The 57,671-nt window shown below is 63.2% G+C and carries 50 protein-coding genes (2 of these 50 running past the window's edge); 17 read left to right on the top strand and 33 right to left on the bottom strand.

What is annotated here, in order from left to right:
* Together HX881_RS17400 and HX881_RS17395 are read left to right on the top strand one after the other, a co-directional pair.
* A protein-coding gene (locus HX881_RS17400; RefSeq protein ID WP_017124039.1) for an APC family permease crosses the window boundary here: on the top strand, nucleotides 1–353 show its 3' end. 1,129 nt of this gene lie to the left of the window's left edge; only the last 353 of its 1,482 coding nucleotides appear in the window; its start codon lies beyond the left edge, outside the window; the stop codon is at nucleotides 351–353.
* 66 nt (nucleotides 354–419) lie between these two features.
* A complete protein-coding gene (locus HX881_RS17395) occupies nucleotides 420–2,282 on the top strand; it encodes an NAD(P)-binding protein (protein WP_177085664.1) in 1,863 nt (620 codons plus the stop codon).
* A 36-nt stretch (nucleotides 2,283–2,318) separates the two neighbouring features.
* Here the strand turns inward: HX881_RS17395 and HX881_RS17390 are convergent, their stop codons facing one another.
* From HX881_RS17390 to HX881_RS17375, 4 genes are all read right to left on the bottom strand, one after another.
* Nucleotides 2,319–2,510 carry a hypothetical protein gene (locus tag HX881_RS17390; RefSeq protein WP_017124041.1) on the bottom strand — a complete coding sequence of 64 codons (192 nt, stop codon included), beginning with the start codon at nucleotides 2,508–2,510 and terminating at the stop codon, nucleotides 2,319–2,321.
* A 187-nt stretch (nucleotides 2,511–2,697) separates the two neighbouring features.
* The gene (locus HX881_RS17385) at nucleotides 2,698–3,804 is read right to left on the bottom strand and encodes an NADH:flavin oxidoreductase/NADH oxidase (protein ID WP_177085662.1); all 1,107 of its coding nucleotides are present in this window, start codon (nucleotides 3,802–3,804) and stop codon (nucleotides 2,698–2,700) included.
* A 185-nt stretch (nucleotides 3,805–3,989) separates the two neighbouring features.
* Nucleotides 3,990–5,699, bottom strand: a complete 1,710-nt coding sequence (recJ, locus tag HX881_RS17380; protein WP_177085660.1) for a single-stranded-DNA-specific exonuclease RecJ — start codon at nucleotides 5,697–5,699, stop codon at nucleotides 3,990–3,992.
* A gap of 54 nt (nucleotides 5,700–5,753) precedes the next feature.
* Nucleotides 5,754–6,296: a YaeQ family protein gene (locus HX881_RS17375; protein ID WP_017124044.1), complete on the bottom strand. Its 543-nt coding sequence runs from the start codon at nucleotides 6,294–6,296 to the stop codon at nucleotides 5,754–5,756.
* 139 nt (nucleotides 6,297–6,435) lie between these two features.
* On the opposite strand from HX881_RS17375, the gene HX881_RS17370 reads away from it, so the two are divergent.
* Complete coding sequence (locus HX881_RS17370) at nucleotides 6,436–7,635, top strand: CaiB/BaiF CoA transferase family protein (RefSeq protein WP_177085658.1); 1,200 nt, start codon at nucleotides 6,436–6,438, stop codon at nucleotides 7,633–7,635.
* Between the two features lie 74 nt (nucleotides 7,636–7,709).
* Complete coding sequence (locus tag HX881_RS17365) at nucleotides 7,710–8,594, top strand: TIGR02285 family protein (protein WP_177085656.1); 885 nt, start codon at nucleotides 7,710–7,712, stop codon at nucleotides 8,592–8,594.
* A gap of 163 nt (nucleotides 8,595–8,757) precedes the next feature.
* Here HX881_RS17365 and HX881_RS17360 read toward each other — a convergent pair whose 3' ends face one another.
* A complete protein-coding gene (locus HX881_RS17360; protein WP_017124047.1) occupies nucleotides 8,758–9,048 on the bottom strand; it encodes a DUF3509 domain-containing protein in 291 nt (96 codons plus the stop codon).
* A 326-nt stretch (nucleotides 9,049–9,374) separates the two neighbouring features.
* On the opposite strand from HX881_RS17360, the gene HX881_RS17355 reads away from it, so the two are divergent.
* Nucleotides 9,375–10,037, top strand: a complete 663-nt coding sequence (locus HX881_RS17355; RefSeq protein ID WP_017124048.1) for a response regulator — start codon at nucleotides 9,375–9,377, stop codon at nucleotides 10,035–10,037.
* A gap of 6 nt (nucleotides 10,038–10,043) precedes the next feature.
* On the opposite strand, the gene HX881_RS17350 is transcribed toward HX881_RS17355, so the two are convergent.
* From HX881_RS17350 to ffh, 12 genes are all read right to left on the bottom strand, one after another.
* Entirely contained in the window at nucleotides 10,044–11,282 is a 1,239-nt protein-coding gene (locus tag HX881_RS17350; protein ID WP_177085654.1) for an EAL domain-containing response regulator, read from the bottom strand.
* Between the two features lie 87 nt (nucleotides 11,283–11,369).
* Entirely contained in the window at nucleotides 11,370–14,891 is a 3,522-nt protein-coding gene (locus tag HX881_RS17345) for an ATP-binding protein (protein ID WP_177085871.1), read from the bottom strand.
* 195 nt (nucleotides 14,892–15,086) lie between these two features.
* On the bottom strand, nucleotides 15,087–16,496 hold the full coding sequence (thrC, locus tag HX881_RS17340) for a threonine synthase (RefSeq protein WP_017124051.1): 1,410 nt from the start codon (nucleotides 16,494–16,496) through the stop codon (nucleotides 15,087–15,089).
* Nucleotides 16,497–16,528: 32 nt separating this feature from the next.
* Nucleotides 16,529–17,833, bottom strand: a complete 1,305-nt coding sequence (locus HX881_RS17335) for a homoserine dehydrogenase (protein ID WP_042934504.1) — start codon at nucleotides 17,831–17,833, stop codon at nucleotides 16,529–16,531.
* 138 nt (nucleotides 17,834–17,971) lie between these two features.
* Complete coding sequence (locus tag HX881_RS17330) at nucleotides 17,972–18,703, bottom strand: DsbC family protein (protein WP_177085652.1); 732 nt, start codon at nucleotides 18,701–18,703, stop codon at nucleotides 17,972–17,974.
* A gap of 170 nt (nucleotides 18,704–18,873) precedes the next feature.
* Nucleotides 18,874–20,724, bottom strand: coding sequence for a hydroxysqualene dehydroxylase (locus HX881_RS17325; RefSeq protein ID WP_177085650.1), 1,851 nt, complete (start codon nucleotides 20,722–20,724; stop codon nucleotides 18,874–18,876).
* A gap of 285 nt (nucleotides 20,725–21,009) precedes the next feature.
* A complete protein-coding gene (xerD, locus tag HX881_RS17320) occupies nucleotides 21,010–21,906 on the bottom strand; it encodes a site-specific tyrosine recombinase XerD (RefSeq protein WP_017124055.1) in 897 nt (298 codons plus the stop codon).
* Nucleotides 21,907–22,133: 227 nt separating this feature from the next.
* Nucleotides 22,134–22,484, bottom strand: a complete 351-nt coding sequence (rplS, locus tag HX881_RS17315) for a 50S ribosomal protein L19 (protein ID WP_003175895.1) — start codon at nucleotides 22,482–22,484, stop codon at nucleotides 22,134–22,136.
* Nucleotides 22,485–22,529: 45 nt separating this feature from the next.
* Complete coding sequence (trmD, locus tag HX881_RS17310; RefSeq protein ID WP_040064517.1) at nucleotides 22,530–23,282, bottom strand: tRNA (guanosine(37)-N1)-methyltransferase TrmD; 753 nt, start codon at nucleotides 23,280–23,282, stop codon at nucleotides 22,530–22,532.
* A gap of 3 nt (nucleotides 23,283–23,285) precedes the next feature.
* The gene (gene rimM / locus HX881_RS17305) at nucleotides 23,286–23,822 is read right to left on the bottom strand and encodes a ribosome maturation factor RimM (RefSeq protein WP_177085648.1); all 537 of its coding nucleotides are present in this window, start codon (nucleotides 23,820–23,822) and stop codon (nucleotides 23,286–23,288) included.
* A gap of 5 nt (nucleotides 23,823–23,827) precedes the next feature.
* A complete protein-coding gene (rpsP, locus tag HX881_RS17300; protein WP_017124058.1) occupies nucleotides 23,828–24,079 on the bottom strand; it encodes a 30S ribosomal protein S16 in 252 nt (83 codons plus the stop codon).
* 251 nt (nucleotides 24,080–24,330) lie between these two features.
* Nucleotides 24,331–25,707: a signal recognition particle protein gene (ffh, locus tag HX881_RS17295; RefSeq protein ID WP_177085646.1), complete on the bottom strand. Its 1,377-nt coding sequence runs from the start codon at nucleotides 25,705–25,707 to the stop codon at nucleotides 24,331–24,333.
* Nucleotides 25,708–25,907: 200 nt separating this feature from the next.
* Here ffh and HX881_RS17290 point away from each other — a divergent pair, with 200 nt between their 5' ends.
* The 3 genes from HX881_RS17290 to HX881_RS17280 all read left to right on the top strand — a co-directional run bounded on the left by HX881_RS17290 (nucleotide 25,908) and on the right by HX881_RS17280 (nucleotide 29,654).
* Nucleotides 25,908–26,720, top strand: a complete 813-nt coding sequence (locus HX881_RS17290; protein WP_042934507.1) for a cytochrome C assembly family protein — start codon at nucleotides 25,908–25,910, stop codon at nucleotides 26,718–26,720.
* A 12-nt stretch (nucleotides 26,721–26,732) separates the two neighbouring features.
* On the top strand, nucleotides 26,733–27,977 hold the full coding sequence (locus HX881_RS17285) for an HlyC/CorC family transporter (RefSeq protein ID WP_017124061.1): 1,245 nt from the start codon (nucleotides 26,733–26,735) through the stop codon (nucleotides 27,975–27,977).
* Between the two features lie 360 nt (nucleotides 27,978–28,337).
* On the top strand, nucleotides 28,338–29,654 hold the full coding sequence (locus HX881_RS17280) for an MFS transporter (RefSeq protein ID WP_017124062.1): 1,317 nt from the start codon (nucleotides 28,338–28,340) through the stop codon (nucleotides 29,652–29,654).
* Nucleotides 29,655–29,815: 161 nt separating this feature from the next.
* Here the strand turns inward: HX881_RS17280 and purT are convergent, their stop codons facing one another.
* From purT to HX881_RS17255, 5 genes are all read right to left on the bottom strand, one after another.
* The gene (gene purT / locus HX881_RS17275) at nucleotides 29,816–30,997 is read right to left on the bottom strand and encodes a formate-dependent phosphoribosylglycinamide formyltransferase (protein WP_017124063.1); all 1,182 of its coding nucleotides are present in this window, start codon (nucleotides 30,995–30,997) and stop codon (nucleotides 29,816–29,818) included.
* A gap of 100 nt (nucleotides 30,998–31,097) precedes the next feature.
* Nucleotides 31,098–31,565 carry a VUT family protein gene (locus HX881_RS17270; RefSeq protein WP_017124064.1) on the bottom strand — a complete coding sequence of 156 codons (468 nt, stop codon included), beginning with the start codon at nucleotides 31,563–31,565 and terminating at the stop codon, nucleotides 31,098–31,100.
* A 75-nt stretch (nucleotides 31,566–31,640) separates the two neighbouring features.
* Nucleotides 31,641–31,850 carry a DUF1289 domain-containing protein gene (locus tag HX881_RS17265; RefSeq protein ID WP_177085644.1) on the bottom strand — a complete coding sequence of 70 codons (210 nt, stop codon included), beginning with the start codon at nucleotides 31,848–31,850 and terminating at the stop codon, nucleotides 31,641–31,643.
* Nucleotides 31,847–32,371: a gamma carbonic anhydrase family protein gene (locus HX881_RS17260; RefSeq protein WP_017124066.1), complete on the bottom strand. Its 525-nt coding sequence runs from the start codon at nucleotides 32,369–32,371 to the stop codon at nucleotides 31,847–31,849. The genes HX881_RS17265 and HX881_RS17260 overlap by 4 nt, the downstream gene beginning before the upstream one ends.
* A 46-nt stretch (nucleotides 32,372–32,417) precedes the next feature.
* On the bottom strand, nucleotides 32,418–33,017 hold the full coding sequence (locus tag HX881_RS17255; RefSeq protein ID WP_177085642.1) for a CoA pyrophosphatase: 600 nt from the start codon (nucleotides 33,015–33,017) through the stop codon (nucleotides 32,418–32,420).
* A 146-nt stretch (nucleotides 33,018–33,163) separates the two neighbouring features.
* Here HX881_RS17255 and HX881_RS17250 point away from each other — a divergent pair, with 146 nt between their 5' ends.
* From HX881_RS17250 to nagE, 7 genes are all read left to right on the top strand, one after another.
* A complete protein-coding gene (locus tag HX881_RS17250) occupies nucleotides 33,164–33,721 on the top strand; it encodes an NUDIX hydrolase (RefSeq protein ID WP_017124068.1) in 558 nt (185 codons plus the stop codon).
* A 35-nt stretch (nucleotides 33,722–33,756) separates the two neighbouring features.
* On the top strand, nucleotides 33,757–34,260 hold the full coding sequence (locus HX881_RS17245) for a L,D-transpeptidase family protein (RefSeq protein ID WP_017124069.1): 504 nt from the start codon (nucleotides 33,757–33,759) through the stop codon (nucleotides 34,258–34,260).
* Between the two features lie 180 nt (nucleotides 34,261–34,440).
* Nucleotides 34,441–35,172 (top strand): GntR family transcriptional regulator, encoded by a 732-nt coding sequence (locus HX881_RS17240; RefSeq protein WP_017124070.1) that lies wholly within the window; start codon nucleotides 34,441–34,443, stop codon nucleotides 35,170–35,172.
* Between the two features lie 19 nt (nucleotides 35,173–35,191).
* Nucleotides 35,192–36,298 (top strand): N-acetylglucosamine-6-phosphate deacetylase, encoded by a 1,107-nt coding sequence (gene nagA, locus HX881_RS17235; RefSeq protein WP_177085640.1) that lies wholly within the window; start codon nucleotides 35,192–35,194, stop codon nucleotides 36,296–36,298.
* Nucleotides 36,279–37,301, top strand: coding sequence for an SIS domain-containing protein (locus tag HX881_RS17230; protein WP_177085638.1), 1,023 nt, complete (start codon nucleotides 36,279–36,281; stop codon nucleotides 37,299–37,301). The genes nagA and HX881_RS17230 overlap by 20 nt, the downstream gene beginning before the upstream one ends.
* A 13-nt stretch (nucleotides 37,302–37,314) precedes the next feature.
* Nucleotides 37,315–39,831: a phosphoenolpyruvate--protein phosphotransferase gene (ptsP, locus tag HX881_RS17225; protein WP_177085637.1), complete on the top strand. Its 2,517-nt coding sequence runs from the start codon at nucleotides 37,315–37,317 to the stop codon at nucleotides 39,829–39,831.
* Between the two features lie 23 nt (nucleotides 39,832–39,854).
* Nucleotides 39,855–41,534 carry an N-acetylglucosamine-specific PTS transporter subunit IIBC gene (gene nagE / locus HX881_RS17220; protein WP_017124073.1) on the top strand — a complete coding sequence of 560 codons (1,680 nt, stop codon included), beginning with the start codon at nucleotides 39,855–39,857 and terminating at the stop codon, nucleotides 41,532–41,534.
* Nucleotides 41,535–41,549: 15 nt separating this feature from the next.
* Here nagE and HX881_RS17215 read toward each other — a convergent pair whose 3' ends face one another.
* Both HX881_RS17215 and purL read right to left on the bottom strand, forming a co-directional pair.
* Nucleotides 41,550–41,861 carry a YqfO family protein gene (locus HX881_RS17215; protein ID WP_177085635.1) on the bottom strand — a complete coding sequence of 104 codons (312 nt, stop codon included), beginning with the start codon at nucleotides 41,859–41,861 and terminating at the stop codon, nucleotides 41,550–41,552.
* 6 nt (nucleotides 41,862–41,867) lie between these two features.
* Nucleotides 41,868–45,764 (bottom strand): phosphoribosylformylglycinamidine synthase, encoded by a 3,897-nt coding sequence (gene purL, locus HX881_RS17210; RefSeq protein WP_017124075.1) that lies wholly within the window; start codon nucleotides 45,762–45,764, stop codon nucleotides 41,868–41,870.
* 287 nt (nucleotides 45,765–46,051) lie between these two features.
* Between purL and mltF the strand changes: the two genes are divergently transcribed.
* The gene (mltF, locus tag HX881_RS17205) at nucleotides 46,052–47,512 is read left to right on the top strand and encodes a membrane-bound lytic murein transglycosylase MltF (protein ID WP_017124076.1); all 1,461 of its coding nucleotides are present in this window, start codon (nucleotides 46,052–46,054) and stop codon (nucleotides 47,510–47,512) included.
* Nucleotides 47,513–47,660: 148 nt separating this feature from the next.
* Here the strand turns inward: mltF and pdxJ are convergent, their stop codons facing one another.
* The 9 genes from pdxJ to lptF all read right to left on the bottom strand — a co-directional run bounded on the left by pdxJ (nucleotide 47,661) and on the right by lptF (nucleotide 56,201).
* Nucleotides 47,661–48,407: a pyridoxine 5'-phosphate synthase gene (gene pdxJ, locus HX881_RS17200; RefSeq protein WP_017124077.1), complete on the bottom strand. Its 747-nt coding sequence runs from the start codon at nucleotides 48,405–48,407 to the stop codon at nucleotides 47,661–47,663.
* Between the two features lie 51 nt (nucleotides 48,408–48,458).
* Nucleotides 48,459–49,148: a DNA repair protein RecO gene (gene recO / locus HX881_RS17195; RefSeq protein WP_017124078.1), complete on the bottom strand. Its 690-nt coding sequence runs from the start codon at nucleotides 49,146–49,148 to the stop codon at nucleotides 48,459–48,461.
* A gap of 24 nt (nucleotides 49,149–49,172) precedes the next feature.
* A complete protein-coding gene (era, locus tag HX881_RS17190; RefSeq protein WP_017124079.1) occupies nucleotides 49,173–50,075 on the bottom strand; it encodes a GTPase Era in 903 nt (300 codons plus the stop codon).
* Entirely contained in the window at nucleotides 50,068–50,757 is a 690-nt protein-coding gene (gene rnc, locus HX881_RS17185; protein WP_017124080.1) for a ribonuclease III, read from the bottom strand. The genes era and rnc overlap by 8 nt, the downstream gene beginning before the upstream one ends.
* On the bottom strand, nucleotides 50,754–51,131 hold the full coding sequence (locus HX881_RS17180; RefSeq protein ID WP_017124081.1) for a DUF4845 domain-containing protein: 378 nt from the start codon (nucleotides 51,129–51,131) through the stop codon (nucleotides 50,754–50,756). Before HX881_RS17180 ends, rnc begins: the two co-directional genes overlap by 4 nt.
* 66 nt (nucleotides 51,132–51,197) lie before the next feature.
* On the bottom strand, nucleotides 51,198–52,052 hold the full coding sequence (gene lepB, locus HX881_RS17175; protein WP_017124082.1) for a signal peptidase I: 855 nt from the start codon (nucleotides 52,050–52,052) through the stop codon (nucleotides 51,198–51,200).
* A 5-nt stretch (nucleotides 52,053–52,057) separates the two neighbouring features.
* Complete coding sequence (gene lepA / locus HX881_RS17170; RefSeq protein WP_042934511.1) at nucleotides 52,058–53,857, bottom strand: translation elongation factor 4; 1,800 nt, start codon at nucleotides 53,855–53,857, stop codon at nucleotides 52,058–52,060.
* 171 nt (nucleotides 53,858–54,028) lie between these two features.
* Nucleotides 54,029–55,090 (bottom strand): LPS export ABC transporter permease LptG, encoded by a 1,062-nt coding sequence (gene lptG / locus HX881_RS17165; protein ID WP_017124084.1) that lies wholly within the window; start codon nucleotides 55,088–55,090, stop codon nucleotides 54,029–54,031.
* Nucleotides 55,083–56,201 carry an LPS export ABC transporter permease LptF gene (lptF, locus tag HX881_RS17160; RefSeq protein ID WP_017124085.1) on the bottom strand — a complete coding sequence of 373 codons (1,119 nt, stop codon included), beginning with the start codon at nucleotides 56,199–56,201 and terminating at the stop codon, nucleotides 55,083–55,085. Before lptF ends, lptG begins: the two co-directional genes overlap by 8 nt.
* A gap of 285 nt (nucleotides 56,202–56,486) precedes the next feature.
* Here lptF and HX881_RS17155 point away from each other — a divergent pair, with 285 nt between their 5' ends.
* Nucleotides 56,487–57,671, top strand: the 5' portion of a protein-coding gene (locus HX881_RS17155) for a leucyl aminopeptidase (RefSeq protein WP_177085633.1). Its footprint extends 306 nt past the window's final position; the window shows 1,185 of its 1,491 coding nt (coding positions 1–1,185); the start codon lies at nucleotides 56,487–56,489; its stop codon lies beyond the right edge, outside the window.

Here is a 57,671-nt window from a genome sequence, read left to right as displayed (position 1 = left end):
TGCAGGACGCGGTGGCGACCATCGTCAGCTTCGCGGCCATCGGCATCTACCTGGCCTTCCAGATGATCGTGCTCGCCGCCCTGTTCGCCCGCGCCCGCGGCTGGAAACCCAGCGGCAAGTTCACCCTGGGGGCCTGGGGCCTGCCGGTGAATATCGGCGCGCTGGTCTATGGCGTCGGCGCCATCGTCAACATGGCCTGGCCCCGTACGCCGGATGCGGCCTGGTACATCAACTACGCCATGGTCCTGAGCACCGCCATCGTCATCGGACTGGGCCTGCTCTACATGTGGCTGGGCAAGCCCTACGACCGCGGCACCGCACCAGCCGGCGACGCCTGGAAAATCAGCCGGTAACGGCAGGCGCCCGGGCGGTGCACTGGCTGCCCGGGTCGTTCCAACAATAAAAAACAAGGATCTATCATGGATATCACCCGCCGCGACTTCCTCAACGGCGTCGCCATCACCATCGCCGCCGGCATGACCCCGCTGCAGTTGCTCCAGGCCGCGCCAGACGGACGTTATTACCCACCGGCCCTGACCGGCCTGCGGGGCAGCCACGTCGGCTCCTTCGAGGTCGCCCACCAGATGGGCTGGGAGAAAAAGGTCTTCGACACCGCGCACCTGCCCATTGCCGCAGAGTACGACCTGGTGGTGGTCGGCGGTGGCCTGAGCGGCTTGTCGGCGGCGTGGTTCTACCGGGAGAAACACCCCAAGGCACGTATCCTGATCCTGGAAAACCACGACGACTTCGGCGGTCACGCCAAGCGCAACGAATTCTCCGCCGGGGGCCGCATGATCCTCGGCTACGGCGGCAGCGAAGCCTTCCAGTCGCCGAACCATCTGTACAGCAAGCAGGTCAACGGCCTGCTGAAGAAGCTCGGGGTCGATATCAAGCGCTTCGAAACCGCCTTCGACCGGCCGTTCTACCCGGGCCTGGGCCTGTCCCGCGGGGTGTTCTTCGACAAGGAGAACTTCGGCGAGGACAAACTGGTGAGCGGCGACCCGACACCGATGGTCGCCGACGATATCGCTCCGCAGCAACTGAATGCCCGCCCTATCCGCGACTTCATCAACGATTTTCCGCTGCCCGAAGCGGATCGCCAGGCGCTGATCGAACTGCACCAGTCGCCCCGTGACTACCTGCCAGGCAAGAGCGCCACGGAGAAGGCCGAGCACCTGGCCGCCACCAGCTACCGCGACTTCCTGCTCAAGGACGTCGGCCTGTCGGAAAACGCGGTGAAATACTTCCAGAGCCGCACCAATGACTTCTCGGCCCTGAGCATCGACGCGGTGGCGGCGTTCGACGCCTACAACGTCGGTTTCCCCGGTTTCGGCGCGATGAATCTGGAGCCCATCAGCGAAGAATCCAGGGCGGAAATGGAAGAGCCGTACATCTACCATTTCCCGGACGGCAACGCGTCCCTGGCGCGCCTGCTGGTGCGCAGCCTGATTCCCTCGGTGGCGCCGGGGCACACCATGGACGACATCGTGCTGGCACCGTTCGACTACGCCCGCCTCGACCAGCCGAAGGCCCCGGTGCAACTGCGCCTGAACAGCACCGTGGTCAGTGTGCGAAATGTCGGCAAGGGCGTGAACATCGGCTACAGCCGCGGCGGCCAGCTGAGCCAGGTACGCAGCAAGCACTGCATCCTGGCCTGCTACAACATGATGATCCCCTACCTGCTGCGCGACCTGCCGGCGCCGCAGGCCCATGCCCTGAGCCAGAATGTGAAATTCCCGCTGGTGTACACCAAGGTGGTGATCCGCAACTGGCAGTCGTTCCAGAAACTCGGCGTGCACGAAATCTACGCGGCCACCCAGCCCTACAGCCGGATCAAGCTCGACTATCCGGTGAGCATGGGTGGCTACGAGCATCCGCGGGACCCGAGCCAGCCGATCGGCCTGCACATGGTCTACGTGCCGACCAGCCCGAACAGCGGCATGAACGCCCGCGACCAGGCACGGGCCGGACGCGGCAAGCTCTACGGCCAGACCTTCGAGCAACTGGAGGCGCAATTGCGCGACCAGTTGCAACGCATGCTCGGCCCGGGCGGCTTCAATCATGAAACCGATATCCTGGCGATCACCGTCAACCGCTGGTCCCACGGCTACGCGTACTTTTCCAACAGCCTGTTCGACGATGCCGACGAAAGCGAAAAACTGATGAAGCTGGCGCGCAAGCCGCTGGGCCGGGTCAGCATCGCCAACTCGGATGCGGCATGGAGCGCGTATGCCCATGCGGCGATAGACGAAGCCTGGCGAGCGGTGGGGGAATTGGGATAAGGCACTGCCTGGCCCCGCCCGGGATTCGGGCGGGGCTCAAAACCGCGAAACACTCCCCATCGCATTCAACAGGCAGTGCAACGCATTGCGATCCTCTGCCGACAAGCTTCGGTAATGCTCCACCAACTGCCGTTCGTCATCGCTGAGCCTGCGCACCCTGGCGCGAGGTGGTGTCCTGAATGCCCAGAGAAACAGCATGAATCCAAGAATGCTTCGTTCCTTTGACATGGACGACTTCCTTCTGTGACTGCACAGGAACCGTCTGGACAGACCGTCTCAGACATAGCCTAAGGGTAGGAAGAATCCGTAGCCTGCTAAGATCATTTCGGAATTTGCAGAGGGAAAATCCTGCAATCCATAGAGAACCCGCCTTGTCGGCGGGTCTCGGTGTTTTCATGCAGGGCGCATCCCCTTCTCACTCACGCAGATCCGACTCGTGGATCGGCTGGTCGCGATGGGTGGCGCGCTGGTATTGCGCCGGCCAGATCGCCTTGCGACCGCCCAGGTCATCGTCGGCATGCAACGGCCAATATGGATCGCGCAACAGCTCGCGGGCCAGGAGAATGATGTCGGCCTGGCAGGTACGCAGGATATGTTCGGCCTGGGCCGGCTCGGTGATCAGCCCGACGGTGCCGGTGGCGATGCCGGATTCCTTGCGCACGCGCTCGGCGAATCGGGTCTGGTAGCCGGGGCCGGTGGGGATTTCCGCGTTGGCGGCGGTGCCACCCGAGGACACATCGATCAGGTCGACGCCAAGGTCTTTCAGGCGTCGTGCCAGTTCCACGGTTTCATCCGGGTTCCAGCCGTCTTCCACCCAGTCGGTGGCCGAGACGCGCACGAACAACGGCAACTCCTCGGGCCAGACCGCCCGCACCGCTTCGGTGACCTGCAGGACCAGGCGAATACGGTTTTCGAACGAGCCGCCGTACTGGTCACGCCGCTGATTGCTCAGGGGCGAGAGGAACTGGTGCAGCAGATAGCCGTGGGCAGCATGCACCTCGACCACCTTGAAGCCGGCGACCAGGGCGCGCTTGGCCGCCGCGACAAATGCCTCGATCACCTCGGCGATCTGCCCCTCATCCAGTTGCAGCGGTGGCGTGTGCTGCGGGTCGAAGGCAATCGGCGACGGTCCGACCGGCGTCCAACCGCCATCCTCGGGTTTGACGCTGCCATGCTTGCCGAGCCAGGGTCGATGGGTGCTGGCCTTGCGCCCGGCATGGGCCAGCTGGATCCCGGCGACGGCGCCCTGGGCCGTGACAAAGCGGGTAATGCGCTGCAGCGGTTCGATCTGTTCGTCATTCCACAGGCCCAGGTCCTGGGCGGTGATGCGGCCATCGGCGGTCACCGCCGTGGCTTCGGTAAAGATCAGTCCGGCGCCGCCGACCGCCCGGCTGCCGAGGTGGACCAGATGCCAGTCATTGGCCAAGCCATCGACGCTGGAGTACTGGCACATCGGCGAGACCGCGATGCGGTTCAGCAGGGTCAATTGGCGAAGGGTATAGGGTTCAAGCAGCAGACTCATGGGGCACCTCTCAAATCAAGTGGGCTGGCTCCAGGGTTCTGTGAGAACGTCGACGAGTGACAGGAAAAAGTGGGCGTCCGCCCCCCGGCGGATGGATAAGGAAGACAACGTCACAAGACCATTCAGACAGTGCTTAGAGCCTAGTCGACAATGACGGACGCCGGAGGGTTCAGCCGATTTAAAGCTCAGCGCGGTTCGATGTGGGCAATCATCAGTTGCACGCTTTCCTTGCCACGGAACTCGTTGAGATCGAGCTTGTAGGCCAGCTCGACCCAGTCGACCCGTGCGTTTGCCCAGATTTCCGGGTCGATGCCAAAGGCGATGCCATCGAGCTTCACCGAGCCACACTCGCTTTTCAGCACCACCTTCAGATGCCGCTCGCCGACGATGCGCTTTTCCACCAGCTGGAATACCCCGTGGAACAACGGTTCGGGGAAATGCTGGCCCCAGGGGCCGGCGTTGCGCAGGGCCCGCGCCAGTTCCAGGTTGAACTCTTCCAGGGCCAGCGTACCGTCGGTCTGCAAGCGTCCGGTCAGGTCTTCCTCGCTGAGCTGACGACGCACTTCGGCATCGAAGGCTTCGGCGAACAGCGGGAAGTTTTCCTGCGGCAGGCTCAGGCCGGCGGCCATGGCGTGGCCACCGTACTTGCCCATCAGGTCCGGGTGCTGCGCCGCCACCACGCTCAAGGCATCGCGAATATGGAACCCGGCGACCGAACGACCAGAGCCCTTGAGCATGCCGTCGCCGGCATCGGCGAAGGCTATGGTCGGGCGGTGATAACGCTCCTTCATCCGCGAGGCGAGAATACCGATCACCCCCTGGTGCCAGTCCGGATCGAACAGGCACAGGCCGAACGGCATCGACTCCACCGGCAAGTCCTTGAGCTGGGCCAGGGCTTCGCGCTGCATGCCCTGCTCGATGGACTTGCGGTCCTTGTTCATGTCATCCAGCTGGGTGGCCATTTCCAGCGCCAATACCGGGTCCTCGGCAAGCAGGCACTCGATGCCCAGGCTCATGTCGTCCAGGCGCCCCGCCGCGTTCAGGCGTGGTCCGAGGATAAAGCCGAGGTCGGTGGAGGTCAGGCGCGAGTGATCGCGCTTGGCCACTTCGAGGATCGCCTTGAGCCCCGGGCGGGCCCGGCCGGCACGAATGCGTTCCAGGCCCTGGTGCACCAGGATCCGGTTGTTGGCGTCCAGGGGCACCACGTCGGCCACGCTGCCCAACGCCACCAGGTCGAGCAGTTCGCCGATATTCGGCTGCGGCTGGTTTTCATAGCGGCCCAGGCTGCGCAGGCGCGCGCGCAGGGCCATCAGCACATAGAAGATCACCCCGACCCCGGCCAGCGCCTTGCTCGGGAACGCGCAACCGGGCTGATTCGGATTGACGATGGCGTCGGCCGCCGGCAGTTCGTTGCCCGGCAAGTGGTGATCGGTCACCAGCACCTTCAGGCCGGCCGCCTTGGCCGCCAGCACACCTTCGATACTGGAGATGCCGTTGTCGACGGTGATCAGCAATTGCGGCTCGCGCTGCAACGCCACGGCAACGATTTCCGGGGTCAGGCCGTAGCCGTACTCGAAACGGTTCGGCACCAGGTAATCGACATGCGCCGCGCCCAGCAGGCGCAAGCCCAGCAAGCCCACGGTACTGGCGGTCGCGCCATCGGCGTCGAAGTCGCCGACGATCAGGATCCGCTGGCGCTGCTCCAGCGCCACCACCAGCAGGTCCACCGCGGCGTCGATCCCCTTGAGTTGCTGGAAGGGAATCAGACGCGCCAGGCTTTTATCCAGTTCGGCAGCCGATTCGACACCCCGCGCCGCGTACAGGCGGGTCAGCAGTGGCGGCAGGTCGCCGAGAAAAGGCAGGGTGGCGGGCAGTGGACGGGGTTCGATACGCATGGCGTTGGCGGAATTTCTCTTCAATACACAGGAGTGGAAACGGTGGCGCCGCGGTTAACCGCGCTCGCCCATCAGCCATTCGAGCTGGACTTCATGCTGGCCGCGATCATCGGTGACGAAGATCGTGCCTTCGCTGATCATCACATCCCACTTGATGACGCGCGGCATGTCCTTGGCGAGGGTTTCCAGGACTTCCTGCGGAACCGCCGCGATATTGACGTTCTTCAGGTTCTTCACCGCCGGGACCACCTTGGTTTCCCAGACGCGCAGGCTGCCGTAGGCCAGCAGGCTGGTACGCTCGGTACGACGCGAGCACCAGGTCAGGCGATCGGCATCCGGCTGGCCGACTTCGATCCAGTGCAGGACGCGATCATCCAGGCTTTTTTCCCACAACGCAGGCTCGTCCACCTCCGACAGACCACGACCAAAAGCCAGCAGTTCGTTGTACCAGAGGGCGTAGGCCAGCAAACGCACGGTCATCCGCTCTTCGGTTTCCGAAGGATGGCGGGCAATGGTCTGCTTGACGCTTTCGTAGACGCTGCGATCCAGGTCGGTGAGGTTGAGTTCGAACTTGTAGGTCGTGGACGGCTGGGCCATGAACGGGGCTTCTAGAGACGAGGAAAGGCGCCAAGTCTAACCGATACGCAGGTCAATCAACGACTGCTGATGGTTATGAAGATGGCGCGCGCCATGTTAAAAGGCTCTACTGCCCTCGTCTTGTCCTACAGGATCGCCCATGCCGTTCACCGCCAAACCTCTCTCCGGCCTGAAAGTCATCGAGCTCGGAACCCTGATCGCCGGCCCTTTCGCCTCGCGGATCTGCGCCGAATTCGGCGCCGAGGTGATCAAGGTCGAATCGCCGGACGGCGGCGACCCGCTGCGCAAATGGCGCAAGCTGTACGAAGGCACCTCGCTGTGGTGGTTTGTCCAGGCGCGCAACAAGAAATCCCTGACGCTGAACCTGAAGCATCCGGACGGCCTGGCGATCCTCAAGCAGTTGCTCGGCGAAGCGGACATCCTGATCGAGAACTTTCGCCCCGGCGTCCTGGAAAAGCTCGGCCTGGGCTGGGAAACCCTGCATGCGCTGAATCCCGGGCTGGTGATGGTGCGCCTGTCCGGGTTCGGCCAGACCGGACCGATGAAGGACCAGCCGGGATTTGGCGCGGTCGGCGAGTCCATGGGCGGGCTGCGCTACATCACCGGTTTCGAAGACCGCCCGCCGGTGCGCACCGGGATCTCCATCGGCGACTCGATTGCCGCGCTGTGGGGCGTGATTGGCGCCCTGATGGCATTGCGTCATCGCGAAGTGAATGGCGGAGAAGGCCAGGTGGTGGATGTCGCCCTGTACGAAGCTATCTTCGCGATGATGGAAAGCATGGTGCCGGAGTTCGATGTGTTCGGTTTCATCCGCGAACGCACCGGCAATATCATGCCGGGCATCACGCCATCGTCGATCCACACCACGGCCGATGGCCGGCATGTGCAGATCGGCGCCAATGGCGATGCGATCTTCAAGCGCTTCATGCAGGCCATCGGCCGCGAAGACCTGGCGAACGACCCGCTGCTGGCCAGCAATGACGGGCGCGACAGCCGGCGTGACGAGATCTACGGGGTGATTGACCGCTGGGTCAACTCACTGCCCCTGGACGCGGTGATCGCCGCCCTGAACGGCGCCGATGTCCCCGCCAGCCGCATCTACAGCGCCGAGGACATGTTCAGCGACCCGCAATTTCTCGCCCGGGAGATGTTCCTGCAGGCCAAGCTGCCCGACGGCAAGGACTTCAAGATGCCCGGCATCGTGCCGAAACTCTCGCAGACGCCTGGCTCCACCGAATGGGTCGGCCCGCAGCTGGGCGAACACAATGCCGAGGTGCTGGGCAGCCTCGGTTATGACAAGGTACAGGTTGCACGGCTGCGTGAAAGCGGCGCCATCTAGCACCGCGTGGCTGTTGATAAGTGCGTCGACGAGTGTATCAACGACTGGCTTGAACCCGGGAAGGTATCCAGCTCATGACTCCCAGTGCCCTGTGGCGACACCTTGGTTTCCCGCTGTTGGCCGCGCTGATGTGTGTCCTGCCGCAAACCGGGCAGGCCAGGGAAACCCTGACCTGGCTGCTGCGGGATCTGCCACCCCTGAGCATCTTCGACGGTCCGAAAGAAGGCCAGGGGGCGGTGGACCAGATGCTGCCGCTGCTGATGGCGGCGCTGCCGGAGTACGAGCACACGGTACTGCGAGTCAACCGGGCGCGGGGCATGCAGATGCTCGGCGGGTCGACGTTCACTTGCGATCCGGCGCTGCTGTGGACCGCGGCGCGGGCGCAGAAAATGCTCTTTTCTATCCCCAGCATGGGCACCACCAGCAACGGCCTGGTGGTTCGACCAGCCGACCAGGCCCTGATCGAACCCTTTGTGTCCGACGGCCGGGTCGACCTCGCCGCGCTGCTGGCCAGCAACAGCCTGCAACTGGGCGTCGTCGCCGAGCGCAGCTACGGCCATCCGATCGATGACGTGCTGCATCACACCCATGCGCAACATCTGGTCCTGCACTACGGCAACGATGCCCTGGGCAGCCTGCTGCAGATGCAACGCCTGGGGCGCTTGAAGGCGCTGCTCGGCTACTGGGCGGAAATCCGCTATCAGGCCCGGCAGCAACAGATCGGCGATAACGAATGGCTGTTCTATCCCATCAAGGGCACGGCCGACTATCAGTTCATCCGTGTCGCCTGCTCCAACACGCCCCAGGGCCGGGCGGTGATTCCCCATATCAACGAGATTCTGCGCGGGCTGCGCCGACAGACGCTGGTGGAGCTCTATGCACGCTGGCTGGTGCCGCCGGAGCGGGACAAGTACCTGGAGGATGCCAGGGAGTTTTTCCTCGCGCCCGAGGAGCAATGACGAATTCCGGGCAAAAGAAACCCCGAGAAGTGGGGAGACGACTCGGGGTTAAACGTGGCCTACAAAGACCAGTACGACAAGCCACAAACACCGGAGCACAATGCCTGCCCTTGTCGTTATAAAATCTGACACCTTCTTGGGAAGGAAGGTTCCAAAAAAAATGCTAGCGACTGGCCGCGCGGAACACCCGGTGCTCGGCGGCGTTGCGCAGGGCGGCAATCACGCAGGGCTCCAGGCGCCCCTCGGCGATTCGCAGATCACGATGCAAGCCATCGACCACGTCGGTCAGCAGACGCTTGTCCGTCAGTTGCGCCTGATTGACTTCACGCTCCACCAGAAGCAGGCCGGCAACGCTTCTCACACTCACCACGCACTCACCATGGCCGCCCGATGGCGTCAGGGTAACGGGATATGGACTCAATGCCTCATTGAGCAACAGGCTGATACTTTCCATCTCGATCACCACTCAATAGTCAAAAACCCGAAAGGTCTGAACCCGAAAGGTCGAAAACAAGAGAACCTGGAGTCAATGACCGCCAGTCAGAGAAGAAAGTTCGCTGGGCCGACAGGGCCTTGCGAGCTGCTCGACGTCTATCGAGCATGAATGAGAAAGATGACAGAGAAAAAACAGCAGGGGGCCGCACTGGCTAGAATCAGATCAATGGCTTTTAAGGCTTTTACTACAGGCTGCATCGGCTTTGCTTACAGATATGACACGAAGTATCTGGTTTGTTGCTCTGCTCTCGCCCGCACCACCGTCGCGCCCACCGGAGACCTGTCTTGAGTTCATCCCCCCACACACCGCTACGAATCGCCCTGGCGGATGACCACCCGATTTTCCTGATTGGCTTGCGGGCCGTGCTGGAGCGCGATCCCGGCTTGAGCGTGGTCGGTGAGGCCAGCACCCCGCAGGCGCTCTTCGATCTGCTGGGCGAGCGCCCATGCGATGTGCTGATCACCGATTTCATGATGCCGACGGCGGATCAGAATGACGGTTTGAAGATGATCGAGGCCCTGGTCCGGCACTACCCGGACCTGCCGATCCTGGTGGTCACCATGCTCAACAATGCCGGTCTGTTCCGCTATATCCTGGACCTGGGCGTCATGGGCCTGTTGAGCAAGGCCAGCCTCGCGGCCGAGTTGCCCGTGGCGATCCGCCATGTGCGACAACGCAAGGTGTTCGTCGCCCAATCGGTGCGCCAGACCCTGGCGCAGGCCGGGGAAACCGGCACTCATCGGCTGGGCGACCAGGAACAGCTGTCACCGCGGGAACTGGAGGTCACCCGCCTCCTCGCGGCTGGCCGTACGGTGGGCGAGATCGCGGCCCGCCTGTGTCGCAGCAAGCAGACCGTCAGCGCGCAGAAAGTCAGTGCCATGCGCAAGCTCGGCCTGTCCAATGATGCCGCGCTGTTTCTCTACCTGCAGGAGCACGGGCTGTCCTGATCGCCCTCAGCCAGGCTGCCGCTCACGCTCGGCGACAGCCACGCGACCGGCCATGCTCAGCCAGGGCAAGAGTTCGACACGACTCATGGGCGAGGCAACGAATCGCCCCTGGACAAGCAGGTCCCCCAACTCCTGGATCAACCGATATTCCTCGTCGGTTTCGATCCCGGTTACCACCACCCGCAGGTTCATGCCCTTCGCCATGCTCAGGATCCCCGCGACGATCGAGCGCTTGCGCGAATCCTCGGCCATGCCGGTGACAAAGCGGGGGGCGATCTTCAACTCCGAGAACGGCAGTTCGAGCAGTTTCTGCAGGCCGGCGCCGGCAACGCCGAAATCGCCGATCGACAGCTGGCAACCGAGCATCCGCAGACGCAGCATGCCTTCGACCTGGGCCGCCTCGGCGGTGCATTCGCCGCTGTCGACCACCTCCAGCGTCAGCCATTCGGCGGGCAGGTGGAAACGTCCCAGCAGCTCGTTCAGGCGCTCGGCGAAATCCGCCTGTTCGACCATCAACCCCGGAATATTCACTGCCACCGGCAAATACTCGTCCGTGCCCAGGTACGCCTCGACCGACAGGCCGATGGCCTGTTCGAGCATGTGCCAGGCAAGGCCCTCCGAGAGCCCTGCATACTCGAGGACCGGCATGAAGGTGGCCGGCAACAGCATGCCCTGTTCCGGATGCTGCCAGCGAGCCAGCGCCTCGACGCCCTGCACCCGGCCATCACACGTCACCTTGGGTTGGAAGTAGGCGCTGCAGTACTGCTGGATCGCCCGGGGTCCGGCCCCCGCCTGCAGTTCATGCAACGAAAGCAACTCGCAGACTTGGGCCAGCGGCAGCCCGGGGCGCTGGCGCCCGAAGCGCTGCTGATAGGTCGCCAGCAACTCACCCAGGATCGCCGCCGACGCCGGCTTCAGCAGGCAGCCCAGCACATGCAGTCCCTGCTGTCGGGCCATGTGCGCGGCGCCTTCACGCACCTCCTGGTCGAGGCTGCTGAGGATGATCAGGGCCTGGGCCTCGCGGGTTTCGGCCAGGTGCCGGATCAGTTGCAGGCCATCGCCGCCCTCCAGGGAAAGATCGCAGATGGCAATATCGACCGGTCCGCGATTGACCAGGGACTGCCGGGCACTCTCGACGCTTTCCGCCGTCAGCACATCGAAGACACCGTTGGCATTGAGCATCTGGTGCAGTGCCATCAGTTGAAAGGGGTTGTCTTCAAGAACCAGGATCTTGAGTGCACGCATCGATGATCTCCGCAGGATGAAGCGGTCGTTATCCGCAATGGCCTGCCACCTTAGCCGGGGCAGCCGGCGTTCCCCATAGGACAAGTCCTAAAGTAGCGACCGGTCTTGCAGACTCGGTTCAATGTCGGCCATGACCTGGTCGATCGCCGCCTTGAGTGCCTGCCACTCAGGCTGCAGCCGCTCGACAGCCTTCAGCCGCAGGCAAGCGTCCATATCGACACAGGCCCGCGCCAGGGCAATGGCATCGACAAGCGAGGCAATCCCCTTGAGGCGATGCACGGACATCGCCACGCCCTCCCAGTCAGCGCCGCTGACCGTTTCTTCCAGTTCGCCGCGCTCTTCCCGCAGGTTCTTCCAGAGTTCCAGCAGCATGCGCTGGAGCACTTCGTTGTCGGCCAGCGTCATGTCCCGCAGCGTCTGGATATCGAAGGATTTTTCCCGAGGGGCGATCTCCGCCAGCAGGCGGGCCAGGTCATCGAGGACAACGGGCTTGACCAGCAAATCGTTCATCCCGGACTGCAGGCAGCGTTGACGCTCATCACTCATGGCGTTGGCCGTGCACCCGACAATCAGGCAGGCCGGACGCTGCTCTTCGATTTCCAGCCGACGCAACGCCTCGGCCAGCTCATAGCCTGTCATGCCGGGCATGTTGCAATCGCTGATCACCAGGTCGAAGTGTCCGCCCTGCCAGGCCTGCAGCGCTGCTTGCGCCGTGCGGAACGACTCGACGCGCTGGCCGAGCACCGCGAGCTGCTGATGCAACACCAGGCGGTTGGCGGAAAGGTCATCGACGATCAGTACGTTCAAGGACGGCAGCTCGGACCTGGCGCTGCTCGGCGGTACGGTTGTCGAGCGGCGTGCCTCGCGCCTGAGCGGCAGTTCCAGGCGCACCTGGGTACCGCATCCGGCATGGCTGTGCAGCTCGATGCAGCCGTCCATCAGCTCCACCAGTTGCTTGCAGATACTCAAGCCCAGGCCGGTCCCGCGATATTCCTCATCGGTTTCATCGCGGCCCTGCACGAAGGGAGTGAACAGTGCGGCCTGTTGTTCCGGGCCGATGCCCTTGCCGCTGTCTTCGATAGCGATGCAGAAGCGGTCGATATCCGCCGATTGCGAAAGCAGGGCAACCCGGACCCGGACAAAACCCTCGTGGGTGAACTTCAGGGCATTGCCGACCAGGTTGTGCAGCACCTGGCGCAAGCGCAGCGGATCGAGCCGGTGGTCGTCCTCGAACAGGGGGGCGACCTCCAGGCTCAGCTCGATACCCTTCTCCACGGCCTGGGCCTCGAACAACTGCACCACCCCCTCGAGGAAACGCTTCAGGTCGGTGGGCTGCGGGTCCAGGCGCATGTGCCCGGCCTCGATCTTTGCCAGGTCGAGGCTGTCGCCGATCAGCACCGTCAGTTCCCTGGCCGATTGATAGGCCACCTGCAAACCCTGCGAGAGTGCCTGTCCCCGGGCCTGCGCCTGCTCGCGCTCCACTTCGAGCAAGCCGATGATCGCCCCCATGGGCGTGCGGATCTCATGACTCATGGTCGCCAGGAAGGCACTCTTGGCCTGGCTGGCCTGTTCGGCCTGCCGACGGGCCTCGGTCAGTTGTGCCTCGAGCCGCTTTCTTTCGGTGATATCGATCCAGCCGCCCAGCAGCCCCTGCAACTGCGCCCCGGCCGAATAGAAGGGCACCATCCATTGATAGACATCGATGCCGCCACTGAGAAATTCGAGCCGGCGATCCTTGAACACCGGTTGCTGGTCATCCAGCAACCGCACGAACTCATCATGCAGTTGCCGGGCAACCTCCTGCGGCAGCAGGCCGGTTTCAGTGACACGCCGCCCCTGCACCTGCTCCAGGGTCGTCGACAGGCTCTGCTCGTAGCTGCGATTGCAGGTGATCAAGCGTCCTTGCAGGTCACGCACGAAAATCGGATTGGGGATGCCATCCAGCAGCGCCCGCTGGAAGGCCAGCCGGTCATTGAGTTCCTGCTCGGCCTGGCGGCGCTGGCGAATCTGGATATTCAGGCGGCGGTTCCAGGCGAGCGAGACGACCCCCAGCAGCAACATGGCCCCGGCCAGTCCGTAGACCCAGCGTGGCACCCGCTTCCACACCGACGGCGGCGGCGCCACGGGCACCGCACCGAGCCACTTGATCCGCAGGGCCCGCAGTTCCGCGACGGGAAATGCCTCCAGCGACTTGTTGAGAATGCTCAGCAGCTCGGGAGACGTCTTGACCACCGAGAAACTGTCGGCGGACCAGAGCCCCTCCACGCTACGCCCGACCTTCAGCCTGCCGGGCGGATACAGGTAGGCCCAGGCGTCACTCTGGATGGTCGCCGCCGCCTCGCCATTCTCCACCAGCGCCCTGGCTTCCTCCGGGGTCCTGACACTGCGCAAGACGATATCCGGGTGCTCGCGGCGAATCATCGCTTGCAGCGCATGCCCTTCGGGCAACGCCAGCACCCGCCCGGACAGTTGCTTGAAGGAGCCGAGCGGGGAGTCGTTGACCGGCACGACAAACACCCAGGAACTGCCGCCGAAGGCGTAGGTGAAGTTCAGGAACGCCTTGCGCTCGGGGCTTTCCGCCAGCGAGCCGTTCATCAGCGCCTTGCCCTCCTTGAGCATGCCGATGGTCTCCATCGTGGAAAAACTTTCCTCGAAGACGAACTGCAGCCCGGTCATCCGCGAAATGCGCGCCAGCAGGTCGACATTGAGGCCGACCCAACGGTCGTGGCCGTCCTTGTAGATATGCGGCGGATACTGCTGCGAGGCGACCACCACCCGTGGATGCTTGTCGATCCAGGCAAGCTCCGCGGGAGTCAGGTTGACCCGGGACTGGGTGATATCCGAGCCGAAACCGGTGGTCCAGCGCGCCAGGATCTCCCGTTGCGTGGCCTCGTCGATACTGTCGAGGGCCCGCTGGATCAAACCACTGAGCAGCGGCTGCGACTTGCGCGTGGCGAAGGCGAAGCCGATGGGGGGCAGCGCGCTCTGCCCGCGGATCTGCAAGCCCATGTAGGGCCGTATGGTCTTGTAGGCCCGGACAATCACTTCATTGCCGATAAACGCGTCGACCTCACCCTGGGCCAGTGCCTCCAATGCACTGTAGAGCGTGGGCGCGAGGATGATCCTGCTCTCCGGATAGGTGGCATGCACCACCTGCGCATCGGCATACCCCTCCAGCAGGACCACCTTGCGCTCCTTGAGATCGCTCAGTTCCGGGGTCTCGTTGCGAGTGACGATCACCGAGCGGTCGGGCATGTAGTCGCTGGAGAACGCCAGTTCGGGGACGCCCCGCTCGAAACCATTGGCACTGGTGAGAAAATCGATCTGGCCGTCACGCAGGGCTTCCACGGCCTGGTCGCGCTCGGCAAACCCGATGACCTCCACCGCCACCCCGAGCCGATCGCGGATCAGCCCCACATAGTCGGCGCTGATGCCCTGGTAACGATTGCGGTCGTTGGTGATATCCACCGGCTCGTAGTCGGCCACCGAGATACCCACCCGCAACGTGCGGTTGGCCTCCAGCCAGCGCTGCTCGTCCGCGCTCAAGGGCAACCGGTCGAGTTCGACAAACGACGCGGGCAGGCTGAAGGGCAACCCCTGGGCCGCCATCGACTGGCCCGAGAGGCTCGCAAGCAACGCCAATAGCAGCCATGCCAGAGTGGAATATCGCGTTCTGCGCTGAAACACCATGACGAAGTACCTGACCCCTTTTTTGGAACATGAAAAAACAGGGCGCAAGTTTGGCACGCAAAAACGATAAAGCCCGCCAAGGGGCGGGCTCTAAAGTGTGACCGTTCTAGTCGGTCAGAGCGGCTTGCCGCGGTTGCCATGCTGGCTGACAAAGGCCTGTACGGCTTTCAGGTCGTTGGCCAGGACCGTGCAACGCTCATCTCTTTCAAACAAATCGGAAAGGTGTGCTGGCAGCTCAAGCGCTTTTCCTACACCCGCTTTCTCTACTGCTTCAGGGAACTTGACCGGGTGCGCAGTACCCAGGATCACCATCGGGGTATCCAGGCTGCGACGGCACTCACGGGCGGCCTTGACGCCGATGGCGGTGTGCGGGTCGAGCACCTCGCCGGTCTGGGCGAAGACTTCGGCGATGGTCTCGCAGGTCTGGGCGTCGTCCACGGCCAGGGAGTCGAACAGCTTGCGCGCCTCGGTCCAGCGATCCTGGTCGACACTGAAACCGCCACCTTGCTTGAAGGTGTCCATCAGGCCGGCGATGGCCGCGCCATTGCGACCGTGCAGGTCGAACAGCAGGCGTTCGAAGTTCGACGAAACCATGATGTCCATGGACGGCGACAGGGTCGCGTGCAGGGTTTCCTTGACGTACTGGTTGCCGCTCATGAAGCGGTGCAGGATGTCGTTGCGGTTGGTGGCGACGATCAACTGGCTGATCGGCAGGCCCATGTTGCGCGCCAGGTAGCCGGCGAAGATGTCGCCGAAGTTGCCGGTCGGCACCGAGAACGCCACCGAGCGGGCCGGGCCGCCCAACTGCAGGGCCGCGTGGAAGTAGTAGACGATCTGGGCCATGATCCGCGCCCAGTTGATCGAGTTCACCGCGACCAGGCGCGTGCCCTTGAGGAAGCTCTGGTCGGCGAAGCTGTTCTTGACCATTTCCTGGCAGTCGTCGAAGTTGCCTTCGATGGCGATGTTGTGGATGTTCTCACCGAAAATGGTGGTCATCTGCCGCCGCTGCACTTCCGACACCCGGTTGTGCGGGTGGAGGATGAAGATGTCGACGTTCTCGCAGTGCTTGCAACCCTCGATGGCCGCCGAGCCGGTATCGCCGGAGGTGGCGCCGACGATCACCACGCGCTCGCCGCGCTTTTCCAGCACGTAGTCGAGCAGGCGGCCGAGCAGTTGCAGGGCGAAGTCCTTGAACGCCAGGGTCGGGCCGTGGAACAGCTCGAGCACCCATTCGTTGCCATTGAGCTGGCGCAGCGGCGCGACGGCGTTATGGGCGAAGACCCCGTAGGTTTCCTCCAGGATCTTCTTGAAGTCGGCATCCGGAATGCTGCCGGTGACGAACGGGCGCATGACCCGGAACGCCAGCTCGTGGTACGGCAGGCCGGCCCAGGAAGCGATTTCTTCCTGGGTGAAACGTGGCAGGTTTTCCGGCACGTACAGGCCGCCGTCGCTGGCCAGGCCGGCCAGCAGCACGTCTTCGAAGTTCAGGGCCGGTGCCTGGCCGCGGGTACTGATGTAACGCATGAAGAATTCCTCTCTAATTCGGCGCTGCCGGCTTAGTTCAAGTGCTCGACGCGGATCCGCACGACAGGGCCGACCACACCTTGCAGGGCCTCCAGCGCAGCGATGGCGTCGTTGATGTGCTGTTCCAGCACGCGGTGGGTCAACAGGATCATCGGCACCAGGCCGTCATGCTCTTCGACTTCCTTCTGCATGATCGATTCGATGTTGATCCCGCGCTCCGACAGGATGCTCGCGACCTGGGCCAGGACGCCCGGATGGTCCTTGGCCTGGATACGCAGGTAGTAGGCACTTTCGCAAGCATCGATGGGCAAGATCGGATGGGCCGACAGCGAGTCCGGCTGGAAGGCCAGGTGCGGTACGCGATTCTCCGGGTCGGAGGTCATGGCCCGCACCACGTCCACCAGGTCGGCGATAACCGACGAAGCGGTAGGTTCCATGCCGGCACCGGCACCGTAGAACAGGGTCGAACCGGCGGCGTCGCCATTGACCATGACCGCGTTCATCACGCCATTGACGTTGGCGAGCAGGCGATCGGCCGGGATCAGCGTCGGGTGGACCCGCAACTCGATACCGGCAGCGGTGCTGCGCGCCACGCCCAGGTGCTTGATGCGATAGCCCAGGGCCTCGGCATAGTTGACGTCGGCGGTGGTCAGCTGGGTGATGCCTTCGGTGTAGGCCTTGTCGAACTGCAGCGGAATGCCGAACGCGATGGACGCCAGGATGGTCAGCTTGTGCGCGGCATCGATGCCTTCGACGTCGAAGGTCGGATCGGCTTCGGCATAACCCAGGGCCTGGGCCTCGACCAGCACGTCCTCGAAGGCACGGCCCTTCTCGCGCATTTCGGTGAGGATGAAGTTGCCGGTGCCGTTGATGATACCGGCGACCCAGTTGATACGGTTGGCGGACAGGCCCTCGCGGATCGCCTTGATCACCGGGATGCCGCCGGCCACGGCCGCTTCGAACGCGACGATCACGCCCTTCTCGCGGGCCCTGGCGAAGATTTCATTGCCGTGCACGGCGATCAGCGCCTTGTTCGCGGTGACCACGTGCTTGCCGTTCTCGATCGCTTTGAGTACCAGCTCGCGGGCAACGGTATAGCCGCCCACCAGCTCTATGACGATGTCGATCTCAGGGTTCGTGGCCACTTCGAAGACATCGTTGGTAATCGCAATACCGGTCGTTTGGAACTGAGGCTTTGGCGTGCGGGTGGCGATTTGCGCCACTTCGATTCCACGCCCGGCACGACGAGCAATTTCCTCGGCGTTACGCTGAAGTACGTTGAAGGTGCCGCCACCGACGGTACCTAACCCACAGATGCCTACTTTGACCGGTTTCACTCTTAACTCCCCATGAAACGGCCGACGCGAGGTCGGCCGTGGAAAACAGCCGCTGGACCACCAGCGGCTTGCTGTTTAGGACCGCCGGGCCAGATGCCCGGGGTCTTGCTCGTCAAAGGCGACCGCGACGAGGCTGGATTACTTGGCGGCCAGGGCCAGTTTGGCAACTTGTGCCGCCGGCTGGTAGCCCGGAATCACCTGGCCGTCAGCCAGGACGATGGCCGGTGTACCGTTGACCCCGATCGACTGGCCGAGGGCGAACTGTTTCGAGACCGGGTTGGCGCACTTGGCGGCCTTGATTTCCTTGCCATCGACCATCTGGTCCATGGCGGTTTTCTTGTCGGTCGAGCACCACACCGCCTGCAACTGCTCGTCACCCGGCGAACCCAGGCCCTGGCGCGGGAAGGCGACATAACGCACTTCGATGCCCATCTTGTTCAGCGCCGGCACTTCGGCGTGCAGCTTGTGGCAATACGGGCAGGTGGTGTCGGTGAAGACGGTGATATGCGACTTGGTTTCGCCGATGGCCGGATAGACCACGGTCTCAGCCACCGGGATACCGTTGATCAGCTTGGAGATGCCCAGGCGCTCGGTCTTTTCGGTCAGGTTGACCGGCTTGCCGTCCTTGAGCTGGAACAGGTAGCCCTGCATGACGAACTGGCCGTCGGCGCTGGCATACAGTACGCGACTGCCCTTGAGCTTGACTTCGTACAGGCCGGCCAGGGGGCTGGCGGTAATGCTCTCCACCGGGGTTTCCAGCTGGAGGCTGTCGAGGCTCTTGCGAATCGCCTGTTCGGCGGTGTCATCGGCCAGGACCAGGGAGCTGGCCAGGACGAGGGCAGCAGCGGCGAAAATCTGGGTCAAACGCATGGGAACTCCTGAAGGCGGGCAACTCATGGGACGGTAAACACCGATCAGCAGATCCGGGTTCCGACCGCCCATCGTGCAAACGGGTAAAGCCTACCACATAAGGTCGGCATGACCGACTCCCGGCGATGCGAGGCGCCATGGAGTCGGATAATCACCCAGCCCCCCGAATCCTACGATGAACCCGGTCGATAAGGCGAGATCAAGTCATATTGATTGGGCAGGCCCAGGCGGTACAGCGTGTCGTCCAGCGACTGATCCAATGCCAGCAGCGGCTCCTTATAGCGCGTCACGATCGTGGCCGGCGCTGCCGAGCTGTTGCTGGCGGCAAGCACGGCGTTGGCGGCTCGTCGCCCACTTTCATTGGCGGTTTCCATGCATGCCAGGTCAAATCCCGTGGCCCGTATGTAATCACCGGCCAAAAAGAGATTGCCGATCTGGGTACTCGTGTCCGGTCGATTACTCCACGAGTCGGGTGTATTGACCAACAGAGGATCGTCATTGTGAACATTGCCCGTCCCGACATTAGACAGGCCAGGGTCGAGAAACCAGGAATGAATCAGGCTGTCCGGAAGGAGGCTGGCGCCATTGTCCAGCCCCGTCCTGATCTGCGCCAACACCTCATTGACGATTTCCTGCGGCGTGCACTGATTGGCCGGTTTGTTATAAACGATACCGGGTACCGTCCACTCGGCAATGATGATCGACAACACATCCTTCACATTGCCATCGCCATAGGTCGTAGAAAAACCAGCGGGCCATAGTTGCGCTTGCGTCCCTCCACCAATGGCCCAGGGCGAGTCGATACATTCCATCAGAGGAATGTCGGTGACCGCGGTCAGGAAAAACTGTATGCCATTCATCCAGCGTGTTTGCAGATTGGCGATACGGCCCAGCTGAGGGTCGGCAGCCAACATGGCCGGAGTCATCAAGGGCACCGCACGCTCCGCGGGTACGGCAAGCACGAAATAGTCGGCATTGATGGTCATCCCGGCATTATTGGCATCGGTCGCTTGTGCGCTGGTGATGCGGCCATTGCTGAAGTTGAGCGCGGTGACTTGCGTTCCCACACTGAAAGTGACGCCTGACGCCGTCAGGTATTGCACCCAGGGGGTGATCCAGGCCTCGTTGGTGGGATGATTCATCACCCGCAGGATACCGGCAAACGGATTATCGACATCGCGCTTGGCATAGCTGTAGAAAAAACCTTCCACCGCCTGCCCTATGGTGCGCGCACTGGCAATTTCGGGGCGCGCCGCCACGAAGCCGATGATGATCCGGCCCAGCAATTGCTGATAGGCGGCGGACTTGCTGGCCGCCTGGGTGTACTCCCACCAGCTCATTTTTTCCCATTGTCCCAGGCGCCGCAAATCGCCACTGGTGATGAATACGTGCAGTTTCTGGACAAAAAAAGCCAATTCGAGAGGGGGAATCTGCAGACCCGCCGAAAGCAGATTGACCAGGGACGTCAGGGCCAGGGGAATGCCGGCGGGCGTGCCCGGAAACAACAGAACCGTGGTGGTATCCACGTAAAAGTCAGGGCGTCCCGTGAGCGCAATCAGGAACGCCTGTAGAGCAACGAGATTGTTCCAGGCGCCATGGGCATTGCCGCTGTAGGGAATGCGCCTCAGCGTATCGGGAAGGTTGTGGTAGAAATTGGGATAAAAGCGAAAGCCGTGCTCACCGGGTAAATCCAGGCGGCCATTCGTTCCGGTAGCGGGAACCGGAATACTGCGGGCTTTGCCACCCAATGCGCGACGCTCATACACCGTCACCTGGTAGCCCCGTTCAATCAATTCATGGGCCGCCGTCAATCCGGCCACGCCGCCACCCAGAATCGCGACCGTTTTTCCCGTGACCGCCTTGGCCATATAGGGAATACCACTGAGAGACAGGGCCGCCGCGACGGTCAAGCCACTCTGGATAAAGCGCCGCCGGCTCACACCGCGCCCGTTGATAGCATTGGCTTTTACTTTCCTGGACAGGGGTTTGTTTCTTTTGTTACTTCCTTTTTTGATAGACATACTTTTCTCCAGATACCTTGGAAAAAGTCGGCCACAAAAACTGAGGGGAGGTGGCGTCGGTCGCCTGAATAGCAATCCTTGGTCAACCACTGGGTTGCTGCCCGGCTAAACGGCTACGCGACTACAGGAGGATGCGACTACGGCCATCGAATTCAGCGTAGCCCAGTTTATCCGGGCTCGAATTCGTGCGTCCGGAGCCGCGGAACCTGGAGGAACAGCGAAGAAATCGACCGCGCACCACTCTGTGCCTGGCGCTCGGCAGCATCCGTGCTTTGCGCAGCAGCTTCAGCCGCGCGGGTGATGCCTGGCGTGCATGTCCTGCAGGCGGGCACGGGCGACATGGGTGTAGATCTGGGTGGTCGACAGGTCGCTGTGCCCCAGCAGCATCTGCACCACCCGCAGGTCGGCGCCGTGGTTGAGCAGATGGGTCGCGAAGGCATGCCGCAGGGTATGCGGGGACAGCGACTTGCCGATACCGGCGACCTTGGCCTGGTGCTTGATCCGGTGCCAGAAGGTCTGGCGGGTCATCTGCTCGCCGCGCAGGCTGGGAAACAGCACGTCGCTCGGCCGCCCGCCCAGCAGTTCGCCACGGGCATCGCGCATGTAGCGTTCGACCCAGACAATCGCCTCCTCGCCCATCGGCACCAGGCGCTCCTTGCTGCCCTTGCCCATGACCCGCAGCACGCCCTGGCGCAGGTTGACCTGTTCCAGGGTCAGGCTGATCAGTTCCGTCACCCGCAGCCCGCAGGCGTAGAGCACTTCCAGCATGGCCCGGTCGCGCTGACCGATGGCCTCGCTCAGGTCCGGCGCTTTCAGCAGGGCTTCGACGTCAGCTTCCGACAGGGATTTGGGCAACGGACGACCCAACTGCGGCATCTCCACCTGCAGGGTCGGATCGACGGCGATCAGCTTTTCGCGCAACAGGTAACGGTAGAAGCCCCGGACACCGGAAAGAAAACGCGCAGTGGAGCGCGGTTTGTAGGCCTGCTCCAGACGCCAGGCCAGGTGGTCGAGAATCAGCTCGCGACCGGCATTGAGCAATTCCAGGCCCTTGTCCTGCAACCAGCCGTTGAACAGCGCAAGGTCGCTGCGATAGGCATCACGGGTATTGTCCGAGAGACCTTTCTCCAGCCACAGGGCGTCGAGGAACTGGTCGATAAGGGGATGATCGATGGCTGGCATAAGGGCTCGACAAGCAAAAGGCGATAAGCAGATGAGCACTGTGGAGCTGGCTTGCCGGCGATGGCGTCCCCGCAGGCGCGACAAGACTCAAGGGCCACTCGCTGGCAAGCCGGCTCCTGCAAGGTGTTCATTGCAATCCCACTGTGACAGCGGCAAACGGATTTTTCAAAACCCGGAATGCAAAAAAGCAGCCCGTAGGCTGCTTTTTTCTGCATCGGAAGCTGGACTCAGGCCAGTTTTTCCTTGATGCGAGCTGCTTTACCCGACAGGTCGCGCAGGTAGTACAGCTTGGCTTTACGTACGTCACCGCGACGCTTGACAGCCATGCTGTCGATTTGCGGGCTGTAGGTCTGGAAAGTACGCTCTACGCCAACACCGTTGGAGATTTTACGTACGGTGAACGCGCTGTTCACACCACGGTTACGCTTGGCAATTACCACGCCTTCGAACGCCTGCAGACGCGAACGGTCGCCTTCCTTCACTTTCACCTGAACGACAATGGTGTCGCCCGGGGCAAAGGTAGGGATCTCTTTGGTCATCTGCTCTGCTTCGAGTGCAAGGATGATTTTGTTAGTCATGCTGTGCTCCTAAGGTAAATCGTCTGATCTACCATCGATACGTTGTTAACTATCGTCCCGCTCGCGGATGTATTCCTCGAGCAGCTTCTTCTCTTCTCCAGAAAGCGAGCGGCTTTCCAGAAGATCGGCGCGTCGTTCCGAGGTCCTGCCAAGGGACTGCTTCAGACGCCAACGCCGGATATGTGCGTGGTTGCCACTGAGCAACACGTCGGGAACACGCTGATCCGCATACACCTCCGGACGGGTGTAGTGCGGGCAATCCAGCAAACCATCCGTGAAGGAATCTTCCTCCGCGGAGTCCGCATGCCCTAAAGCTCCGGGCAGCAGTCGTGTAACCGCATCTATCAGGACCATCGCCGGCAGCTCGCCACCGGAAAGAACATAGTCCCCAATCGACCACTCTTCATCGACATGAGCGTCTATAAAGCGCTCGTCAATGCCTTCGTAACGACCTGCAATGAGGATCAAGGCTTCCTCGTTCGCCAGGTCGCGTACCGCCAACTGATTCAGCTGCCGGCCCTGGGGCGACAGGTAGATCACCTTCGCCGCCTCCCCTGCTGCTGCCTTGGCCTGAACCAGGGCGTCCTCAAGGGGCTTGATCTTCATCACCATGCCCGGACCACCGCCAAATGGGCGATCATCCACAGTGTGATGTCGATCGGTCGTGTAGTCCCGCGGATTCCAACAGGTCAGCTGCAAGAGCCCCTGTTTCACCGCACGACTGGTGATGCCGTAGTCGCTGATGGCGGAAAACATTTCGGGAAACAAACTGATCACTTCTACGCGCAGGCTAGCCATCGCTTAGAAGTCCGCGTCCCAATCCACCTTCATCTCGCCAGCGGCAAGGTCGACAGCCAACACGCATTGCTCCGTATAGGGCAACAGGCGTTCGCGATCATCCAGGCTGCCCGGACAAGGCTTGACCACCATGACATCGTTCGAGCCAGTCTCCAGCAGGTGATCGATCTTCCCGAACAGTTGCCCGAGGGTGTCGATGACCTTGAGACCTTCCAGCTGGTACCAGTAGTACTCGCCGTCGGTCAGTTCAGGAAACAGGTTGCGCGGCACGCAGATCTCATAACCGGCCAGAAGACGCGCTTCTTCACGATCATCGAGACCCTTGAGCTTTGCGACCAGGAACTTGTCGTTCCCACGCCCGCTGACCAGCTCTACCTGTTTCACGCTACCTTCGCGCTTGAGCGTCCAGGTTTTGTAGTCCAACAGGTTTTTAATTGGATCAGTAAAGGAATAAACCTTCACTTCGCCGCGAACGCCATGAACAGAGTAGATCTTGCCGATAACGATCAAATCATCGGTAGAAGCCGGCGTCGCGTTCATATTGCTCAGGCCGCAACCTTAGCGTTTTCCTTCAGCAACTGAGCAACGCGCTCAGAAGGTTGTGCACCAACGCTCAGCCAGTAGGCTACGCGCTCTTGGTTCACGGACAGACGAACTTCCTGACCACGAGCAACCGGGTTGAAGAAACCCACTTGTTCTTTGTGCGAACCGTCACGAGCGTTGCGGCTGTCGGTTACGGTCAGGTGGTAAAACGGGCGCTTTTTGGAGCCGCCAAGGGCAAGACGGATTGTTAGCATGTGAACATCGTTCCTGTAGTCGGTGCTGCAAATCTAAATGCACAGCGGGCATGGGTGCCCGAAAGGCCGCATATTCTAAGGAATATCCGGACTTTTGCAAATGACTTTTTCCGGCGCCTGGCGCCATGCAATCAAGATTTGCCATAGAGCCGTCGTGAAAAACGGCAGGTCAGCTCCCGCGTAGCGCGGGTTTGCTGGAGATCCCCGCGTCCGTGCGGGGCAACGCCGACATGACAGCCGGCGCAGATTCTTTACATTTTCGGCATGCCGCCGCCGGGCAACATGCCGCCCATGCCGCGCATCATCTTGGCCATACCGCCCTTGGCGGAGAATTTCTTCATCATCTTCTGCATCTGCTTGTGCTGCTTGATCAAGCGCCCGATGTCCTGCACCTGGGTGCCGGAACCCATGGCGATACGGCGCTTGCGCGAGCCGCTGATCAGCTCGGGGTCGCGGCGTTCGGCCGGGGTCATGGAGTTGATGATGGCTTCCATCTGCTTGAACTGCTTCTCTGCCGCCCCCTGGGCATTGCCCATCTGCGCCAGGTTGACGCCGCCGATGTTCGGCAGCTTGTCCATCAGGCCGCCGAGGCCGCCCATGTTCTTCATCTGTTGCAGCTGGTCGCGGAAGTCTTCGAGGTCGAAGCCCTTGCCCTTCTTCAGCTTTTTGGCAAGTTTGTCGGCTTTGTCCTTGTCGAGCGTCGCCTCGGCCTGCTCGATCAGGCTGAGCACGTCGCCCATGCCGAGGATGCGCGAAGCGATCCGGTCCGGGTGGAAGGGGTCGAGCGCTTCGCTCTTTTCACCCATGCCGATGAACTTGATCGGCTTGCCGGTGATGGCACGGACCGACAGCGCGGCACCGCCACGGGCGTCACCGTCGACCTTGGTCAGGATCACGCCGGTCAGCGGCAGCGCGTCGCCAAAGGCCTTGGCGGTGTTGGCGGCGTCCTGGCCGGTCATGGCGTCGACCACGAACAGCGTTTCCACGGGCTTGATCGCCGCGTGCAACTGCTGGATCTCGCCCATCATCTCGTCATCGATATGCAGACGACCGGCGGTGTCGACGATGACCACGTCGATGAACTTGAGGCGTGCTTCCTTGATGGCCGCTTCGGCGATGGCCACCGGCTTCTGGCTGATATCGGACGGGAAGAAGGTCACGCCGATGTCGTTGGCCAGGGTTTCCAGCTGCTTGATCGCGGCCGGACGGTAGACGTCCGCCGACACCACCATCACGCTTTTCTTCTTGCGCTCCTTGAGGAAGCGCGCCAGCTTGCCGGCGGTGGTGGTCTTGCCCGCGCCCTGCAGGCCGGCCATCAGGATGACCGCTGGCGGCACGGCGCTCAGGTTCAGGTCTTCGTTGGCGGCGCCCATCAGGCTTTCGAGTTCGGCCTGGACAATCTTCACGAACGCCTGGCCCGGCGTCAGGCTGCGCGACACTTCAGTGCCGACGGCGCGTTCCTTGACCGAATTGACGAAGTCCTTCACCACCGGCAGGGCGACGTCGGCTTCGAGCAACGCCATGCGCACTTCACGCAGGGTGTCTTTGATATTGTCCTCGGTCAGCTTGGCCTTGCCGGTGACATGGCGCAGCGTCTGCGAGAGACGGTCGGTCAGGTTTTCAAACATGCGCGATCCTTTGAGGCCCCTAATAATAGAACCGAGGTAATAGGCCGCCAGCGTAGTCAAAAGCGTGCCTGGCGAGCCTGCGGCGTGGGCAGGTCGCGGATTATAGCGAGACTGCGTGCGCGGCACTAGCGCCACGGTCTTTCGTGGACTGGCGGTTGTATGCCAAACTCAGCGCCTTTCGGGCTCGCTTCCCAGGACTTATGCTTCCTTTGTCACCCAGTTTGCTGACCAGCCTCGCCGCCGCCTGCTTGTATGCCGCTGCGACTCTCTATCAAGGCACTCGCCTGCGCCAGTGTGCCAAGGCCGACAAACGCCTGCTGGTCGGGCTCGGCATCTTCGCCGTGCTGGCCCACGCGATCGCCCTGTGCACCCACCTGGCGACCCCGGTCGGACTGGGCCTGGACTTCTTCAACGCCGCCAGCCTGATCGCCGTCGCCGTGATCGCCCTGACCCTGGTCGCCTGTTCGCGGATCCCCGTGGAGAACCTGCTGATCCTGCTGTTCCCGCTGGGCCTGCTGACGGTGCTGCTGGCGCAGTTCGCGCCGTCGGGCACGGTGCAGATCATCGATGAGGAACCGGGCATCCTCGCGCATATCCTGCTGTCGATCCTCGCCTATGGCATGTTTACCATCGCGGTGTTCCAGGCCCTGCTGCTGCTGTTGCAGGACCACCAGCTCAAGCACAAGCACCCTTCAGGCCTGATCAAGAACTTCCCGCCGTTGCAGACCATGGAAAGCCTGCTGTTCGGTTTCCTCTGGGCCGGCTGGACACTGCTGTCGCTGTCCCTGATCTCCGGCTGGCTGTTCGTCGAGAACCTGTTCGCCCAGCACCTGGTGCACAAGACCCTGCTGGCCTGCCTGGCCTGGATCGTGTTCAGTGTGCTGCTGTGGGGCCGCAACCGTCTCGGCTGGCGCGGGCACAAGGCGATCCGCTGGACCCTGGCCGGCTTCTGCCTGCTGATGCTGGCCTATTTCGGCAGCAAGCTGGTCCGCGAATACATCCTGCACATCTGACGGGCCGAGATCATGGACAACCTGCCCGCCGGGCCGATGCTCGCTGTATTGGCCCTGCTGATCCTCTGGTCGGCGCTGTTCACCGCCATCGAAGTCGCCCAGCAGTTGCTCACGGCACAACGCCCCGCCTCGCGCTCGGGTGACAAACCCGCCGCACGCCTGAGCTTCCCGCGGGACAGCCTGATCTTCTGCAACACCCTGTGCCGCATCGTCGCGGTGATCATCGCCACCCTGCTCTCGCTGCTGCTCTGGGGTGAACACGGGCCCTGGCTGGCCTGCCTGGGCAGCACCATCGCCCTGCTGGTATTCGCCGACTACCTGCCACGCCTGCTCGCCGCCCGCTATCCCGAAGCCATCCTGGCGATCGGCAACGCCCTGCTCGGCGTCCCGCTGAAGATCCTCTACCCCGCGGCCTGGCTGCTCGACGGTGCCGCCCGCCTGTTGCTGCGGCCCTTCATCAGCAAGGCCGGCACGGTCAAGCAGAGCGATGAAGACCAGCCCCCGCTCGATCCGGAAGACGAACCGGAACATCCGGCACGCCACCCGTCGCTGTCCAGCATCCAGGCGCTGCACAACATCACGGTCAACGACATCCTGGTGCCCCGCAGCGAAGTGGACGGGATCAATCTCGACGACTCCATCGAGGACATCATCGCGCAGTTGCTGAAGAACCGACGCACCCGCCTGCCGGTGTTCCACAGCGACATCAACCAGGTCGAGGCGGTGCTCAATACCCGCCAGATCCTTCACCTGCTGTTCGATGCCAGCCTGACCAAGGCCTCCCTGCTCGAAGCCTGTCGCGAGCCGTACTTCGTGCCGGAAAGCACGCCGCTGCAACTGCAACTGCTGAATTTCCACAAGCAGCAACGCCGCCAGGGCATGGTGGTGGACGAATACGGAGAAGTGCTGGGCATCGTCACCCTGGAAGACATTCTTGAAGAAATCGTCGGTGAATTCGAGAGCGAGCACAGCCTCAACAACCCGCATATCCATCCGCAGGCCGATGGCCGCCTGGTGATCGATGGCGCCGCCTCGATCCGCGAACTGAACAAGAGCCTGGGCTGGCACCTGCCCAGCGATGGTCCGAAGACCCTCAACGGCCTGGTCACCGAAGCCCTGGAAACCATTCCGGACAGCGCGGTGTGCCTGAAGATCGGCCGTTATCGCCTGGAGATCCTCGAAACCGAGGACAACCGCGTCAGCAAGGTCCTGGTCTGGCACACCAGCACGCTCCCAACGACAAGGCCATCCGCGTAATTCAAAATCACTGCGCAACCCTGTAGGAGCCTGGCTTGCCAGCGATGGCGCGCGCAAGATCAATGCAAGACTTACCGGCCTCATCGCCAGCAAGCCGGCTCCCACGGGATAGTCTTCAGGTCATCTCCACACACCGCATGATCGTCGCTCTTGTTCGATCCAGCGGCGCGTTCCTATAATCGGGTGGGCTTATCCAGCCCCGCCGGAATGCCCGCCTACCCGCGCCCAGCCTTTTCCGGCCAGCACTGCCTTGTCATCACCCGCCGCCGACACTCACAACCGGTCGCACGGGAATAAGCCCTTATCCCTGGGTGTTCATACTAATAACTCGCACGCGCAAGACTTTCAGGGAAGCCCGTAATGACCTCCAGCACCACCTTTGACGACGCCACGCCGAACAAGCCGCTGAACTCCACCTCACGAGTGGCGACCGCCAGTTTTATCGGCACGGCCATCGAGTTCTACGATTTCTATGTGTATGCCACCGCCGCCGCGCTGGTCATCGGTCCGGTATTTTTCCCGCAAACCGACGGCACCGCGCAGATGCTCTCGGCCTTCCTGACCTTCGGCATCGCCTTCCTGGCCCGCCCGCTGGGCTCGATCCTGTTCGGCCACTTCGGTGATCGCATCGGGCGCAAATCGACCCTGGTCGCCTCGCTGCTGCTGATGGGCATCTGCACCACGCTGATCGGCGTACTGCCCGGCTACGCCACCATCGGTGCCTGGGCGCCGATCCTGTTGTGCCTGCTGCGCTTCGGCCAGGGCCTGGGACTGGGTGGGGAATGGGGCGGAGCCGCGCTGCTGGCGACCGAAAACGCCCCCGAAGGCAAGCGCGCCTGGTTCGGCATGTTTCCGCAACTGGGGCCCTCGATCGGCTTTCTCGCCGCCAACGGCCTGTTCCTGATCCTGGCCATGACCCTCAGCGATGAGCAGTTCCGTTCCTGGGGCTGGCGTATTCCGTTCCTGCTCAGTGCCGCGCTGGTGATAGTCGGCCTGTACGTTCGCCTCAAACTGGAGGAAAGCCCGGTCTTCGCCAATGCCGTGGCGCGCCAGGAGCGGGTGAAGATGCCGCTGGTCGAGCTGTTCAGCCGCTACTGGGTGCCTGTGCTGCTGGGCTCCGTGGCGATGGTGGTGTGCTACGCGCTGTTCTATATCTCGGCGGTGTTTTCCCTGAGCTACGGCGTCGCCAACCTCGGCTACAGCCGCGAAACCTTCCTCGGGCTGCTGTGTTTTGCCGTGCTGTTCATGGCCGCGGCCACGCCACTGGCGGCCTGGGCCAGCGACCGCTTCGGCCGCAAGCCGGTACTGATTCTCGGCGGGGTGCTGGCACTGCTGTCCGGTTTTACCATGGAGCCGCTGCTGGGCCATGGCTCGACCACAGGCGTCGCCCTGTTCCTGTGCCTCGAACTGTTCCTGATGGGGATCACCTTCGCCCCGATGGGGGCCTTGCTGCCGGAGCTGTTTCCCACCCACGTGCGTTACACCGGCGCATCGGCGGCCTATAACCTGGGCGGCATCGTCGGGGCCTCGGCGGCACCGTTCTTTGCCCAGAAACTGGTGACGATGGGCGGCCTGAGCTGGGTCGGGGGGTATGTATCGGGGGCTGCGGCGCTGAGCCTGATTGCGATCTTCTGCCTGAAGGAAACGCGCTACAGCGATTTGAACAAGGTGGCCTGAAGATCGCGCCAAGCACGATCATTGCAGGAGCCGGCTTGCCGGCGATGGCATCCTTGAGATCAACGCTGCACTCTGGGGCCTCATCGCCAGCAAGCCGGCTCCTACGGTTCAGCGGCGAACGCGGGTGCGCGCAAGGCACACATCCGCGCTCTTGAGCGGGGTTACAGCTCGACCACGACCGCCTGGGCCGCACGGGTCGCCTTGGCCCGCGCCGCTTCGATCGATTCGTCACGCGCCAGGGCCACGCCCATGCGGCGCTGACCGTTGACTTCCGGCTTGCCGAACAGGCGCAAGGCGGTGTCCGGCTCGCTCAACGCCGCGCCGAGGTTGGCGAAGGCGGTCTGGGTCGACTGCCCTTCCACCAGGATCACCGCCGAGGCCGACGGGCCGAACTGGCGGATCAGCGGGATCGGCAAGCCGAGAATCGCCCGGGCATGCAGCGCGAACTGCGACAGATCCTGGGAAATCATGGTCACCATGCCGGTGTCATGGGGACGCGGCGACACTTCGCTGAACCACACCTGGTCACCCTTGATGAACAACTCGACGCCAAACATGCCGCGCCCACCCAGGGCTTCGGTCACGGCCTTGGCGACCCGCTCCGACTCGGCCAGGGCCACAGGGCTCATGGCCTGCGGCTGCCACGACTCCTGGTAGTCACCCTTCTCCTGACGGTGGCCGACCGGTGCGCAGAACGTGGTACCGCCGACATGACGCACGGTAAGCAGGGTGATTTCGTAGTCGAAATCGATGAAGCCCTCGACAATCACCCGACCCTTACCGGCACGGCCGCCTTCCTGGGCGTAATCCCAGGCCTTCTGTACGTCATCGACACTGCGCAGCAGGCTCTGGCCCTTGCCCGACGAACTCATCACCGGCTTGACCACGCAAGGGAAGCCCAGGTCCTCGACGGCCTTGCTGTAGGCTTCGAAGGTGTCGGCGAAGTGGTACGGCGAGGTCGGCAGCTTCAGTTCTTCGGCGGCCAGGCGACGGATGCCTTCACGGTTCATGGTCAACTGCGCGGCGCGCGCGGTCGGCACCACGGTGAAGCCTTCGGCCTCCAGCTCCACCAGGGTGGCGGTGGCGATGGCTTCGATTTCCGGAACGATGAAGTGCGGCTTCTCGGCTTCGATTACCGCCCGCAGGGCCGCGCCGTCGAGCATGTTGATCACGTGGCTGCGATGGGCCACCTGCATGGCCGGCGCATCGGCGTAGCGGTCGACCGCGATCACTTCGACGCCCAGGCGTTGCAGTTCGATCACGACTTCCTTGCCCAGCTCACCACAGCCACAGAGCAATACGCGAGTCGCGGTCGGCGACAGTGGAGTTCCGATACGGGTCATTTCAGGTCCTCAAGGAAGCAGATCATCGAAGGCGCCCGATCAGCGGGCCCCTGCTGGGAATAAGAAGGCGGGCATTTTACATGAACTGGGGCAAATCGTTTCAGGCCGGATGAGCGGCTTTACGCAGGCGCCAGGCCATGACCAGCCAGACCACGGTAACACCGGCGAACTTGGAGCCCAGCGCCGTCAGGACCACAGCGGGGGTCAGCGCGCCGATCAGGCCGAAGAAGATAAAGGTGTCCAGCGGGATGCTGAGCGCCGAACTTATCCACAGGCGGTCGTGCAGCGGGCGCCGGGTGATACTGAAGACCAGCCAGTCGATGCATTCGGAGATGGCAAAGGCCGTGGCGCTGGCCAGGGCGATGGTCGGGTCGGAGGTCACATACGACAGCACCAGCGCCGCCAGCATGGCAACGATGGCTCCATGGCCGAAACGGGTCTGGACCATATCGCGCAGGATAAACACCAGCCCACCCCAGGCCGACCAGATGATGTCCAGGTGCGGCGCGCTGGAGAACGCGAAGTTGATCAGCACGACGCTGGCGATATAGGCGATAAGAAAGAGCATGGGGCGCGGACTACCTGTCGATGTAGCCCTACAGATTACCGCAAAGCGCCAGGAGGGTCACAGCCAGGACCCGAATCAGCCCTTCGTCCCCTGCATCCACAGCAGCCCGCTGGACTTGGCCCGCTCATGGCAACGCCCGAGCACTTCGCGACGCTCGGCGTTATCCATCCGGCTCCAGCGGGTGATTTCCTCGACCGTGCGCTGGCAACCGGTGCAGATATCCTGCTCGTCCAGCGCGCAGATACTCACGCAGGGCGAGGCCACCGGACGCTCCGGCGTGGTCATTCCAGGTCTTCCTGCAGGTCGCGGGCGTAACGCCGGGAATTGTGTACATAGTGGGCGGCACTGGCCTCGAGCATCTTCTTCTGCGGCTCGGTCAGCTCACGCACCACCTTGCCCGGCGAGCCCATCACCAGCGAACCGTCGGGAATTTCCTTGCCTTCGCCGATCAGCGAATTGGCGCCGATGATGCAGTTCCTGCCGATCTTCGCGCCATTGAGAATCACCGCGTTGATGCCGATCAGGCTGTAGTCGCCGACGGTACAGCCGTGCAGCATGGCGTTATGGCCGATGGTCACGCCGGTGCCGATGGTCAGCGGATAGCCCATGTCGGTGTGCATGACCGTACCGTCCTGGACGTTGCTGTCGCGCCCGATCAGGATCAGCTCGTTGTCACCGCGCAACACGGCGTTGAACCAGACGTTGGCGCCCTCTTCCAGCTTGACCTTGCCCACCAGCACGGCATTGGGTGCCACCCAGCTCTGCGGATGGGCTTCGACGCGAAAGTCGCCCAGGCGGTATTTCATACGGTAGTCCTCACGGCTCGGGGCAGAACGCCATACCGACGATGGCTCAAATATTGATAAACCGCTCGGGCGGCTTGTGCAGGCTGATCTTGGCGTCATACAGCAGATTGATCAACTCGACGATCATGATCGCCGTGAGCCCCCAGATCTTGTATTCACCATAGCGATAACTGGGCACGTACCAGCTGCGGCCCTGATAATCGATGCGATGGGTGTGTTCGCGCGGGTCCTGGCGGAAGAATTCCAGCGGTACGTTGAACACCGCGGCGATCTCGGCATCGTTGGCCTGGTACTCGACAAAATCCGGGACCACGCCGACATAGGGCGTTACCTTGATCCCATGCAGGGAGATCAACGGACTGAGCGGACCGATGATCTCCACCAGTCCGGGCGCCAGGCCGATCTCTTCCTGCGCCTCGCGCAGGGCGGTGAAGACCAGGTCGGGGTCTTCGGGATCGCGGCGGCCACCGGGAAACGCGACCTCGCCACCATGGGTCGAAAGACCGCTGGCCCGCAGGGTCAGCACCAGCTCCGGCTCGTCACTGCGCGTGATCGGCACCAGTACCGCCGCCTCGGGAAAACGTCGATCCGTTTCCAGGGGGCGTGGGGTATGGTTGCTGACACGTCGAAGTAGCTCATCCAGCATGGCTGATCTCGATTTCTGACTTACCCTGCATCATGCACCAAACCGACAGGTCGCCCAACCCCTCAACCGATGCATGTCGCGAAAGCACAACTTGCCGACAGGTGACCGACCACGCGAAGATAGGCGCGCCACCCAGAGAATCCAGCATGAAGTTCTGCAGCCAATGCGGTAAACCGGTCAGTCAACGCATTCCCGAGGGCGACACGCGCCTGCGCTTTGTCTGCGATCACTGCCAGACCATTCATTACCAGAATCCCAATATCGTCGCCGGCTGCCTGCCGGTCTGGGGCAGCCAGGTGCTGCTCTGCCGCCGCGCCATCGAACCGCGCCTGGGGTTCTGGACCTTGCCGGCCGGCTTCATGGAAAACGGCGAGACCGTCGAGGACGCCGCCCGCCGGGAAACCTTCGAAGAGGCTTATGCCCGCGTGCGCAACCTGAGCATCTACACGCTGATCGATGTGCCGCATATCAATCAGGTCCATGTGTTCTACCGCGCCGAGCTGGCCGACCTGGACTTCCGCGCCGGCACCGAGAGCCTGGAGGTACGGCTGTTCGAAGAACACGAGATCCCCTGGTCCGAGCTGGCTTTCAGGACGGTCGGGCGTACCTTAGAATGCTTCTTCGCCGACCGCCTCACACAACAGTTCCCGGTGCGCAGCGAAGCCGTGCCGCCGATGATGCCGAAAGCGGCCGACCCCAAATAATCCGCTACGCCACTTTATTCAGGGATACCGTTTCAATGCGTTGGTTGCTTGCCGTTTTCTGCCTGTCGTTTGCCGCGCTGTCCCAGGCTTCCGCCGCCGACCCACTGCAAGGTCGAATGATTGAAAAGGTCCTGGTCCTCAAGTCCGCCCACCAGTTGCAACTGATCAGCGACGGCAAGCCCCTGAAGACCTACCGCATCTCCCTGGGCAGGAACCCGAAGGGGCAGAAACTGATAGAAGGCGATCGCCGTACGCCGGAAGGTTTCTACTGGATCGACTGGCGCAAGACCAGCGACAAATTCAACCTGTCCATGCACATTTCCTACCCGAATATCAGCGATGCCGCACGCGCCCGTCGCGAAGGCGTCAATCCCGGCAGCATGATCATGATCCACGGCACGCCGGACTCCGAGGACTACCCGGAGCAGTGGCTGCATACCCTGGACTGGACCGACGGCTGCGTCGGCATGCGCAACGTCGACATGCGTGAAGTGTGGAACCTGGTCAAGGACGGCACCCTGGTGGAAATCCGCCCCTGAAGCGCTTCTCACCCAACCACCCTGATACCACTGCAACCCCGAATGCCCGGCATGCACCCCATGCCGGGCTTTTTATTGCGCTCGAAGAATACCACTGGCATTGACATGGTATTCAAGTGGTATTAGCTTGATGCCACTACCCGAGCGAAAAACCTCTAATAACCGCATCGGAAATCCTACATGAACAAGATACTCGCACTGCGTCCCGACGAGTCCCAGCCTACGCCGTTGTACCTGCAACTGGCGCGCAACCTGGAAGCCGCCATCCATGCCGGCCAATGGAAAGCCGAACAGGCGCTGCCCTCGGAACGCAACCTGAGCGAACTGCTGAGTATCTCCCGGGTGACGGCCCGCAAAGCCCTGGAAGTCCTCTTCGAACAGGGTCTGATCCGCCGCAGCCAGGGTTCCGGGACCTTTATCACCCCGCGCCTGGAACAGCCGTTGTCACGCCTGTCGAGCTTCAGCGAGATGCTTCGCTCCAAGGGCTTCGTACCCGGCTCGCAATGGCTGGAACGCCATATCGCCCTGCCCAGCCACGAAGAACTGATCCGCCTGGCCCTGTCCCCCAGCGACAAGGTGGCGCGCCTCAAGCGCCTGCGCAAGGCCGACGACACGGTGATGGCGATCGAGATGAGCACCCTGCCCGCCGCGCTGTTGCCCGAGCCGGAGCAGGTCGGCGATTCGCTCTATGAATACCTGGACGGTATCGGTCGGCCGGTGGTCCGCGCCCTGCAACATATCCGCGCGATCAATGCTTCGCCGGACCTCGCCGCCCTGGTGGGCATCGAGCCCGGTACCGCGATGCTGTTGATGACCCGTGTCGGCTACCTCGAAGACAACACCCCCATCGAACTGACCGACACCTATTGCCGTGACGACTACTACGACTTCGTCGCAGAGCTGCGACGTTAGCTTCCCCAGAGAACCTGCCATGTCCGAAGACAACATCCTTACCCCGCAAGGCTGGATCCGCGGCCGCCTGGTACACCAGGTGGGCAAGGTACAACGTATCGAAGGCACGCCCTGCGATCCGGCCGACAACGACCTGCCCTACCTGCTGCCCGGTTTCATCGACCTGCATGTCCACGGTGGCGGCGGCAAGGACATCATGGAGGGTGGTGGCGCCTTCGAAACCATCGCCCGCACCCACCTGCGCTTCGGCACCACCTCATTGCTGGCCACGACCATGACCGCGCCGCCCGAGGAGATCGGCGAAATCCTCGGCCAGCTCGGCCATTACTGCGAACAGCGCCCGGCGGGCACCGCCCGCGTCCTCGGCGTGCACCTCGAAGGCCCGTTCATCAATCCCGGCAAACTCGGCGCCCAGCCGAACTTCGCCCACACGGCGATCGCCGCCGAAATCGATGAATACCTGCGCCGCGCGCCGATCCGGGTGATTACCATCGCCCCGGAAATCGCCGGCCACGCGCAATTGATCCGCGCCCTCAGCAGCCGCGGCATCCGCATGCAGATCGGCCACACCCTGGGCAGCTACGAGGAAGGCGTCGCCGCCCTCGAGGCCGGGGCCACCAGCTTCACCCACCTGTACAACGCCATGAGCCCGTTGCACCACCGCGAGCCCGGTATCGTCGGTGCCGCCCTGGCCCATGCCCGCTATGCCGAACTGATCCCCGACCTGCTGCACGTGCATCCGGGCGCGATGCGCGTGGCCCTGCGCTCGATCCCCTGCCTCTATTGCGTGACCGACTCGACCGCTGCCGCCGGCATGCCGGACGGCGAGTACAAGCTGGGCAGCCACACCGTGACCAAGTGCCTGGGCGGCGTACGCCTGGCCGACGGCACCCTGGCCGGCAGCACCCTGACCATGGACCAGGCCCTGCGCAACCTGGTGAAGATCGGTCTGCCCATCGCCGAAGCCTCGCAACGCCTGTCGCAGTTCCCCGCCGACTACCTCGGCCTGGAAGAGCGCGGACGCCTGGCGCCCGGAGCCTGGGCCGACTGCGTGCGCCTGGATCGTTCGTTGACACTGACCTCGGTAATGGTCGAAGGAGAAGCCGTTGACTTCCAGAATGCTTGAAGAGGCCCTGTCCTCTCACGAGGCGGTCAGCCGCCAGTTGCAGCAACTCGACGACGGCCTGAAGGCCATCGCCGCCCGCCTGCGCCGCCAGCCACCCCATGTGGCGATGACCGTCGCCCGGGGCAGCTCCGACCATGCCGCCAGTTACTTCGCCTACCTGACCATGCAGCAGACCGGCGTACCGGTGGCCTCGCTGCCGATGTCGGTGGTCACCCTGCGGCATTCGCCATTGCGCGTCAGCGGCCAGGCGGTGTTCGCCTTTTCCCAGTCCGGACAGAGCCCGGACCTGGTCGACAGCCTGCACCTGCTGCGCGAACGCGGGGCCCTCAGCGTGGCCATGGTCAACGCCCCCGACTCGCCCCTGGAAGCCGCCTGCGAATACACCGTGCCGCTGCTGGCCGGGGCCGAGCAAAGCGTCGCCGCCACCAAGAGTTTCATCGCCACCCTCAGCGCCAGCGCCCGGCTGCTCGGTCATTGGCATCAGGATCGCGCCCTGCTCGACGCCGGCCAGGCCCTGCCCGCCGGCCTGCAACAGGCCGCGGCCCAGGACTGGAGCGCGGCCATCGACGTGCTGCGCGGTAGCGAGCGGCTGATGGTGATCGGTCGCGGCGCCGGCTTCGCCATTGCCCAGGAGGCCGCGCTGAAGTTCAAGGAAACCTCGGCGATCCAGGCCGAAGCCTTCAGCAGCGCCGAGGTCCGCCACGGCCCAATGGCCCTGATCGACGCCGGCTACCCCCTGCTGGTCTTCGCCCCACGGGGCGCGGAACAGGCCGGACTGCTCAAGCTCGCCGCCGACATGCGCCAGCGCGGCGCCCGCGTGCTGCTCGCCGCGCCACCCGATATCGCCGAGCGCGACCTGGACCTGACCTGCGCCGGGCATCCGGCCCTCGATCCGATCCTGGCGATCCAGAGTTTCTATGTGATGGCCGCCCGACTGGCCGTGGCCCGCGGCATGGACCCCGACCAACCGCGTCACCTGAGCAAAGTCACCCGTACCCACTGACGAGTACAGCGCCATGCATAACAACAATGAGATCACCCTCGGCGCACCGCTCAGCGGTCCCGTGCTCCCACTCACCCGCATCGACGATGCGGTCTTCGCCAGCGGCGCCATGGGCGAAGGCATCGCCATCGACCCGCTCAACGACACCCTGCATGCGCCCTGTGCCGGGGTGATCCTGCATGTCGCGCGAACGCTGCACGCACTGACCCTGCGCGCCGACAACGGCGCCGAACTGTTGCTGCACCTGGGCCTGGATACCGTCGAGCTGCAGGGCGAAGGTTTTGCCCTGCTGGTCGCGGAAGGTGCCCGGGTCAGTGCCGGCCAGGCCCTGCTGCGCTTCGACCTCGACCGGGTCGCCCGCCAGTGCAAAAGCCTGGTGACGCCGCTGGTGCTGACCAACGGCGAACACTACGAACTGAAGGCGCTGCCCGTCGACTCGGTAACGGTCGGCGAGCCGTTGCTGCGGGTCCTGCCACGCCAGAGCGGACGCCAGGTGGCGACGCTTGCCGGGACGACGAGCGAAGAAGTCCGTGGCAGTGCCCGGGTCGCCCACCGCGGCGGCCTCCATGCGCGCCCGGCGGCCTTGCTGCGCCAGGCCGCGCAGGGTTTCAACTGCGAGGCGCGCCTCCACCTGGGAGAGCGCTCCGCCTCCCTCGACAGCCTGATCGGCATCATGGGCCTGGGCGTCACCGAACAGGCCCGGGTGGAAATCAGTTGCCGTGGCACCGACCGCGAAGCCGCCCTGCAGGCGCTGCTGCAGGTCTTGCAAACCCCGTTGGCCGCCGACCCACATCATGCGCCCCCGGCCCGTCCGGCCCCATCCGCCCAACCGGCCGAGGCTGGCGTGCTGCACGGCGTCTGCGCCGCTCCCGGACTGGTCAGCGGCCCCATCGCGCGCCTGCAAGCCATCCAGTTGCCGCCCGACAGCGGTGGGCATATCGCCGACGCACAACTGCAGGCCCTGGATATCGCGCTGGAAAAGGTCCGCGCCGAGATCTACGACACCCTGCAACAGGCCAACGGACGCCAGGATCACGCAGAGCAGGCGATCTTCAACGCCCACCTGGCCCTGCTCGAAGACCCGGCCCTGCTCGATGCTGCCAGCCAGGCCATCGAACAGGGCCACGCGGCGACCCATGCCTGGAGCCAGGCCATCGAAACGCAGTGCCAGGTCCTGTTGAACCTGGACAACCCGCTGCTCGCCGAACGCACCAACGACTTGCACGACCTGCGCCAACGGGTATTGCGTGCCCTTCTCGGCGAGACCTGGCACTACGAGCTGGCCGAAGGCTCGATTGTCGTCGCTCAGGAACTGACCCCTTCCGACCTGCTGCTGATCAGCCAGCAGAAAGTCGCCGGGCTGTGCATGGCCGCCGGTGGCGCCACCTCCCACGTGGCGATCCTCGCCCGGGGCAAGGGCCTGCCCTGCCTGGTCGCCCTCGGTCCGCGACTGCTGGAGATCGCTCCCGGCCAGCAGGTGGTGCTCGATGCCGATCACGGGCGCCTCGAACTGAGCCCCGACAGTACCCGCCTCGAAGGCGTCGCCCTGGCCCACTGGCAACATCAACTGCGCCGCCAGCGCCAGCGCGAACACAGCCATTCGGCGGCCCTGACCCGTGACGGCCTGTCCATCGAGGTGGCGGCCAATGTCGCCTCCGCCCATGAGGCCGGCGAAGCCCATCAAGGCGGGGCCGATGGCGTCGGCCTGTTGCGCACCGAGTTTCTTTTCGTCGACCGCCAGACCGCGCCCGACGAGCAGGAACAGCGCCACGCCTACCAGGGCGTGCTCGATGCCATGGGCGACAAGCCGGTGATCATCCGTACCATCGATGTCGGTGGCGACAAGCAACTCGACTACCTGCCGCTGCCCCAGGAAGCCAATCCCGTGCTCGGCCTGCGCGGCATCCGCCTGGCCCAGGCCCGGCCGGAGCTGCTCGACCAGCAACTGCGCGCGCTGCTGCAAGTCAGCCCGTTGCAACGCTGCCGGATCCTGCTGCCGATGATCAGCGAGGTCGATGAACTGCTGCAGATCCGCCAGCGCCTCGACGCCCTGGCCGCCGAACTGGGGATCGTCGAACGTCCCGAGCTGGGGGTGATGATCGAGGTCCCTTCCGCCGCCCTGCTGGCCGAACAGCTGGCGGAGCACGCCGACTTCCTCTCCATCGGCACCAACGACCTGTCGCAATACACCCTGGCCATGGACCGCGACCACGCGGGCCTGGCCGCCCGGGTCGACGCCCTGCACCCGGCAGTGCTGCGCCTGATCGCCCAGACCTGCGCCGGCGCGGCCCGTCATCAACGCTGGGTCGGCGTCTGTGGTGCGCTGGCCTCGGACCCGCTGGCCACGCCGGTACTGATCGGCCTGGGCGTCACCGAACTGTCCGTGAGCCCGCCGCAGATCGGCGAGATCAAGGAACGGGTACGCCAGCTCGACGCCGCCGGATGTCGCCGGATCAGCCAGTCGCTGCTCCAGCTCGGCAGTGCCGCCAGCGTCCGTGAAACCTGCCGCCGCCACTGGCCGCTGGGCTGATAACAACAATAAGGAGACACGCCATGTACCAGTTGTTTATCGAGGGCCTGCAACGCCTCGGCCGTGCACTGATGCTCCCCATCGCCATCCTGCCGATTGCCGGCCTGCTGCTGCGCCTGGGTGATACCGACCTGCTGAACATCGCGATCATCCACGATGCCGGCAACACCATCTTCGCCAACCTGGCGCTGATCTTCGCCATCGGCATCGCCGTGGGTTTTGCCCGCGACAACAATGGCACCGCCGGGCTGGCGGGCGCCATCGGCTACCTGGTGATGATCTCCACGCTCAAGGTGCTCGACGCCAGCATCAACATGGGCATGCTCGCGGGGATCATCAGCGGCCTGCTCGGGGGTGCGCTGTATAACCGCTTCAAGGACATCAAGCTGCCGGAGTACCTGGCCTTCTTCGGCGGGCGGCGCTTCGTGCCGATCGTCACCGGCTTTTCCGCGGTCGGCCTGGGGGTGATCTTCGGCCTGGTCTGGCCGCCGATCCAGAACGGCATCAACAGCCTTGGCCTGCTGATGGTCGAAAGCGGCAGCATCGGCGCGTTCATTTTCGGCGTCTTCAACCGCCTGCTGATCGTCACCGGCCTGCACCATATCCTCAACAACATGATGTGGTTCGTCTTCGGCAGCTTCACCGATCCGGACACCGGTCGCATGGTCACCGGCGACCTGGCGCGCTATTTCGCCGGCGACCCGAAGGCCGGGCAATTCATGACCGGCATGTTCCCGGTGATGGTCTTCGGCCTGCCCGCCGCCTGCCTGGCGATGTACCGCAATGCCTTGCCCGAGCGCCGCAAGCTGATGGGCGGGATCTTCCTGTCGATGGCCCTGACCTCGTTCCTGACCGGCGTCACCGAGCCCATCGAATTCGCCTTCATGTTCCTCGCGCCAATGCTCTATGTGGTGCATGCGCTGCTGACCGGGCTGTCGATGGCCATCACCAACCTGCTGAATATCCACCTGGGCTTCACCTTCTCCGGTGGTGCCATCGACATGGCCCTGGGCTGGGGCAAGTCCACCAACGGCTGGCTGGTGCTGCCGGTGGGACTGGCCTATGCGCTGGTCTACTATTTCGTGTTCGATTTCTGCATCCGCCGCTTCGACCTGAAAACGCCGGGACGCGAACCTGTCGCCAGCACCGCGACGACCCGCGTGCTCAGCGAAAACCAGCGGGGAGCCGCCTATATCCAGGCCCTGGGCGGGGCCGCCAACCTGGTGACGGTCGGGGCCTGCACCACCCGTCTGCGGGTGGAGCTGCTGGACCGCGACAAGGCCGTGGATGCCGATCTCAAGGCACTCGGCGCCATGGCCGTGGTGCGTCCCGGCCATGGTGGCAGCCTGCAGGTGGTGGTCGGGCCGCTGGCGGACGGTATCGCCGACGAGATTCGCCTGGCGCTGCCGACCACGGGCTCAAGCACAGTCGCACCGGGCGGGCCGGAGCCTGTCGACTCGACCGAGATCAGCGGGGAACAGTTGCAGCAATGGCTTGCCGCACTCGGCGGAAAAGCCAATGTACGGGCACTGGAGTGCGTCGCCCAGACGCGGCTACGGGTGCAACTCGAAGATGTCCGGCAATTGTCGGAAACGGCGCTGAAGGCACTGGGCTGCCAGGGCATCAGTCCGCTGGAAGACGGGGTCTGGCATTTGCTGGTGGGAGATCGTGCCCAGGCTCTCGGTAACGCCCTGGGACGATAAGGAACGGGGGTCGAATCAGCAATCGGCGAGACGCCAGACCTCATAGGCCGGCGTCTCGTAGGGATGGCTTTGCTTGAGGGCCGCGACCACGGTTGCGATCAGGGCATCCTCCACGACCAGCTCGACTTTCCATTCCGCCACCTGCTCGACCACGCCGGTTTGCCCGAGAAACGGCTGGCTGCCGTCCAACGGGCGAAACTGGCCCTGGCCCAGCACCTGCCAGGCGCAGTGGTCATAGGCGCCGATCCGACCGCCACCGGCGGCGAATACGGCGCTCTTGACCTGCTCCACATGGCTCGGCGGCACGAAAAAGCTGAGCTTGTACATTGCCGCTTAGTTAACCCAGACGCGCGCGTTACGGAACATGCGCATCCATGGCGCGTCTTCGTTCCAGTCTTCCGAACGCCAGGAGTTCTGCACGGCACGGAACACCCGCTCCGGGTGCGGCATCATGATCATGACGCGACCGTCACGGCTGGTCAGCCCGGTGATCCCGCGCGGCGAACCGTTCGGGTTGGCCGGGTAGGTTTCGGTGACCTTGCCATGGTTGTCGACAAAGCGCATGGCCACGCAACCCGACAGGTCGGCTTGCAGCAAGGCTTCTTCGCTTTCGAACTCGGCATAACCCTCGCCGTGGGCGATGGCGATCGGCATGCGCGAACCGGCCATGCCCTGCAGGAAGATCGAGTTCGACTCCTGGATCTGCACCATCGCCACCCGCGCCTCGAACTGCTCGGAGCGGTTGCGCACGAAGTGCGGCCAGAATTCGCTGCCCGGAATCAGCTCGTGCAGGTTGGACATCATCTGGCAACCGTTGCACACGCCGAGGGTGAAGCTGTCGTTACGCTCGAAGAAGCCCTGGAAGGCATCACGGGCACGGGCGTTGAACAGGGCCGACTTGGCCCAGCCTTCACCGGCGCCGAGCACGTCACCGTAGGAGAAGCCGCCGCAGGCGACCAGGCCCTTGAACTCGTTCAGGTCGACACGACCGGCGAGGATATCGCTCATGTGCACGTCGATGGCATTGAAGCCGGCACGGTCGAACGCCGCCGCCATTTCCACCTGGCCGTTGACGCCCTGCTCGCGCAGAACCGCGACCTGGGGACGAATGCCTTTCTTGATGTACGGCGCGGCGATGTCCTGGTTCACATCGAAGCTGGTCTTGTAGCTCAGGCCAGGGTTGCCTTCGTCCAGCAGGACGTCGAATTCCTGGTCGGCACAGTTGGCGTTGTCGCGCAGGCGCTGGATCCGGTAGCTGGTTTCCGCCCACTGGCGTTGCAGCAGGCGACGCTCGCCGGTGAACACGGTGTCGCCGTTGAAGGTGATGCTGACTTCGCCGTTGTTCAGCGGCTGGCCGATCACCGACACGCAGTCACCCAGGCCCGCGGCGCTGAACTGCGCCAGCACGTCCGGAGTGGAGTCCTGGCGCACCTGGATCACCGCGCCCAACTCTTCGTTGAACAGGATCGCGGCGATATCGGCGGCGGTTTCCGCCACGCCGTCGAGGTTCAGGCTCAGGCCGCAGTGGCCGGCGAAGGCCATCTCCACGGTGCTGACCAGCAGGCCACCATCGGAGCGGTCGTGGTAGGCCAGCAGGTGACCGTCGGCGTTGAGGCCCTGGATCACCGCGAAGAAGGCCTTGAGGTCTTCCGCGTCATCGACGTCCGGCGCATGCTTGCCGAGCTTGCCGTGCACCTGGGCGAGGATCGATGCGCCCATGCGGTTCTGGCCACGCCCCAAGTCGATCAGGATCAGGTCGGTGACGCCCTTGTCCATGCGCAGTTCAGGGGTCAGGGTCTTGCGGATATCGGTCACCGGCGCGAAGCCGGTCACGATCAGCGACAACGGCGAGGTCACGCTCTTGTCGACGCCCTCGTCTTTCCAGCGGGTGGCCATGGACATCGAGTCCTTGCCCACCGGAATGGTGATGCCCAGTTCCGGGCACAGCTCCATCCCGACCGCTTTCACGGTGTCGTACAGACGGGCATCTTCACCCGGATGACCGGCGGCCGACATCCAGTTGGCCGACAGCTTGATATCGGAGATCTTGCCGATGCGCGAGGCCGACAGGTTGGTCAGGGTCTCGCCGATCGCCATGCGCCCGGAGGCCGGGGCGTTCAGCAGGGCCAGCGGCGTACGCTCGCCCATGGCCATGGCTTCACCGGTGTAGACGTCGAAGCTGGTGGCGGTGACGGCGACGTCAGCCACCGGCACCTGCCATGGGCCGACCATCTGGTCGCGGGCAACCAGGCCGGTGATGGTGCGGTCGCCGATGGTGATCAGGAAGCTCTTGCTCGCCACGGCCGGGTGGTGCAGGACGCGCTCGATGCAGTCGGCAATCGCCAGGCTGCCCGGATCGAAATCGTCGCCCAGCTCGGTTTCGCGAACGGCCGAACGGTGCATGCGCGGGGCCTTGCCCAGCAACACTTCGAGCGGCATGTCCACCGGGCTGTTGCCGAAGTGGCTATCGGTGACCGTCAGTTGCGGTTCGGCAGTGGCTTCACCGACCACCGCGAACGGGCAACGCTCGCGTTCGCAGATCGCCTTGAAGCGCTCGAAGTCCGCCGCATCGACCGCCAGGACGTAGCGTTCCTGGGATTCGTTGCTCCAGATTTCGTGCGGGGCCATGCCCGGCTCGTCGTTGGGGATATTGCGCAGTTCGAAACGGCCACCGCGGTCGCCGTCGTTGACCAGTTCCGGGAAGGCGTTGGACAGGCCGCCCGCGCCGACGTCATGGATAAAGCTGATCGGGTTCTTGTCGCCCAGCTGCCAGCAGCGGTCGATCACTTCCTGGCAGCGGCGTTCCATTTCCGGGTTTTCGCGCTGTACCGAAGCGAAGTCCAGGTCCGCCGAGCTGGTGCCGGTGGCCATCGAGGATGCCGCGCCGCCGCCCAGGCCGATGAGCATCGCCGGGCCGCCAAGCACGATCAGCTTGGAACCGACGGTGATTTCGCCCTTCTGCACGTGTTCGGCACGAATGTTACCCATGCCGCCGGCCAGCATGATCGGCTTGTGGTAGCCGCGCACTTCATCGCCACGCGGAGTGGTGATGGACTGTTCGAAGGTACGGAAGTAGCCGGTCAGGGCCGGACGACCGAATTCGTTGTTGAACGCGGCGCCGCCCAGCGGGCCTTCGATCATGATGTCCAGCGCGGTGACGATGCGCTCGGGCTTGCCGTAGGGCACTTCCCAGGGTTGCTCGAAGCCGGGGATCTGCAGGTTGGACACGGTGAAACCGGTGAGGCCGGCCTTCGGCTTGGCGCCGCGCCCGGTTGCACCTTCGTCGCGGATCTCGCCACCGGAACCGGTCGAGGCGCCCGGGAACGGGGCGATCGCGGTCGGGTGGTTATGGGTCTCGACTTTCATCAGGATGTGCACCGGCTCCTGCACCGCGCCGTACTGGCGGGTCTCGGGATCCGGGAAGAAGCGACCGGCGACATTGCCGACGATCACCGAGGCGTTGTCCTTGTAGGCCGACAGGACACCTTCGCTGTGCATCACGTAGGTGTTCTTGATCATGCCGAACAGGCTCTTTTCCTGGCTCTCGCCGTCGATATCCCAACTGGCGTTGAAGATCTTGTGACGGCAGTGCTCGGAGTTGGCCTGGGCGAACATCATCAGTTCGATGTCATGCGGGTTGCGCTTGAGACCGATGAAGGCATTCACCAGGTAATCGATTTCGTCTTCGGCCAGGGCCAGGCCCAGCTCGACGTTGGCTTTTTCCAGCGCGGCGCGACCGCCCCCGAGGACATCCACGGCCGTCAGCGGCTTCGGCTCGGCATGGCTGAACAGGCCGGCGGCCTGTTCCAGGTTGGCCAGCACGATCTGGGTCATGCGGTCATGCAGGCTGGCGCTGATCAGCTCGGCCTCGGCGTCGCTGAATTGGCCGGCCACGTAGAACGCGATACCGCGCTCCAGACGCTGGATTTTCCCCAGGCCGCAGTTGCGAGCGATGTCGCTGGCCTTGCTCGACCAGGGCGAAATGGTGCCGAAACGCGGCAACACCAGGAACAGACGACCGGTAGGCTCCTGAACCGGCACGCTCGGGCCGTATTTCAGAAGACGGGCCAGCACTTGCTGTTCATCGCCGGTCAGAACGCCGGTGACTTCGGCGAAATGGGCGAACTCAGCATACAAGCCACTGACAGCCGGAACTTTCTGGCTCAGTTGCTCGAGTAGTTTGCTGTGGCGAAAGGCGGAAAGGGCAGGAGCACCGCGCAGGATCAACATCTTCGGGACAGCCTCGGGAAGGGGGTGTGCTTTGAGGCCGTGCATTCTAGCCTAAACCGCCCGCGACGGCACCCGAAACGGCACGCTTGCCGTGCGCCAGACGTCGGTACGGGGGGACCTGCTTATTATTAATAGGCATCAAGGGCATCCGGAACGGTTATTTTTGCTCCGTTTCCCCGGCGCCAGGCCCCATTCCTGAGGCCTCCAGCGTTATCCGGGTTTCTCTAGCAGACCGGCACCCATCTGTCGAGATATGGCGGCCGAGGTCCTTTGCGTATACTGCGCACATGTTTTCCCAAACTGCTTTCCGCCCGCGCTGCGCCAAGTGGCTCATCGCAACCGGACTCTTCCTGATGCTCGGTGCCTGTGTTGAAAAACCCAGCACTCTCGAGCGCGTAAAGGAGGATGGCGTACTGCGCGTGATCACCCGCAACAGTCCGGCCACCTACTTCCAGGATCGCAACGGCGAAACCGGCTTCGAATACGAGCTGGTCAAGCGCTTCGCCGATGACCTGGGGGTCAAGCTCGAGATCGAAACCGCCGACAACCTCGACGACCTGTTCAATCAACTGGGCAAACCCAACGGTCCGGTGCTGGCGGCCGCCGGCCTGGTCGGCAGCGACCAGCGCAAGCAACAGGCGCGCTTTTCCCACCCTTACCTGGAAGTCACCCCGCAGGTCATCTACCGTAACGGCCAGTCCCGCCCCACCACCCCGGCGGATCTGGTGGGCAAACGCATCACGGTATTGAAGGGCAGCACCCACGCCGAACAGCTGGCCGAACTGAAAAAGCAGAATCCCGCAATAGAATACGAAGAATCCGACGCCGTCGAAGTGGTCGACCTACTGCGCATGGTCGACGAGGGCCAGATCGACCTGACCCTGGTGGATTCCAACGAAGTGGCGATGAACCAGGTCTACTTCCCCAACGTGCGGGTCGCCTTCGACCTCGGCGACGCCCGCAACCAGCGCTGGGCGGTGGCTCCGGGGGAAGACAACAGCCTGCTCAACGAAATCAACGCCTACCTCGACAAGGTGCAGAAGAACGGCACCCTGCAACGCCTGAAGGATCGTTATTACGGGCACGTCGATGTCCTCGGATATGTCGGCGCCTATACCTTCGCCCAGCACCTGCAGCAACGCCTTCCCAAATACGAGAAACACTTCCAGGCCTCGGCCAAGGAAGAAAAGGTCGACTGGCGCCTGCTCGCGGCCATCGGCTACCAGGAATCGCTGTGGCAACCGAGCGTCACTTCCAAGACCGGCGTGCGCGGCCTGATGATGCTGACCCAGAGCACCGCCCAGGCCATGGGCGTGTCCAACCGCCTGGACGCCCGGCAGAGCATCAGTGGCGGCGCCAAGTACCTGGCCTACATGAAGGACCAGCTCGACGAGAAAATCGAGGAGCCGGATCGCACCTGGTTCGCGCTGGCCGCCTATAACGTCGGCAGCGGTCACCTGGATGACGCCCGCAAGCTGGCCGAGAACGAAGGCCTGAATCCGAACAAGTGGCTGGACGTGAAGAAGATGCTGCCGCGCCTGGCGCAGAAGCAGTGGTACAGCAAGACCCGCTACGGCTACGCCCGCGGCGGCGAGCCGGTGCACTTCGTCGCCAACATCCGCCGCTACTACGACATCCTCACCTGGGTGACCCAGCCGCAGCTGGAAGGCAGCCAGGTGGCCGAAGGTGCCTTGCACGTACCGGGCGTGGACAAGACCAAGCCGACCGAGCAGCCGTCACAGCTATAGCCAGAGCCGAACACAGCCCTCGTAGGAGCTGGCTTGCCAGCGATAGCGGTTTATCGGGCAACAACGATATCGACCATCAGATCGCTATCGCCGGCAAGCCGGCTCCCACAGTTTGTCCCATACCCTCCCGTGGGAGCGTGCCTGGCAGTCAGGCCTTCGGCGCAGCCGCCAGGATCAATTCCTTCATCTCCACCACCGCCGCCTTGAAGCCGACAAATAGCGCATGGGCCACCAGTGCGTGGCCGATGTTCAGCTCGTTGATCCCCGGAATCGCCGCGACCGCCTCGACGTTGTGATAATGCAGGCCATGTCCGGCATTGACGATCAGCCCCTGGGACACGCCAAAGGCCACGCCATCGGCGATGCGCTTGAGTTCCTCGGCCACTTCGGCCGGAGTCTCGGCGTCGGCATAACGCCCGGTGTGCAATTCGATCGCCGGCGCGCCGACCCGCTTGGACGCGGCAATCTGCCGCTCATCGGCATCGATGAACAGCGACACTTCGCTGCCGATCCTGCTCAGGCGCTCCACCGCCGCCTTGATCCGCGCTTCCTGCCCGGCGACATCCAGGCCACCCTCGGTGGTCAGTTCCTGGCGGGTCTCCGGGACCAGGCAGATATGCGCCGGACGAATGCGCTCGGCGAACGCCATCATCTCTTCGGTCACGCCCATTTCGAAGTTCATGCGGGTTTGCAGCACCTCCTTGAGCAGCAGCACGTCGCGCTCCTGGATATGCCGGCGGTCTTCACGCAGGTGCACGGTGATGCCATCGGCGCCCGCCTCTTCGGCGTCCAGCGCGGCCTTGACCGGGTCGGGGTAACGCGTGCCCCGGGCCTGACGCAGGGTGGCTACGTGGTCGATATTCACACCGAGAAGAATGCGGGTGCTGGTGGTCACGGGAAGGCTCCTGAACAGTTGAAGATTCGGCCCACAGCATACACGGGGATTTCAGGGCTTTCGAAACAACTCGCGACTGACCAGCGGTTTACCCCCCAGATGCACCGCCAGCGCCTGGCGCATCAGGCGCTTGGCCGCCGACAGGGCACCGACCGCGGTCCAGTCGGCTTCGGCCATGGCCAGCAGCTCGGTGCCCTGGAACAGCCCGGGTTGCAACAGGTAGACCCGCTCGAGGCCGGCATCCACCTGCAGCCGGTACATGCCGTCCGCCGCCAGAGGTTCGCCATGGACATCCACGTCCAGGGCAAAGCCGTAGCCGAGGTCATCGAGCAGCCGCCACTCAAAGGAACGCAGCAGGGGTTCGAGGGGACGGCCTTCGGCCAGGGCGAGCAAGGTCGCGGCATAGTGGTCGAAGACCGCCGGATGCGGGTCTTCGGCGGGCAGCAGGCGAATCAGCAGTTCGTTGAGGTAGAGTCCGCTGAACAACGCTTCGCCGTTGAGCCAGGTGGAGACACCGGCGCTTTCCATGCGCCCGACATTCTTCAGCTCGCCCCGGCCACGAAACTCGACCTCGAGGGGCACGAACGGTCGCGCCAATGTCCCGGCCTTGCCCCGCGCGCTGCGCAGCACCGCGCGAAGCCGGCCTTGTGGCGTGATGAAATCCACCAGCGCACTGCTTTCGCGGTAGGCGCGGGAGTGCAGGACGTAGGCCGGTTGGCCGGGAGGCGGGTTAGCCGACATGACGTCGAGCCTCAAACGACCTGGTTACAGATCGCCGTAACCCAACGAGCGCAGCGCCCGCTCGTCGTCGGACCAGCCGCCCTTCACCTTGACCCACAGGTTGAGCATGATCTTGGAGTCGAACAGCAGCTCCATGTCCTTGCGTGCCTCGGTGCCGATGCGCTTGATGCGCTCGCCCTTGTCACCAATGATGATCTTCTTCTGGCCGTCACGCTCGACGAGGATCAGCGCATGGATGTGCAGGGTCTTGCCCTGCTGCTTGAACTCTTCGATTTCCACGGTGATCTGGTAAGGCAGTTCCGCCCCCAGCTGGCGCATGATTTTCTCGCGCACCAGTTCCGCGGCGAGGAAACGGCTGCTGCGGTCGGTGATCTGGTCTTCCGGGAAGAAGTGCTCGTTTTCCGGCAGGTGCTGGGCGATCAGGCCTTCCAGGGCATCCAGGTTGTGCCCTTGCTGGGCGGAGATCGGCACGATCTGCGCGTTCGGCAGTTGTTCCTGCAACCAGGTCAGGTGCGGCATCAGCTCGGCCTTGTCTTCGATCCGGTCGGTCTTGTTCAGCGCGACGATCACCGGGCCTTCGACGTACTGGATGCGCTCCAGGACCATCTGGTCCTCTTCGGTCCAGCGGGTGCGGTCGACGACAAAGATCACCACGTCGACGTCTTTCAGGGCCGCCGAGGCGGTCTTGTTCATGTAGCGGTTCAGCGCCTTCTCGCCACCTTTGTGCATGCCTGGCGTGTCGACGTAGATTGCCTGGATGGCGCCTTCGGTCTTGATCCCGAGCATGTTGTGGCGGGTGGTCTGGGGCTTGCGCGAGGTGATCGCGAGCTTCTGGCCGAGGATATGGTTCAGCAGCGTGGATTTGCCCACGTTCGGCCGGCCGACGATGGCGACGTAGCCGCAGCGTGTTGCAATTGAATCAGTCATTACCATTCTCCACGCCCAGGGCAATCAGTGCTGCGGCGGCCGCTACCTGTTCGGCAATGCGACGGCTCACGCCCTGTCCTCGGCTTTTTTCATTCAATAGGGTGATTTCGCACTCGACGAAGAACGTCCGGCAATGCGGTTCACCCTGGATATCCACCACTTCGTAGCGCGGCAGTTCACAGGCACGCGACTGCAGGAACTCCTGCAGGCGGGTCTTGGGGTCCTTGTTGGTGTCCACCAGCGTCAGGCTGTCGAACTCCGAGGTCAACCAGGCGAGCACCCGCTCGCGGGCCATTTCCATGCCGGCGTCGAGATAGATCGCGCCGATCAGCGCTTCCAGGGCATCGGCCAGGATCGACTCACGGCGGAAACCGCCGCTCTTCAACTCGCCGGACCCCAGGCGCAGGTAGTCGCCCAATTCGAAACCACGGGCCAGGACCGCCAGTGTTTCACCTTTTACCAGGCGTGCGCGCAAACGCGACAACTGGCCTTCGCGGGCCTGCGGGAAGCGGTCGAACAGCGCCTCGCCGGCAACGAAGTTGAGAATAGCGTCACCGAGAAACTCCAGGCGCTCGTTGTTGCGCCCGGCAAAACTGCGGTGAGTCAGGGCCAGGACCATCAGCTCCTGGTCCTTGAAGGTATAGCCGAGCTGGCGCTCGAGACGGCTCAAGGACACGGTCACGGTTTACCCACGCTGAATTCGTGGTCGAACTTGACCACCAGATCGATGTTCTGGATCAGCGGATCACGCTGCTCGTATTTCAAATGGGCGAGGAACCGGTTGTTCTCCACCGTCACGCTTAACGCTTTGTTCAAATCCACGTCCTGAATACTGTTGACCTGCATGCCGCGGGCAACATGGGTGTAAAAGTCGCTGACGGTGGTGACGCCCGCCGCCTTGTCGGTTTCCACCGACATGATGATTTTCTTCATCGACATGTAGTCGAGGTAATGCGGGATCAACTTGAATGCCGTGCTGGCGACGAAGGCGACCAGCGCCAGGGCCAGCAACCAGCCGAAAAACGACAGACCTTTCTGGGAAGCGGCGGACTTCATGGTTGTTCTCATAGTGTTCAAGCACCTGAAAAGCATTCGGCGCTGTGTTCAACAGCGCCGCTTGGGTTACTTGATCAGGCCGACCCGCGAGAAATTCGGCAGGTGGCTGAATTTCGGATCAGGCCAGCTCATCCAGACCGCGAAGGCCTTGCCGACGATATTCTCGTCGGGAACCATGCCCAGCAGCTCCTTGGGAATACTGGGGTCATCCCAGTAGCGGCTGTCATTGGAGTTGTCGCGGTTGTCGCCCATCATGAAGTAGTGCCCGGCCGGCACTTTCCATTCGTGGTCAGGCGGCGCGCGATAACGGCCCATCTCCTTGCGGATCAGGTGTTCGGCGGCGCCCAGCTTCTCTTTGTAGAGTTCGGCGCTGCCGAGCATGCCCGGTTCGTTGCCCACCAGTTGCTCGGCCACGGACTCGCCGTTGACGAACAGCTTCTTGTCACTGGTGTAACGCACCACATCGCCCGGCAGACCGACTACACGCTTGATGTAGTTGACGTTCGGATCGCTCGGGTAGCGAAACACCATCACATCGCCGCGCTGCGGATCACCGACCGGGATCACTTTCTTGTCGATCACCGGCAAACGGATCCCGTAGGAAAACTTGTTCACCAGGATGAAATCACCGACATCCAGGGTCGGCTTCATCGAGCCGGACGGAATCTGGAACGGCTCGACCAGAAACGAACGCAGTACCAGCACGATGAACAGCACCGGGAAGAAGGATTTGCCGTATTCAACCAGCAAAGGCTCCTTGTTCAGCTTCTCGACCACTTCTGCCTCGGGCTGCGAGACGCTGCCCTGGTAGGTGGAGATTGCCGCACGTCGGCGTGGAGCCAGAAAGACCAGATCGAGCAACGCCAACAGACCGCAGACGGCGACGGCGATGACCAGCAACAGCGGGAAATTTAGTGACATAGGACCTAACTATCCAACCTGAGCACCGCAAGGAAGGCTTCCTGTGGGATTTCCACGTTGCCTACTTGCTTCATGCGTTTCTTACCGGCCTTCTGCTTTTCCAACAGCTTGCGCTTACGGCTAACGTCACCACCGTAGCATTTGGCCAGTACGTTCTTTCTGAGCGCCTTGACGGTTGTCCGCGCCACGATCTGCCCGCCAATGGCGGCCTGGATGGCAACGTCGAACATCTGACGAGGAATCAGTTCTTTCATCTTCTCGGTCAACGCACGCCCTTTGTAGTGCGCGTTGTCACGATGCACGATCAACGCCAGGGCGTCGACCTTCTCACCGTTGATCAGTACATCCAGCTTGACCAGATTAGCTGACTGGTAGCGATCGAAGTGATAATCCAGCGAAGCATAGCCACGGCTGGTGGATTTCAGGCGATCGAAGAAGTCCAGGACCACTTCGTTCATCGGCAGGTCGTAGGTCACCTGCACCTGGGAACCGAGGAACAGCATGTCGTGCTGGATCCCGCGTTTTTCGATGCACAGTGTAATGACGTTGCCCAGATGCTCCTGCGGTACCAGGATATTGGCCCGCACGATCGGCTCGCGCATGTCCTCGATGGCGGACAGGTCCGGCAGCTTGGACGGGTTGTCGACGTAGATGGTCTCGCCGTTCTTGAGCTTGAGCTCGAAGATTACCGTCGGCGCCGTGGTGATCAGGTCCAGGTCGTACTCGCGCTCCAGGCGCTCCTGGATGATCTCCATGTGCAGCATGCCGAGGAACCCGCAACGGAAGCCGAAGCCCAGGGCATCGGAACTTTCCGGGGTGTACTGCAGCGAGGAGTCGTTCAGCGTGAGCTTTTGCAGGGCTTCGCGGAAGTCTTCGAAATCGTCGGAACTGACCGGGAACAGACCGGCGTAGACCTGCGGCTGGATGCGTTTGAAGCCCGGCAGCACGTCGACATCGGGGGTGGTGCTCAGGGTCAGGGTGTCACCCACCGGCGCACCGTGGATGTCCTTGATACCGGCGATGATAAAGCCCACTTCGCCGGCCTTCAGGTCGACGGTGGCGGTGTGCTTGGGGTTGAACACACCGACGCTGTCCACCAGGTGCATCTTGCCGGTGGACTTGACCAGGATCTTGTCGCCCTTCTTCACGCGGCCGTGGCGCACGCGCACCAGGGACACGACGCCCAGGTAGTTGTCGAACCAGGAGTCGATGATCAACGCCTGCAGCGGATCTTCGATATTGCCGGTCGGCGCGGGAATGGTGGCGACCAGGCGCTCGAGCACCTCATCGACACCAAGGCCGGTCTTGGCGCTGCAGGTGACGGCGTCGGTGGCATCGATACCGATGATCTTCTCGATCTCTTCCTTCACCCGCTCCGGCTCGGCCTGCGGCAGGTCGATCTTGTTCAGCACCGGCATGACCTCCAGGCCCTGCTCGATCGCCGTGTAGCAGTTGGCAACCGACTGGGCCTCGACGCCCTGGCCGGCGTCGACCACCAGCAGCGCACCTTCACAGGCCGCCAGGGAACGGCTGACTTCGTAGGTGAAGTCGACGTGGCCCGGGGTATCGATGAAGTTCAGCTGATAGGTGATGCCGTCTTTAGCCTTGTAGTACAAGGTGACGCTATGGGCCTTGATGGTGATCCCGCGCTCGCGCTCGAGGTCCATGGAATCCAGCACCTGCGCTTCCATCTCGCGTTCGGCAAGGCCGCCGCACATCTGGATGAAGCGATCGGCCAGAGTCGACTTGCCATGGTCAATGTGGGCGATGATGGAGAAATTGCGGATATGACTCAAATCACTCACGGGTCAACACTCAAAAAGGTTGCAGGCAGACTGCCCGCCGAAAAATAGCCGGGAATTGTACCTGATGCGCGACCTAGGCGTCACGTTCACAGGCAAGGCGACCGGCACAAAAAAGCCCCGGCTGGTCGGCAGGGGCTCTTTTTCGGGGTTACCCAGGCGTGTTTGCCGCCCTTATCCCGCTCGACGCAGCAGCCAGAGCCCGGCAATCGCACAGATCCCCGCCGGCACCAGCACCGCGAGCAGCGGCGAAAAGCCGAACACCAGGCTCGACGGCCCCAGCAGGTCCTGGGCGATACGGAAGGTGAAGCCCACCAGCACGCCGGTGAACACCCGCTGGCCGAGGGTCACCGAACGCAAGGGGCCGAAGATGAACGAGATGGCCATCAGCACCAGCGCGGCGGTGACCAGCGGTTGCAGGATCTTGACCCAGAACGCCAACCAGTAACGGCCATTGGCCAGCCCCTGGTCCGCCAGGTAATGGATGTAGCCCCACAGGCCGCTGATGGACAGCGCTTCGGGCACCATCACCACGGTGCTCAGCAGGTTCGGGCTGAGGGACACGCCCCACAGTTCCTCCGGACTGTTGATGACCTCGGTGTGATCGCCACGGAAATAGGTGGTGGTGACATCCGTCAGGTTCCAGTGATCCTTGTCGAAGCGAGCCTGCCTGGCGAAGCTCGACGACAGCAGATGCCGCTGCTCGTCGAAATGATAACGGGTCACCCCATAGAGCAGGCCGTTGGGTTGCACGGCGTTGATATGGATGAATTCGTCGCCCTGGCGGTGCCACAGGCCGTGCTTGGAGCTCTGCGCATCGCCCGAACCCTGGGCCAGCGCCCGGTTGGCCTGGGCCTGGCTCTCGGTGACCGGCGCGACATACTCGCCGACCAGCACGCCGACGATCATCAGCACCAGCATCGGTTTCATCACCGCCCAGACGATGCGTCCGATGGAGACGCCGGCCGCGCGCATGATGGTCAGTTCGCTGTTGCTCGCCAGGCTGCCCAGGCCGATCAGGCAGCCGATCAGGCCGGCCATCGGCAACATGTCATAGACGCGACGAGGCGCCGTCAGCACCACGAAGCTGAGGATATCGCCCCAGGTGTAGGTGTCGCTGACATTGCCCATCTCGTCGATAAAGGCGAACAGCGAGGCCAGGCCCAGGATGATCCCGAGCACCGCCAGGATCGCCAGGAATACGGTACTGCCGATGTAGCGGTCGAGCTTAACCACGAGCCATCTCCTTCATGTCGCGGCGACTCGCCAGCTTCAAACGCAACGGTTCCCAATACAGCAGTCCCAGGCCGATCACCAGGAACAACCCGTGCACCCACCACAAGCCGAGCAGCGGCGACAGGTGGCCCTTCTCCAGCGAACCGCGGGCGGAAATCAGCATGGTCAGGTACGCCATGTACAGCAGGATCGCCGGCAACAGCTTGAGGAAACGGCCCTGACGCGGGTTGACCCGCGACAGCGGCACCGCCATGAGGGTCACGATAAAGACCAGCAGCGGCAGGGACAGGCGCCATTGCAGCTCGGCAATCGACTTGCGCTCGCTGCTGCCCCACAGATCGCGGGTCGCGAGGGCGTCACGGTCGGTCACCTCGTTGCTGATTTCGGGTTTCTCCATCTGCACGCCGTAGGTGTCATATTTGATAGCCCGATAGTCCGCCTGCCCCGGGCTGCCGTCATAGCGGTAGCCGTCCTCGAGAATCAGGTAGCGGTTGCCGTCAGGCTTGACTTCAAGACGCCCGTGATCGGCGACCAGCACCGAGATGCCACGGTCCTTCTTGTCCTGGCCGAGACGTTTCTCGGAAATGAACACACCGCCCAGCTGGGTGCGGTCATCCGACAGTTTCTCGGTGTAGGTGATCCGCGATCCATCGTTCAACGCCTGGAAACGCCCCGGCTCCAGGGTATCGAATTCGGTCAGGGCATCCTGCTTGTTGAGCACCAGCTGGAACTGGTAGGCGCCCTGGGGGGCCAGGCTCAGGCTCAACCAGGCCACCAGCAGGGCCACCAGCAGGGCCGGTGCCATCGTCATGCCGAGCAGGCGCTGCTGGCTCATGCCGGTGGCGGACAGCACGGTCATCTCGCTTTCCAGGTACAACCGGCCGTAGGCCAGCAGAATCCCGAGAAACAGGCCCAAGGGCAGGATCAACTGCAGGAAACCGGGCAGGCGGAAGCCCATGATCAGGAACAGCGCCCCCGGATCCAGGGCGCCCGAAGCGGCCTGGGCGAGGAATTTGACGAAGCGCCCGCTCATGGTGATCACCAGCAGCACGGCGCTGACGGCACTCAATGTAACCAGGACTTCGCGAGACAGATAACGAAAGACGATCAAACCAGACACTCCAGGGTTGTCAGGCTAACTAAGGCGGCCGAACAAGCAAGCATATAGAGTCAGCTCATCAAGAGCCGTCTAAAAAGATGGCGCATTATCCTGTGATTGGCCGCCCCTGTCACTGCGCACGCTCAACCACGCACGCAAAGCTGCAACGCAGGGTTGTCAGCGGCGGGCGGCGAGGTTCAAACTGCCGCCTTTGTCGCTTGCACGCCACCGCGTTGCCAAGCCGCCCAGCGCAGAGCCTTGCTTCGCGCCCACTGACCTTTATTCAGGGACCCAGACATGGAACTGGTTGTAAAAAGCGTTAGCCCGGAAACGTTGAAAACCGCCACCCTGGTACTCGCTGTCGGCGAAGGCCGCAAGCTCGGTACTGCCGCGCAGAAAGTCGATGAACTGACTGGCGGCGCCATCAGTGCCATCCTCAAGCGCGGCGACCTGGCCGGCAAGGTCGGCCAGAGCCTGCTGTTGCAGAGCCTGCCGAACCTGAAAGCCGAGCGCGTGCTGCTGGTGGGCGTGGGCAAGGACGCCGAGCTGGGCGACCGGCCGTTCCGCAAGACCGTCGCCGGCATCCTCGGCACCCTCAAGGGCCTGGGTGGCAGCGATGCCGTGCTCGCCCTCGACGAGCTGGTGGTCAAGGGTCGCGACAGCTATGGCAAGACCCGCCTGCTGGCGGAAAGCCTGCTGGATGGCGAGTACAGCTTCGACGCCTACAAGAGCCAGAAAGCCGAGCCGCGTGCCCTGAAGAAAGTCACCCTGGTCACCATCAAGGCCGCGCAAGCCGAAGTCGAACGCGCCGTGACCCACGCCAAGGCCATCGCCAACGGCATGGCATTCACCCGCGACCTGGGCAACACCCCGCCGAACATCTGCCACCCGAGCTACCTCGCCGAGCAGGCCAAGAACCTGGGCAAGACCCACAAGGGCCTGAAGGTCGAGATCTTCGACGAGAAGAAGATCAAGGAACTGGGCATGGGCTCGTTCTACGCCGTGGGCCAGGGCAGCGACCAGCCACCACGACTGATCGTCATGCAGTACAACGGCGGCAAGAAATCCGAGAAGCCGTTCGCCCTGGTCGGCAAGGGCATCACCTTCGACACCGGCGGTATCAGCCTCAAGCCGGGCGCCGGCATGGATGAAATGAAGTACGACATGGGCGGTGCCGCCAGTGTCTTCGGTACGCTGCAGGCCGTGCTGGAACTGAAGCTGCCGATCAACCTGGTGTGCATCCTGGCCTGTGCCGAGAACATGCCGAGCGGCGGCGCGACCCGTCCGGGCGACATCGTCACCACCCTGAGCGGCCAGACCGTGGAAATCCTCAACACCGACGCCGAAGGCCGCCTGGTGCTGTGCGACGCCCTGACCTACGCCGAACGCTTCAAGCCCCAGGCGGTGATCGATATCGCCACCCTGACCGGCGCCTGCATCGTCGCCCTCGGCTCGCACACCTCGGGCCTGCTGGGCAACAAC

The sequence above is a fragment of the Pseudomonas gingeri genome (genome assembly GCF_013386115.1).
In the GTDB taxonomy this organism is placed as follows: Bacteria; Pseudomonadota; Gammaproteobacteria; order Pseudomonadales; family Pseudomonadaceae; genus Aquipseudomonas; species Aquipseudomonas gingeri.
Note: the sequence above shows the minus strand (reverse complement) of the source record. Positions and strands in the feature narration are given on the sequence as shown.

What these genes read in the sequence shown, in the direction of transcription:
- HX881_RS17395 (WP_177085664.1), top strand. Translation starts at nt 420, where the DNA reads ATGGATATCACCCGCCGCGACTTCCTCAACGGCGTCGCCATCACCATC.
- HX881_RS17390 (WP_017124041.1), bottom strand. Translation starts at nt 2,510, where the DNA reads ATGTCAAAGGAACGAAGCATTCTTGGATTCATGCTGTTTCTCTGGGCA.
- HX881_RS17385 (WP_177085662.1), bottom strand. Translation starts at nt 3,804, where the DNA reads ATGAGTCTGCTGCTTGAACCCTATACCCTTCGCCAATTGACCCTGCTG.
- recJ (WP_177085660.1), bottom strand. Translation starts at nt 5,699, where the DNA reads ATGCGTATCGAACCCCGTCCACTGCCCGCCACCCTGCCTTTTCTCGGC.
- HX881_RS17375 (WP_017124044.1), bottom strand. Translation starts at nt 6,296, where the DNA reads ATGGCCCAGCCGTCCACGACCTACAAGTTCGAACTCAACCTCACCGAC.
- HX881_RS17370 (WP_177085658.1), top strand. Translation starts at nt 6,436, where the DNA reads ATGCCGTTCACCGCCAAACCTCTCTCCGGCCTGAAAGTCATCGAGCTC.
- HX881_RS17365 (WP_177085656.1), top strand. Translation starts at nt 7,710, where the DNA reads ATGACTCCCAGTGCCCTGTGGCGACACCTTGGTTTCCCGCTGTTGGCC.
- HX881_RS17360 (WP_017124047.1), bottom strand. Translation starts at nt 9,048, where the DNA reads ATGGAAAGTATCAGCCTGTTGCTCAATGAGGCATTGAGTCCATATCCC.
- HX881_RS17350 (WP_177085654.1), bottom strand. Translation starts at nt 11,282, where the DNA reads ATGCGTGCACTCAAGATCCTGGTTCTTGAAGACAACCCCTTTCAACTG.
- HX881_RS17345 (WP_177085871.1), bottom strand. Translation starts at nt 14,891, where the DNA reads ATGGCGGCCCAGGGGTTGCCCTTCAGCCTGCCCGCGTCGTTTGTCGAA.
- thrC (WP_017124051.1), bottom strand. Translation starts at nt 16,496, where the DNA reads ATGCGTTACATCAGTACCCGCGGCCAGGCACCGGCCCTGAACTTCGAA.
- HX881_RS17330 (WP_177085652.1), bottom strand. Translation starts at nt 18,703, where the DNA reads ATGCGTTTGACCCAGATTTTCGCCGCTGCTGCCCTCGTCCTGGCCAGC.
- HX881_RS17325 (WP_177085650.1), bottom strand. Translation starts at nt 20,724, where the DNA reads ATGTCTATCAAAAAAGGAAGTAACAAAAGAAACAAACCCCTGTCCAGG.
- xerD (WP_017124055.1), bottom strand. Translation starts at nt 21,906, where the DNA reads ATGCCAGCCATCGATCATCCCCTTATCGACCAGTTCCTCGACGCCCTG.
- rplS (WP_003175895.1), bottom strand. Translation starts at nt 22,484, where the DNA reads ATGACTAACAAAATCATCCTTGCACTCGAAGCAGAGCAGATGACCAAA.
- trmD (WP_040064517.1), bottom strand. Translation starts at nt 23,282, where the DNA reads ATGGCTAGCCTGCGCGTAGAAGTGATCAGTTTGTTTCCCGAAATGTTT.
- rimM (WP_177085648.1), bottom strand. Translation starts at nt 23,822, where the DNA reads ATGAACGCGACGCCGGCTTCTACCGATGATTTGATCGTTATCGGCAAG.
- rpsP (WP_017124058.1), bottom strand. Translation starts at nt 24,079, where the DNA reads ATGCTAACAATCCGTCTTGCCCTTGGCGGCTCCAAAAAGCGCCCGTTT.
- ffh (WP_177085646.1), bottom strand. Translation starts at nt 25,707, where the DNA reads ATGTTTGAAAACCTGACCGACCGTCTCTCGCAGACGCTGCGCCATGTC.
- HX881_RS17290 (WP_042934507.1), top strand. Translation starts at nt 25,908, where the DNA reads ATGCTTCCTTTGTCACCCAGTTTGCTGACCAGCCTCGCCGCCGCCTGC.
- HX881_RS17285 (WP_017124061.1), top strand. Translation starts at nt 26,733, where the DNA reads ATGGACAACCTGCCCGCCGGGCCGATGCTCGCTGTATTGGCCCTGCTG.
- HX881_RS17280 (WP_017124062.1), top strand. Translation starts at nt 28,338, where the DNA reads ATGACCTCCAGCACCACCTTTGACGACGCCACGCCGAACAAGCCGCTG.
- purT (WP_017124063.1), bottom strand. Translation starts at nt 30,997, where the DNA reads ATGACCCGTATCGGAACTCCACTGTCGCCGACCGCGACTCGCGTATTG.
- HX881_RS17270 (WP_017124064.1), bottom strand. Translation starts at nt 31,565, where the DNA reads ATGCTCTTTCTTATCGCCTATATCGCCAGCGTCGTGCTGATCAACTTC.
- HX881_RS17265 (WP_177085644.1), bottom strand. Translation starts at nt 31,850, where the DNA reads ATGACCACGCCGGAGCGTCCGGTGGCCTCGCCCTGCGTGAGTATCTGC.
- HX881_RS17260 (WP_017124066.1), bottom strand. Translation starts at nt 32,371, where the DNA reads ATGAAATACCGCCTGGGCGACTTTCGCGTCGAAGCCCATCCGCAGAGC.
- HX881_RS17255 (WP_177085642.1), bottom strand. Translation starts at nt 33,017, where the DNA reads ATGCTGGATGAGCTACTTCGACGTGTCAGCAACCATACCCCACGCCCC.
- HX881_RS17250 (WP_017124068.1), top strand. Translation starts at nt 33,164, where the DNA reads ATGAAGTTCTGCAGCCAATGCGGTAAACCGGTCAGTCAACGCATTCCC.
- HX881_RS17245 (WP_017124069.1), top strand. Translation starts at nt 33,757, where the DNA reads ATGCGTTGGTTGCTTGCCGTTTTCTGCCTGTCGTTTGCCGCGCTGTCC.
- HX881_RS17240 (WP_017124070.1), top strand. Translation starts at nt 34,441, where the DNA reads ATGAACAAGATACTCGCACTGCGTCCCGACGAGTCCCAGCCTACGCCG.
- nagA (WP_177085640.1), top strand. Translation starts at nt 35,192, where the DNA reads ATGTCCGAAGACAACATCCTTACCCCGCAAGGCTGGATCCGCGGCCGC.
- ptsP (WP_177085637.1), top strand. Translation starts at nt 37,315, where the DNA reads ATGCATAACAACAATGAGATCACCCTCGGCGCACCGCTCAGCGGTCCC.
- nagE (WP_017124073.1), top strand. Translation starts at nt 39,855, where the DNA reads ATGTACCAGTTGTTTATCGAGGGCCTGCAACGCCTCGGCCGTGCACTG.
- HX881_RS17215 (WP_177085635.1), bottom strand. Translation starts at nt 41,861, where the DNA reads ATGTACAAGCTCAGCTTTTTCGTGCCGCCGAGCCATGTGGAGCAGGTC.
- purL (WP_017124075.1), bottom strand. Translation starts at nt 45,764, where the DNA reads ATGTTGATCCTGCGCGGTGCTCCTGCCCTTTCCGCCTTTCGCCACAGC.
- mltF (WP_017124076.1), top strand. Translation starts at nt 46,052, where the DNA reads ATGTTTTCCCAAACTGCTTTCCGCCCGCGCTGCGCCAAGTGGCTCATC.
- recO (WP_017124078.1), bottom strand. Translation starts at nt 49,148, where the DNA reads ATGTCGGCTAACCCGCCTCCCGGCCAACCGGCCTACGTCCTGCACTCC.
- era (WP_017124079.1), bottom strand. Translation starts at nt 50,075, where the DNA reads ATGACTGATTCAATTGCAACACGCTGCGGCTACGTCGCCATCGTCGGC.
- HX881_RS17180 (WP_017124081.1), bottom strand. Translation starts at nt 51,131, where the DNA reads ATGAAGTCCGCCGCTTCCCAGAAAGGTCTGTCGTTTTTCGGCTGGTTG.
- lepB (WP_017124082.1), bottom strand. Translation starts at nt 52,052, where the DNA reads ATGTCACTAAATTTCCCGCTGTTGCTGGTCATCGCCGTCGCCGTCTGC.